The 56,449-nt window shown below is 50.9% G+C and carries 64 protein-coding genes and 2 pseudogenes (2 of these 66 only partly in view); 48 read left to right on the top strand and 18 right to left on the bottom strand.

Annotated features, from left to right (window positions below; genetic code table 11):
* The 9 genes from SD71_RS00855 to SD71_RS23425 all read left to right on the top strand — a co-directional run.
* A protein-coding gene (locus tag SD71_RS00855; protein WP_041058451.1) for an alpha/beta hydrolase crosses the window boundary here: on the top strand, positions 1-296 show its final stretch. Its footprint begins 745 nt before the window's first position; the window shows 296 of its 1,041 coding nt (coding positions 746-1,041); its start codon lies off the left edge, out of view; the stop codon is at positions 294-296.
* Positions 297-406: 110 nt separating this feature from the next.
* Positions 407-877 carry a flavin monoamine oxidase family protein gene (locus SD71_RS25725; RefSeq protein WP_200889534.1) on the top strand — a complete coding sequence of 157 codons (471 nt, stop codon included), beginning with the start codon at positions 407-409 and terminating at the stop codon, positions 875-877.
* The gene (locus SD71_RS00850; protein ID WP_200889533.1) at positions 874-2,043 is read left to right on the top strand and encodes a flavin monoamine oxidase family protein; all 1,170 of its coding nucleotides are present in this window, start codon (positions 874-876) and stop codon (positions 2,041-2,043) included. The genes SD71_RS25725 and SD71_RS00850 overlap by 4 nt, the downstream gene beginning before the upstream one ends.
* A 238-nt stretch (positions 2,044-2,281) precedes the next feature.
* Complete coding sequence (locus tag SD71_RS24525; protein WP_235426944.1) at positions 2,282-2,653, top strand: GAF domain-containing protein; 372 nt, start codon at positions 2,282-2,284, stop codon at positions 2,651-2,653.
* Entirely contained in the window at positions 2,643-4,100 is a 1,458-nt protein-coding gene (locus tag SD71_RS00845; RefSeq protein WP_235426943.1) for a sigma-54 interaction domain-containing protein, read from the top strand. Before SD71_RS24525 ends, SD71_RS00845 begins: the two co-directional genes overlap by 11 nt.
* Before the next feature lie 67 nt (positions 4,101-4,167).
* Positions 4,168-5,235 (top strand): ABC transporter ATP-binding protein, encoded by a 1,068-nt coding sequence (locus SD71_RS00840; RefSeq protein ID WP_041058448.1) that lies wholly within the window; start codon positions 4,168-4,170, stop codon positions 5,233-5,235.
* Positions 5,236-5,336: 101 nt separating this feature from the next.
* On the top strand, positions 5,337-6,137 hold the full coding sequence (locus SD71_RS00835) for an ABC transporter permease (RefSeq protein ID WP_200889546.1): 801 nt from the start codon (positions 5,337-5,339) through the stop codon (positions 6,135-6,137).
* Positions 6,137-6,916: an ABC transporter permease gene (locus tag SD71_RS23430; protein ID WP_041058443.1), complete on the top strand. Its 780-nt coding sequence runs from the start codon at positions 6,137-6,139 to the stop codon at positions 6,914-6,916. The genes SD71_RS00835 and SD71_RS23430 overlap by 1 nt, the downstream gene beginning before the upstream one ends.
* A gap of 11 nt (positions 6,917-6,927) precedes the next feature.
* On the top strand, positions 6,928-7,884 hold the full coding sequence (locus SD71_RS23425; protein ID WP_235426942.1) for an ABC transporter substrate-binding protein: 957 nt from the start codon (positions 6,928-6,930) through the stop codon (positions 7,882-7,884).
* 426 nt (positions 7,885-8,310) lie between these two features.
* Here the strand turns inward: SD71_RS23425 and SD71_RS00820 are convergent, their stop codons facing one another.
* Positions 8,311-9,231 carry a transposase gene (locus SD71_RS00820; RefSeq protein WP_235426941.1) on the bottom strand — a complete coding sequence of 307 codons (921 nt, stop codon included), beginning with the start codon at positions 9,229-9,231 and terminating at the stop codon, positions 8,311-8,313.
* Between the two features lie 253 nt (positions 9,232-9,484).
* A complete protein-coding gene (locus SD71_RS00815) occupies positions 9,485-10,849 on the bottom strand; it encodes a putrescine aminotransferase (protein ID WP_041058440.1) in 1,365 nt (454 codons plus the stop codon).
* 292 nt (positions 10,850-11,141) lie between these two features.
* On the opposite strand from SD71_RS00815, the gene SD71_RS00810 reads away from it, so the two are divergent.
* The 9 genes and pseudogenes from SD71_RS00810 to SD71_RS00780 all read left to right on the top strand — a co-directional run bounded on the left by SD71_RS00810 (position 11,142) and on the right by SD71_RS00780 (position 19,374).
* Positions 11,142-12,257 carry an ABC transporter substrate-binding protein gene (locus SD71_RS00810; protein ID WP_052475817.1) on the top strand — a complete coding sequence of 372 codons (1,116 nt, stop codon included), beginning with the start codon at positions 11,142-11,144 and terminating at the stop codon, positions 12,255-12,257.
* Positions 12,258-12,316: 59 nt separating this feature from the next.
* The gene (locus SD71_RS21735) at positions 12,317-12,661 is read left to right on the top strand and encodes a hypothetical protein (RefSeq protein WP_052475816.1); all 345 of its coding nucleotides are present in this window, start codon (positions 12,317-12,319) and stop codon (positions 12,659-12,661) included.
* The gene (locus SD71_RS21730) at positions 12,639-13,217 is read left to right on the top strand and encodes an ABC transporter permease (RefSeq protein ID WP_082033953.1); all 579 of its coding nucleotides are present in this window, start codon (positions 12,639-12,641) and stop codon (positions 13,215-13,217) included. The genes SD71_RS21735 and SD71_RS21730 overlap by 23 nt, the downstream gene beginning before the upstream one ends.
* Before the next feature lie 26 nt (positions 13,218-13,243).
* Positions 13,244-14,041 (top strand): ABC transporter permease, encoded by a 798-nt coding sequence (locus SD71_RS00800; RefSeq protein ID WP_152619298.1) that lies wholly within the window; start codon positions 13,244-13,246, stop codon positions 14,039-14,041.
* 21 nt (positions 14,042-14,062) lie between these two features.
* Positions 14,063-15,135 (top strand): annotated as a pseudogene (locus tag SD71_RS00795) (ABC transporter ATP-binding protein).
* A gap of 93 nt (positions 15,136-15,228) precedes the next feature.
* Complete coding sequence (rpoN, locus tag SD71_RS00790) at positions 15,229-16,512, top strand: RNA polymerase factor sigma-54 (RefSeq protein WP_041058437.1); 1,284 nt, start codon at positions 15,229-15,231, stop codon at positions 16,510-16,512.
* 6 nt (positions 16,513-16,518) lie between these two features.
* Entirely contained in the window at positions 16,519-17,094 is a 576-nt protein-coding gene (locus SD71_RS25365; RefSeq protein WP_268747696.1) for an aldehyde dehydrogenase family protein, read from the top strand.
* Entirely contained in the window at positions 17,030-17,998 is a 969-nt protein-coding gene (locus SD71_RS00785; RefSeq protein ID WP_268747695.1) for an aldehyde dehydrogenase family protein, read from the top strand. Before SD71_RS25365 ends, SD71_RS00785 begins: the two co-directional genes overlap by 65 nt.
* A gap of 23 nt (positions 17,999-18,021) precedes the next feature.
* Positions 18,022-19,374 (top strand): aspartate aminotransferase family protein, encoded by a 1,353-nt coding sequence (locus SD71_RS00780; RefSeq protein WP_041059606.1) that lies wholly within the window; start codon positions 18,022-18,024, stop codon positions 19,372-19,374.
* A 67-nt stretch (positions 19,375-19,441) separates the two neighbouring features.
* Here SD71_RS00780 and SD71_RS23810 read toward each other — a convergent pair whose 3' ends face one another.
* Positions 19,442-19,600 (bottom strand): hypothetical protein, encoded by a 159-nt coding sequence (locus tag SD71_RS23810; protein ID WP_161793307.1) that lies wholly within the window; start codon positions 19,598-19,600, stop codon positions 19,442-19,444.
* Positions 19,601-19,769: 169 nt separating this feature from the next.
* Here SD71_RS23810 and speD point away from each other — a divergent pair, with 169 nt between their 5' ends.
* Genes speD through SD71_RS00765 form a run of 3 tightly spaced genes read left to right on the top strand, consistent with a single transcriptional unit; the run spans position 19,770 to position 21,375 of the window.
* Positions 19,770-20,597, top strand: coding sequence for an adenosylmethionine decarboxylase (gene speD / locus SD71_RS00775; RefSeq protein WP_041058434.1), 828 nt, complete (start codon positions 19,770-19,772; stop codon positions 20,595-20,597).
* A gap of 31 nt (positions 20,598-20,628) precedes the next feature.
* Positions 20,629-21,144 (top strand): hypothetical protein, encoded by a 516-nt coding sequence (locus SD71_RS00770; RefSeq protein ID WP_041058431.1) that lies wholly within the window; start codon positions 20,629-20,631, stop codon positions 21,142-21,144.
* 45 nt (positions 21,145-21,189) lie between these two features.
* Positions 21,190-21,375: a hypothetical protein gene (locus tag SD71_RS00765; RefSeq protein WP_041058428.1), complete on the top strand. Its 186-nt coding sequence runs from the start codon at positions 21,190-21,192 to the stop codon at positions 21,373-21,375.
* A 53-nt stretch (positions 21,376-21,428) separates the two neighbouring features.
* On the opposite strand, the gene SD71_RS00760 is transcribed toward SD71_RS00765, so the two are convergent.
* Genes SD71_RS00760 through SD71_RS00750 form a run of 3 tightly spaced genes read right to left on the bottom strand, consistent with a single transcriptional unit; the run spans position 21,429 to position 24,904 of the window.
* Positions 21,429-22,526, bottom strand: a complete 1,098-nt coding sequence (locus tag SD71_RS00760) for a DUF3369 domain-containing protein (protein WP_200889532.1) — start codon at positions 22,524-22,526, stop codon at positions 21,429-21,431.
* On the bottom strand, positions 22,513-24,504 hold the full coding sequence (locus SD71_RS24285) for an ATP-binding protein (RefSeq protein ID WP_200889531.1): 1,992 nt from the start codon (positions 24,502-24,504) through the stop codon (positions 22,513-22,515). The genes SD71_RS00760 and SD71_RS24285 overlap by 14 nt, the downstream gene beginning before the upstream one ends.
* A 22-nt stretch (positions 24,505-24,526) precedes the next feature.
* Positions 24,527-24,904 carry a hypothetical protein gene (locus SD71_RS00750; protein WP_041058425.1) on the bottom strand — a complete coding sequence of 126 codons (378 nt, stop codon included), beginning with the start codon at positions 24,902-24,904 and terminating at the stop codon, positions 24,527-24,529.
* 189 nt (positions 24,905-25,093) lie between these two features.
* On the opposite strand from SD71_RS00750, the gene SD71_RS00745 reads away from it, so the two are divergent.
* Complete coding sequence (locus tag SD71_RS00745) at positions 25,094-25,561, top strand: acyl-CoA thioesterase (protein WP_041058423.1); 468 nt, start codon at positions 25,094-25,096, stop codon at positions 25,559-25,561.
* 153 nt (positions 25,562-25,714) lie between these two features.
* The gene (locus SD71_RS00740) at positions 25,715-26,983 is read left to right on the top strand and encodes an AAA family ATPase (protein ID WP_052475899.1); all 1,269 of its coding nucleotides are present in this window, start codon (positions 25,715-25,717) and stop codon (positions 26,981-26,983) included.
* Between the two features lie 49 nt (positions 26,984-27,032).
* On the opposite strand, the gene SD71_RS25360 is transcribed toward SD71_RS00740, so the two are convergent.
* The 3 genes from SD71_RS25360 to SD71_RS00725 form a co-directional block, all read right to left on the bottom strand.
* Positions 27,033-27,167 carry a hypothetical protein gene (locus SD71_RS25360; protein WP_268747694.1) on the bottom strand — a complete coding sequence of 45 codons (135 nt, stop codon included), beginning with the start codon at positions 27,165-27,167 and terminating at the stop codon, positions 27,033-27,035.
* A gap of 117 nt (positions 27,168-27,284) precedes the next feature.
* Positions 27,285-28,148: an SDR family oxidoreductase gene (locus SD71_RS00735; RefSeq protein ID WP_235426938.1), complete on the bottom strand. Its 864-nt coding sequence runs from the start codon at positions 28,146-28,148 to the stop codon at positions 27,285-27,287.
* A gap of 479 nt (positions 28,149-28,627) precedes the next feature.
* Positions 28,628-29,683: a M42 family metallopeptidase gene (locus SD71_RS00725; protein WP_041058414.1), complete on the bottom strand. Its 1,056-nt coding sequence runs from the start codon at positions 29,681-29,683 to the stop codon at positions 28,628-28,630.
* A 363-nt stretch (positions 29,684-30,046) separates the two neighbouring features.
* Here SD71_RS00725 and SD71_RS00720 point away from each other — a divergent pair, with 363 nt between their 5' ends.
* The gene (locus tag SD71_RS00720; protein WP_161793306.1) at positions 30,047-30,331 is read left to right on the top strand and encodes a late competence development ComFB family protein; all 285 of its coding nucleotides are present in this window, start codon (positions 30,047-30,049) and stop codon (positions 30,329-30,331) included.
* On the opposite strand, the gene SD71_RS00715 is transcribed toward SD71_RS00720, so the two are convergent.
* Positions 30,321-31,844, bottom strand: coding sequence for a DHA2 family efflux MFS transporter permease subunit (locus tag SD71_RS00715; RefSeq protein ID WP_041058412.1), 1,524 nt, complete (start codon positions 31,842-31,844; stop codon positions 30,321-30,323). The genes SD71_RS00720 and SD71_RS00715 overlap by 11 nt on opposite strands.
* Before the next feature lie 13 nt (positions 31,845-31,857).
* Positions 31,858-32,496: an efflux RND transporter periplasmic adaptor subunit gene (locus SD71_RS00710; RefSeq protein WP_041058409.1), complete on the bottom strand. Its 639-nt coding sequence runs from the start codon at positions 32,494-32,496 to the stop codon at positions 31,858-31,860.
* 163 nt (positions 32,497-32,659) lie between these two features.
* Between SD71_RS00710 and SD71_RS00705 the strand changes: the two genes are divergently transcribed.
* Entirely contained in the window at positions 32,660-33,217 is a 558-nt protein-coding gene (locus SD71_RS00705; protein WP_200889530.1) for an NAD(P)H-dependent oxidoreductase, read from the top strand.
* A 3-nt stretch (positions 33,218-33,220) separates the two neighbouring features.
* Positions 33,221-33,577 (top strand): hypothetical protein, encoded by a 357-nt coding sequence (locus SD71_RS00700; protein WP_041058402.1) that lies wholly within the window; start codon positions 33,221-33,223, stop codon positions 33,575-33,577.
* A 48-nt stretch (positions 33,578-33,625) separates the two neighbouring features.
* On the opposite strand, the gene SD71_RS00695 is transcribed toward SD71_RS00700, so the two are convergent.
* Together SD71_RS00695 and SD71_RS00690 are read right to left on the bottom strand one after the other, a co-directional pair.
* A complete protein-coding gene (locus tag SD71_RS00695) occupies positions 33,626-34,672 on the bottom strand; it encodes an LLM class flavin-dependent oxidoreductase (protein WP_041058399.1) in 1,047 nt (348 codons plus the stop codon).
* Positions 34,673-34,687: 15 nt separating this feature from the next.
* The gene (locus tag SD71_RS00690) at positions 34,688-35,407 is read right to left on the bottom strand and encodes a 3-ketoacyl-ACP reductase (RefSeq protein ID WP_041058394.1); all 720 of its coding nucleotides are present in this window, start codon (positions 35,405-35,407) and stop codon (positions 34,688-34,690) included.
* A gap of 184 nt (positions 35,408-35,591) precedes the next feature.
* On the opposite strand from SD71_RS00690, the gene SD71_RS00685 reads away from it, so the two are divergent.
* The 3 genes and pseudogenes from SD71_RS00685 (at position 35,592) to hxlB (ending at position 37,244) form a co-directional block, all read left to right on the top strand.
* Positions 35,592-35,912: a winged helix-turn-helix transcriptional regulator gene (locus SD71_RS00685; RefSeq protein WP_041058391.1), complete on the top strand. Its 321-nt coding sequence runs from the start codon at positions 35,592-35,594 to the stop codon at positions 35,910-35,912.
* A gap of 131 nt (positions 35,913-36,043) precedes the next feature.
* On the top strand, positions 36,044-36,676 hold the full coding sequence (gene hxlA, locus SD71_RS00680; protein WP_041058388.1) for a 3-hexulose-6-phosphate synthase: 633 nt from the start codon (positions 36,044-36,046) through the stop codon (positions 36,674-36,676).
* A gap of 9 nt (positions 36,677-36,685) precedes the next feature.
* Positions 36,686-37,244, top strand: a pseudogene (hxlB, locus tag SD71_RS00675) (6-phospho-3-hexuloisomerase).
* A gap of 114 nt (positions 37,245-37,358) precedes the next feature.
* Here hxlB and SD71_RS00670 read toward each other — a convergent pair.
* From SD71_RS00670 to SD71_RS00665, 3 genes are all read right to left on the bottom strand, one after another.
* Positions 37,359-38,918, bottom strand: coding sequence for an IS1182 family transposase (locus SD71_RS00670; RefSeq protein ID WP_041059600.1), 1,560 nt, complete (start codon positions 38,916-38,918; stop codon positions 37,359-37,361).
* 523 nt (positions 38,919-39,441) lie between these two features.
* Entirely contained in the window at positions 39,442-39,900 is a 459-nt protein-coding gene (locus tag SD71_RS23420; RefSeq protein ID WP_152619297.1) for a hypothetical protein, read from the bottom strand.
* Between the two features lie 116 nt (positions 39,901-40,016).
* A complete protein-coding gene (locus SD71_RS00665; protein WP_052475814.1) occupies positions 40,017-42,053 on the bottom strand; it encodes a choice-of-anchor J domain-containing protein in 2,037 nt (678 codons plus the stop codon).
* A 549-nt stretch (positions 42,054-42,602) separates the two neighbouring features.
* Between SD71_RS00665 and SD71_RS00655 the strand changes: the two genes are divergently transcribed.
* Positions 42,603-43,262, top strand: coding sequence for a class II aldolase/adducin family protein (locus SD71_RS00655; protein WP_041058383.1), 660 nt, complete (start codon positions 42,603-42,605; stop codon positions 43,260-43,262).
* A gap of 97 nt (positions 43,263-43,359) precedes the next feature.
* Here the strand turns inward: SD71_RS00655 and SD71_RS00650 are convergent, their stop codons facing one another.
* Positions 43,360-43,698 carry a L,D-transpeptidase gene (locus SD71_RS00650; RefSeq protein WP_041058380.1) on the bottom strand — a complete coding sequence of 113 codons (339 nt, stop codon included), beginning with the start codon at positions 43,696-43,698 and terminating at the stop codon, positions 43,360-43,362.
* A gap of 210 nt (positions 43,699-43,908) precedes the next feature.
* Here SD71_RS00650 and SD71_RS00645 point away from each other — a divergent pair, with 210 nt between their 5' ends.
* The 16 genes from SD71_RS00645 (at position 43,909) to SD71_RS00575 (ending at position 52,709) form a co-directional block, all read left to right on the top strand.
* Positions 43,909-44,946, top strand: coding sequence for a sugar-binding protein (locus SD71_RS00645; protein WP_041058377.1), 1,038 nt, complete (start codon positions 43,909-43,911; stop codon positions 44,944-44,946).
* An 8-nt stretch (positions 44,947-44,954) separates the two neighbouring features.
* Entirely contained in the window at positions 44,955-45,671 is a 717-nt protein-coding gene (locus SD71_RS00640) for a class F sortase (protein WP_052475813.1), read from the top strand.
* A gap of 69 nt (positions 45,672-45,740) precedes the next feature.
* On the top strand, positions 45,741-46,136 hold the full coding sequence (locus tag SD71_RS00635; protein ID WP_052475812.1) for a phage holin family protein: 396 nt from the start codon (positions 45,741-45,743) through the stop codon (positions 46,134-46,136).
* Between the two features lie 78 nt (positions 46,137-46,214).
* Positions 46,215-46,430 carry a hypothetical protein gene (locus SD71_RS00630; RefSeq protein ID WP_052475811.1) on the top strand — a complete coding sequence of 72 codons (216 nt, stop codon included), beginning with the start codon at positions 46,215-46,217 and terminating at the stop codon, positions 46,428-46,430.
* 125 nt (positions 46,431-46,555) lie between these two features.
* The gene (locus SD71_RS00625) at positions 46,556-46,936 is read left to right on the top strand and encodes a cupredoxin domain-containing protein (RefSeq protein ID WP_041058374.1); all 381 of its coding nucleotides are present in this window, start codon (positions 46,556-46,558) and stop codon (positions 46,934-46,936) included.
* 55 nt (positions 46,937-46,991) lie between these two features.
* A complete protein-coding gene (locus SD71_RS00620) occupies positions 46,992-47,279 on the top strand; it encodes a Dabb family protein (RefSeq protein WP_041058370.1) in 288 nt (95 codons plus the stop codon).
* 13 nt (positions 47,280-47,292) lie between these two features.
* A complete protein-coding gene (locus SD71_RS25355) occupies positions 47,293-47,418 on the top strand; it encodes a hypothetical protein (protein WP_268747693.1) in 126 nt (41 codons plus the stop codon).
* 16 nt (positions 47,419-47,434) lie between these two features.
* The gene (locus SD71_RS00615; protein WP_041058367.1) at positions 47,435-47,860 is read left to right on the top strand and encodes a DUF86 domain-containing protein; all 426 of its coding nucleotides are present in this window, start codon (positions 47,435-47,437) and stop codon (positions 47,858-47,860) included.
* 122 nt (positions 47,861-47,982) lie between these two features.
* On the top strand, positions 47,983-48,627 hold the full coding sequence (locus SD71_RS00610) for a helix-turn-helix transcriptional regulator (protein ID WP_041058363.1): 645 nt from the start codon (positions 47,983-47,985) through the stop codon (positions 48,625-48,627).
* Between the two features lie 147 nt (positions 48,628-48,774).
* On the top strand, positions 48,775-49,269 hold the full coding sequence (locus tag SD71_RS00605) for a hypothetical protein (protein WP_041058360.1): 495 nt from the start codon (positions 48,775-48,777) through the stop codon (positions 49,267-49,269).
* Positions 49,270-49,275: 6 nt separating this feature from the next.
* Positions 49,276-49,617, top strand: a complete 342-nt coding sequence (locus tag SD71_RS00600) for a YtxH domain-containing protein (protein ID WP_041058358.1) — start codon at positions 49,276-49,278, stop codon at positions 49,615-49,617.
* Between the two features lie 160 nt (positions 49,618-49,777).
* The gene (racE, locus tag SD71_RS00595; RefSeq protein WP_041058355.1) at positions 49,778-50,590 is read left to right on the top strand and encodes a glutamate racemase; all 813 of its coding nucleotides are present in this window, start codon (positions 49,778-49,780) and stop codon (positions 50,588-50,590) included.
* Positions 50,591-50,723: 133 nt separating this feature from the next.
* Positions 50,724-51,839, top strand: coding sequence for a M14 family metallopeptidase (locus tag SD71_RS00590; RefSeq protein ID WP_235426937.1), 1,116 nt, complete (start codon positions 50,724-50,726; stop codon positions 51,837-51,839).
* Between the two features lie 19 nt (positions 51,840-51,858).
* The gene (locus SD71_RS00585; RefSeq protein ID WP_041058353.1) at positions 51,859-52,098 is read left to right on the top strand and encodes a hypothetical protein; all 240 of its coding nucleotides are present in this window, start codon (positions 51,859-51,861) and stop codon (positions 52,096-52,098) included.
* Between the two features lie 70 nt (positions 52,099-52,168).
* Positions 52,169-52,471, top strand: coding sequence for a heme biosynthesis protein HemY (locus tag SD71_RS00580; RefSeq protein WP_041058351.1), 303 nt, complete (start codon positions 52,169-52,171; stop codon positions 52,469-52,471).
* On the top strand, positions 52,458-52,709 hold the full coding sequence (locus SD71_RS00575) for a DUF1450 domain-containing protein (protein ID WP_041058349.1): 252 nt from the start codon (positions 52,458-52,460) through the stop codon (positions 52,707-52,709). The genes SD71_RS00580 and SD71_RS00575 overlap by 14 nt, the downstream gene beginning before the upstream one ends.
* Before the next feature lie 54 nt (positions 52,710-52,763).
* Here the strand turns inward: SD71_RS00575 and SD71_RS00570 are convergent, their stop codons facing one another.
* On the bottom strand, positions 52,764-54,737 hold the full coding sequence (locus tag SD71_RS00570) for an LTA synthase family protein (RefSeq protein ID WP_041058347.1): 1,974 nt from the start codon (positions 54,735-54,737) through the stop codon (positions 52,764-52,766).
* 137 nt (positions 54,738-54,874) lie between these two features.
* Between SD71_RS00570 and SD71_RS00565 the strand changes: the two genes are divergently transcribed.
* Complete coding sequence (locus tag SD71_RS00565; RefSeq protein WP_041058345.1) at positions 54,875-55,516, top strand: O-methyltransferase; 642 nt, start codon at positions 54,875-54,877, stop codon at positions 55,514-55,516.
* 489 nt (positions 55,517-56,005) lie between these two features.
* On the top strand, positions 56,006-56,449 hold the 5' end (the start) of the coding sequence (locus SD71_RS00560; RefSeq protein WP_041058343.1) for a peptide ABC transporter substrate-binding protein. Its footprint extends 1,257 nt past the window's final position; 444 of the gene's 1,701 nt are visible here — the first part of the coding sequence; it begins with the start codon at positions 56,006-56,008; the stop codon falls past the right edge of the window.

Below are 56,449 nucleotides of genomic sequence, written 5' to 3'. Positions count from 1 at the left end.
TTGTCAGCTCCTATAAACTGACGTATACACAGGACTTGATTGAAGATTTTGCGAAAATCAACCTGGAAGCGATAAATAAACTCGATACTCCGGTGTACTTTCTACATGGGCGGCAAGACTTTCATGTGAACGGAACGCCGGTACAGAAGTTCTATGAAGAATTAGACGCGCCTTTCGGCAAAGAAATGGTCTGGTACGGGCACTCCTCTCATATGTTCCATCCCGACGATGCGAGAGCGATTGAGAAGTATTTCATCGAAACGGTCAGAACAAGAAGCCTCGTAACAACCAGATAACCTCAAGAGCTCTGTTCCCTAGAGGGACGGGGCTCTTTTTGTTTTGTCCGCGCCGCCATGGAGCGATTCTTGCTTGTTATTTTAGCAATTTTCCTATAGGAGGAATGCGTATGGCTCGTACCCCCATTTTCCAACGGCTGAAAGATGCCGCTTCCGTCGCAGCCGAATCGCTTGAAAGAGACGTTGCAGTCGAACAGGTCATTCAGGAACGCGCCCAAAAACCGATTTCGCGCAAGGAATTCATTCAGAAAGCTGCATTGGCAACCGCTGCTGCTGCGGTTCCGAGTTTTCTCTGGAAGCTCGATACCGCTTTAGCCGCGGCGGCCACGGGCTCGGGCTCGGGCCGGATTGTCATCATCGGTGCCGGTCTTGCCGGCCTGTCATGTGCCTATGAACTGAAAAAGGCGGGTTATAATGCAGAAATATACGAGGCTTCCGAAAGGGTCGGCGGCCGGTGCTGGACGAGAAGAGGCGACTTCGAGAACGGGCAGCTGGCGGAGCATGGGGGAGAATTTATAGATTCGAATCACACGCATATGTTACAGCTGGCGCAGGAATTCAATCTGGTCGTAGAGATGTGATCCAGGCGCAGAAGGCGGGAACGGAAGACCTTTATTATTTTGACGGCACACCTTATACCTTCACTGAAGCCTCCAATGATTTCAGAAGCATCTGGAACGTTTTGCACAATGAAGTTGCGGCGGCCAAGTATCCGACTTTATACAATAAATACACGCAGCGCGGCAAAGAGCTGGACAATATGTCGATCATCGATTGGATCAATCAGAATGTTCCCGGCGGTATGAACTCGAAACTCGGGAAGCTGCTTGATGTGGCCTACAACATTGAATTCGGGGCGGAATCAAGCGAACAAAGCGCGTTGAATATGATCTACATGCTCGGTTATTCGAAGCAGAACGAGTTTCAGATCTTCGGTCCGTCCGATGAAAAATACCATGTGCGAGGCGGCAACGATCAAATCGTATCCGGTCTGGCGGAAGCTTTAGCAGGGCAGATTACCCTTCGCACCAGTCTCACCGCAATCAAGCTGAATAAGAACGGCAGCTATACGCTTACGCTCAAAACCGGTTCCGCTTCGAGGGATATTACCGCTGACAGAGTCGTTATGACGATTCCTTTTTCTATCCTGCGATCCTCTGTAAATTATCAAGATGCGGGCTTCAGGCCGTTGAAAGTGACTGCCATTCAAGAGCAGGGAATAGGAACAAATTCCAAGCTTCACGTTCAATTCAACACCCGGCATTGGGAAGGGCTCGGCAGTAACGGCGCCACAAATGCGGACACAGGTTATCAGAACACCTGGGATGTAAGCCGCGCGCAGTCGGGCACAACGGGGATACTGGTCAATTATACCGGAGGAACGATCGGTGCGAGCTTTGGTACGGGAACTCCGGCTCAAAGAGCGCAGCAATTCCTGTCGCAGCTCGAGCCCGTGCTGCCAGGCATATCGGCCGAGTGGAACGGCCTCGCGACCGTCGATTATTGGACCGGTTACCGGTGGACGAAAGGCTCTTATTCCTATTGGAAGGTTGGTCAATACACCAAATTTGCCGGGATCGAACGGGAGAAGGAAGGTAATTGTTACTTCGCCGGCGAACACACTTCGCTCGATTTTCAGGGATTCCTGAACGGTGCCGTGGAAACGGGCCAGCGGGCGGCGAACGAAATTTTAGCGGATTTGAAGGCAGCCGGCTTAATGGACGCTCCATTGCAATCGATGGCATAAGGACTTCGGCGCGCGTTTGCTTTCGTATGATTCTCTAAAATGAGAACTCATTCTATATTTTAAGAACCCAAGCGAAGCGGCATGCATCGCCTGGGTTCTTTTTTTTAGACAAATAGTCATCGATTGAATGACAGCTTCACAGTTTTGGATTTATTTTCCTATAATCCTCTCGAATCCATTATAATTAATTTATATGCTTTCTCGAATAGCCAACATTGCCGAAGATGAGGTGGGGGACTTGCTCAAAGCGTACCAGCAAATCGCGCAGGAAGTGTCGGAAGCGATCTCGTCGGCGCTGCAGATTGAAACGGAAATCGTGGACGATACGATGACTATCATTGCGGGTACCGGCAAGTATAAAACGCTGATCAACATGAAAGAGGAGAACGGCGAGATTGAAGCGGGATATTTGTACGGCCGCGTGCTGCAGACAGACCAGTCTTATTTTATCGAAGACGCTCGAAGCGACCTGTCGTACGATCCTTCCGTGTCGGCCGGCGAAACCGAGGAGATGGCGGAATTATGCACGCCGATTCATTACAACGGCAATGTGATCGGAGTCATCGGGCTTATCGCATTCAACGAAACGCAGAAAAAAAATGCTGGTTGATAACCGATTCAGCTATTTAACGTTTTTGCAGCAAATGTCCGAGTTGTTAGCGGGCAAAATTGCCGAGCAGCAGGCGCTGAATAACTGGGAAAAGACTTATTCGCAGCTGGAGACAATCATTGAATCGATACATGAAGGAATTATCGCCATCGACGAGAACGGCATCATTACCACTTGCAATCAGACGGCACAGCAGTTGATTAAATTGGATAAGCAGTCGATGATCGGCTCGTCCATCAACCGGATTTGGGCGGATACACCGATGCTCCAGACGTTGCAGACCGGTAAAGGCTACATCGAGCAAGAAGAATTATATAAGCTTGGCGAACACGAAATGCACTTTATCGTCACGTCGCGTCCGATCCATATTAACGGCCGGGTGATTGGCGTTGTTGCTTCTTTTCGCCGGATGGCGGATATGCGCAGGCTGGCTTACATACTGACGAATGAACACCAGGATCTGAAATTTTCGCAAATCCTCGGGAAAAGCCGTTCCCTTGGCTTGATTATCAGACAGGCGCAGCAAGTGGCAAGAGGCACCTCGAACATCCTGGTTACAGGCGAAAGCGGAACGGGGAAAGGCATGCTCGCCGCCGCCATTCATTCTGCGAGCAACCGGAGTAACGGGCCGCTTATTATCGTTAATTGCGGAGCGATACCGGAAGCTCTGCTGGAGAGCGAGCTGTTCGGCTATGCGGGCGGCGCTTTTACGGGTGCGAAAAAGGAAGGCAAAGCCGGAAAGTTCGAGCTCGCGGACGGCGGGACGATCTTTTTGGACGAGATCGGGGATCTGCCCCTGCACCTGCAGGTAAAGCTTCTGCACGTGCTGCAGAGTAAACAGGTGGAGCGGGTCGGTTCCAATAAATTAGTTAATGTGAACATCCGCGTAATTTCAGCTACGAACAAAAACCTCGAAGAAATGGTGCAGAGCCGGGAGTTTCGGGAAGACCTTTACTTTAGGCTGAATGTTATTCCTTTGCATATGCCCGCGTTGCGCGAACGCGCAGAAGATATACCTCTGCTGATGGATTATTTTCTGGCCAAGTACCGCGAAACGTTTAACCACCTTGTACTCGACTTTACCCCTGAAGTACGGCAGCTATTTATCAACTATCCGTGGCCGGGAAATGTGCGCGAACTGGAAAATGCCATCGAGTATGCGGTCAACATGGAGACCTCCGAATATATCGGGCCGGAGAGCGTGCCGATTCGAATCCGTAATGCGGTCTCCCCACAGCCAACGGTCGTTGACGCTAAAGTACGGGATCAATCGCTTAAAGAACAAATGAAGGATTACGAAAAGCATATTTTGCTCGACATGCTGCATCGATTCGGGCATACGCTTGAGGCCAAACGCGCGATCGCCGACATTCTCGGAATCGGACTCGCCACACTATATCGCAAATTGGAAGAATATGAGCTTCACTCCATGAGCCGCCACGGGTAGGTTTGGCATTATTTTTGCTTGGTACATAATGACCAGATTTCGCAGAAGGGGGTTATAATGTCCGCCTATGATCAACTTACAGAACATTGTGAAACGGTACGATCAAAATACTGTCGTCAATAACCTCTCCCTGGATATCCAACAAGGAGAATTCATTACGCTTCTCGGTCCCAGCGGCTGCGGTAAAACGACGACACTGCGCATGATCGCCGGATTCGAACACCCGACCTCCGGGCGGATTGTATTGGACGGAGAGCCGATCAACGATGCTCCTCCGTACGAACGAAGCGTGAACACTGTATTCCAAAGCTATGCCCTGTTTCCACACTTGAACGCCTTTGACAATGTGGCCTTCGGGCTTCGCGTGAAGAAAGTTTCGAGATCGGAAGTTGCCCGGCGGGTTACGCAAGCGCTGAAAATGGTGCAGTTGGACTCGTTCGCCAAACGCAAGCCCGATCAGCTCAGCGGCGGACAAAAGCAACGGGTCGCGATTGCCCGGGCTTTGGTGAACAACCCCAAAGTGCTGCTTCTCGACGAGCCGCTCGGCGCGCTGGACCAGAAGCTGAGGAAGCAGATGCAGGTTGAACTGAAGCATTTGCAGAAGCAGCTTGGAATTACGTTTCTTTTTGTAACGCACGATCAGGAAGAAGCGCTGACGATGTCGGACCGGATCGCGGTCATGAACCAAGGCGTGCTTGAACAGGTCGGCACACCGAATGACGTTTACGAGAATCCGGAATCGCCGTTCGTGGCTGAATTTATCGGGGAAACGAACATGATTCCCGGCGTTGTGAAGGAAAGACGCGGACCTATGGTCACGTTAGACTACCAAGGCCTGCGAATCAGTGGTGTAGCCAAGAGGGAAGTATCGGAGCAAGAAGATATCCTTCTGGCCATTCGGCCCGAGCGCTCGCGGCTCTCTCTTCAACCGGCGGAAGACTCGCAGTCGGTTAACATTCCTGCAAGATTTACGGAACGCATCTATATCGGGAGCACGACCAGAACGGTTGTCACACTCCCGGACGGGACCCTGTTTACAGCGATGGAAACCGCGGACCGGATTTCACCAATGGCTTCGGGCGATGAGCTTTTTGTGAGCTGGAAGCCTGAGCACGCGGTGGTGCTGAAGCGATGAAGCCGGAAGTATCGCCAGCCGCCCAAGTCGAAAGCTCCAGATCTCCGAGAGCCTCGCGGGATCTGACCCGTTGGTGGACTCTCACACCCGTCACGCTTTGGATGTGCGTTCTCTTCGTATTGCCTTTGATTCTCGTGCTCGCCGTCAGCTTTATGTCCAGAACCTCTTTCGGCGGAATCGAGTACTCTTTCTCGCTAGACAACTACAGCCGGTTTTTTGACTCTCTGTACATCAAAATACTATGGGTATCCTGTCAATTAGCGTTTCTGACTACCGTATTGTGCTTATTCATCGGCTACCCATTTGCCTACATAATCGCTCGTTCCCCCGCCAAATACCGCAACTTGCTGCTATTGCTCGTGATCGTACCTTTTTGGACGAACTCGTTGATCCGTACTTACGCTTGGATCGTGCTGCTGCGCACGGAGGGCGTGATTAACGCCATTCTGCTGCAGCTCGGACTGATCGGCAGCCCGCTTACCCTCCTTTACAACGATATGGCTGTGCTGATCGGCCTGGTTTACACGATGCTCCCATTTATGATACTTCCTCTATACGCTTCGATAGAGAAGCTGGACAGATCTTTGTTAGAAGCGGCTTCCGACCTCGGCGCCAGACCGCTGCAGACGTTCTGGAAGGTTACGCTGCCGCTGACGGCTCCTGGAATTATGGCGGGAACGCTGCTTGTGTTTATCCCTTCGCTGGGACTGTTCTTCATTCCTGACTTAATGGGTGGCAGCAAGTCGATCCTCATCGGCAACTTGATCAAAAATCAATTTTTGAGCGCGAGGGATTGGCCGTTCGGCTCTGCCATCTCGATTATTCTTATGGCCTTGACGCTGCTCTTTATCGCGGCCTATGTGAGAATCAGCAAAGACAAAGCAGGAAAGGGGCTGATGTGATGCGCCTTTCCCTCGGCCGAAGGTTCTCCGTTTTCTATGCGGCGCTTGTCTATTTGTTTCTGTATTTGCCGATCTCCATCCTGATCATGTATTCCTTTAACCAGTCGAAGCTGAATGCGGTTTGGACCGGATTCACATTCGATTGGTACGGGAAGCTGTTTCAGAATACCGCCGTATTGGAAGCGATGAAAACCTCTCTGACAGTAGCTTTCATCAACACGATTGCGGCGACAATGATCGGAACGCTGGCTGCGGTTGGGATGTATCGTTATCATTTTCGGGGGAAAATGGCTTTGGAGGGATTGGTGTTTCTTCCGATCGTCATCCCGGAAATCGTGATGGGAATATCTCTGCTCGCGTTATTTTCTCAATTGCACGTGCCTCTCGGTTTTTTCACCTTGGTCGCCGCTCATATCACCTTTTCCGTTCCGTTCGTCATGGTGGTGGTCAGGGCAAGGTTAGCCGGCTTTGACAAACATATCGAGGAAGCGGCGATGGATTTGGGGGCAACGCCGTGGCAGACATTTGTGAAAGTAACTTTGCCGGTCATCGCGCCGGGTGTGATCGCCGGTGCCCTTCTCACATTTACACTGTCGATCGACGACGTGGTTATCAGCTTTTTCGTAGCGGGTCCCGGAAGTGAGACGCTTCCTTTGAAAATATTTTCAATGGTGAAGTTCGGCGTCACTCCTGAGATCAATGCTCTTTCGACCCTAATGCTTATAGTGACGCTGTGCATCGTCTTCATTGCCGAGAGGATTCAGCAAAAAAATAAATAGGAGGGTTTGTCATGAAGAGAAAAATGCCTCGTCAAGTATTGCGTCAGATAATTGTCTGCACGGCTATTATTGCGCTAGTGGTTCTTGCAGGCTGCGGATCCAAAGGCGGAGATACGGACGGAGAGGGATTGGGGAATGAGCTCAATGTCTTTAACTGGTCCGAATACTTACCGGAGTCGGTGCTGAAGAAATTCGAGGAAAAGACCGGAGTGAAAGTGAATTACAGCACTTTTTCCTCTAATGAAGAGATGCTTGCCAAAGTGGCTGCCGGCGGCGGGATCTATGACCTGACCGTCACCAGTGATTACTACATTCAGCCGATGGTAGCGCAGGACCTGATTCAACCCCTCGATCTGAACAACATTCCCAACTTTAAGAATTTGATGTCCGAGTATGTGAATAAGGACTTCGACCCCGGCAACAAGTACAGCGTACCGTATATGGGGAATACGCAGTCTCTGGGGATTAACCCGGATAAAATAAAGACGGAGATAACCGGCTATGCGGATCTGTGGAAGCCCGAGTTCAAGGGCCAGATTGTGCTCCTCGACGATCCGCGGATGGTCGTAGGCATGGCTTTGAAGTCGTTAGGCTACTCCGCCAACGAGACGGATCCGGCACATTTGGAGGAAGCGAAGGCTAAGCTGTTAGAGCTGATGCCAAACGTCAAAGCGTTCGACAGCGACAGCCCCAAAACGCTGATGATCAGCGGGGAAGTCGGCGCCATGCTGAGCTGGGGGCCGGAAATCGCGCTGTCCCAACGCGAAAAACCGCAGGTCACAACGATCATTCCGAAAGAAGGATTGATCATGACATTCGACCATTTCGTCATCCCGAAGGGCGCCAAAAACAAAAAAGCGGCTGAAGCGTTCATCAACTTCATCTTGGACGGCGATATCAGCGCGGAAATTGCCGAGTCCTTCCCGTACATTAATCCGAACTCCGAAGCAAGGAAAAAAAATCGATAAAGCGACACTTGAGAACATAGCTATCTATCCCCCGGCAGAAGCGCAGAAGAATATAGAAGTTCTTAACGATCTAGGAGAAGCCACGCAATTATACGACCGTATCTGGTCAGAGGTAAAGAGCTCGCAATAAAGGCAATCATAATCCACCTCCAGTTCACTCTAACGCGCGTTCGCCGCAGAGGATCTGGAGGTTTTTCATATTGTGTATGTGTTTTATCTTCCTTTTGACGATATCCCATCGACTCAGGGGAGCAGGGAGGTCAGTTTGCGCCCCTTTTGACGATATCCCATCGGCTCAGGGAAGAAGGGAGGGCAGTTTTCGCCTTTTTGACGATATCCCATCGGCTCAGGGGTCAAGGCAGCAGCATCCGGCAGGCGAATTACGCAGATAAGAACAGACCTCAATAGGGACGAGGTGTGAAGGGACTAACCGACCAGGGTTGATGCCACGCCATAGTGTCGTTTAGGCCGGGAGGAACGTACAGGGGTAGAGCCTGTTAACTTGGGGTAGGTAATCTTTCGTGTAATGGCGCAAAACTGTAATAATTCCAAGAACGCAGCTTGTTTGCGACGGTTCCAAATATAACAGTATTGATCCAGATATACCTGTAAGTGTTTCGGCCCAATACCATGGAAAGTCTGTCCTAGATAACTCGCAGCTTCAAGGCAAAGTCGGACTAACGCAAGGTCACGGTGCCGGCCGATTCTTCGCTTCACTATTCTCCGTACTAGCGCGGTCGGCTCAACATTTTCACGGATAAAGATCTCTTGATCTGGGCTATCATATCGGCTTGTTAACGGGACTTTGTTCTGTTTCTTTATTTTAATGCGGACGACCTTCCCTGTTTCTTCACTCGAAGCTCCGATGATTAATGGCTGTTCCTGTTTGTGCCATTCGAGGGAAGCTACAGGACGATCACTATATACAGCGTCAGAGAGAGAAACGATACCACTCAATAGCTGGTCACGTTCTGCCAAGCTCATAGCATGACGAATTTTATGACAGATCAACCATGCTGTCTTATAAGTCACACCGATAATTCGTGAAAGTTGCAGCGCATTGATGCCAACCGGCCGCGCATGTAGATAGATCGCTTGAAACCAAAGACGCAAAGGCGTGCGGCTGCCCTCCATCACAGTGCCCGAGATGAGCGAGGTTTGCGACCGACAAGCTTGACACTCATAGAGCGGCAGCCTGCGAGTGGAGATGACATATGCGTACGGGTGCCGGCAGCGCGGGCAGCAAAAACCGTTAGGCCATTTAGCCTGATACAACGCTTGAACACAGTCTTTTTCCGTTGCAAACCTGCTGCAAAACGACTCAAAACTTACCTCATCCATCGACATGATAATGCACCTCACACCCGAATGTATGTTCTCCTTATTTTACCAAACATATGTTCCTATTTCAATCTAAAATTAGTTAAAATGTTTTGATTGGTGGATGACAGCGACAGGTTTCCTGAATGGAGGGGATATCGTCAAAAGGCGTTGTGGGAGACAGATTCCTGAATGGAGGGGATATCGTCAAAAGGCGATGAAAATGGTGAAGCCCTTGCAAGAGCGTCTCTTGAAGGGCTTCGGCACATGTGCTGCAACTTTAGCTTGCTGTTTTCGGTTCTTTTGCGAGGTGGGCGATGCCTTCTTCGATGCAGGCCATTACGTAATCGATCTGGTCGTAGCTGATGATGGCGGGCGGCTCGATGCGGATGACGGTGGCGTTGTTGATGGTTCCGCCTACTAGAATTTTTTTGCCGAATAATTGCTTTGCCAATGAGTAGCCGAGCGGGTTGGAGGCGAACTCCATGCCGATCAGCAATCCTTTGCCGCGGACATCGACGAGAATTTCCGGGTGCTGCAGCTGAATTTCCCGCAATTGCTTGAGGATGTAATCGCCCTTTTCTTTGGCCATTTGCGGGATGTTATCTTCCAATATTGTGTGAATGCCGGCAATTGCCCCTGCGCAGCAGAGCGGATTTCCTCCGAACGTCGATGAGCCTAGCAGAAACGGATTTTCCTCCATTTTATCCCACCATTTACGTTTGGCTACCATGGCCGCGATCGGCATGACGCCGCCTCCAAAAGCTTTGCCCAAAGTCATAATGTCTGGAACGACATTCCAGTGATCCATGCCGAACATTGTGCCGGTACGGCCCATTCCGGTCTGGACTTCGTCGACAATTAACAAACATTCGTATTGATCGCAGATCTCGCGGAGTCTCGGGTGATAGTCATCCGGCGGAACGTTCACGCCTCCTTCGCCTTGGATCGGTTCTACGATTACGCCCGCGACCGTCTCGCCTGTACGAATCAGCATGCGTATCGCCTGTTCCACCGCGTCAGCATCCCCATATGGCACGTGCTGAAAACCGGGAACAAGCGGCAGATACGGCTCCCGGAACATAGCTTTGCCGGAGGCGGAAAGGGAACCGAGGGTTTTGCCGTGGAATCCGCCTTCCATGGTTATGAAGTATTTCTTGCCGGTAGCAAGACGAGCAAGTTTGAGAGCCATTTCGTTCGCTTCGGTACCGCAGTTAACGAGGTAGGAATGCTGCAGATCCCCCGGTGTAATATAGGCAACCAATTGCGACAAATACCCCCGCAGCGGATCCACCATCTCTTGGCTGTGCAAAGCGTAACGATTCAATTGGGCTTTTACGGCTGTCAGGACCTTCGGATGCCGGTGGCCCAGCAGATACACACCATATCCGCCCAGGCAATCGATGTACTCGTCACCCAGCGTATCACGGAAGACGGCGGCTTCATCCTCCCACTCCACGACCGAGAAATCGGTTGACACCGACTTCCGGTGCGCGAGAATCGCTTTCGTGACATAGTTGGTAAAATTGTCGACCGACTCCGCCACGATACTCTTCTTTTGGTCCAAGGTCAGCGTTTCGCTTTCGATGTAACCTAATATTTTTTTGGCAAGCTGCAATGATTCTTCGGTTGATTTGCGTTCCAAACCAATCATCCTCTCCCCGTATGGTCTTATGAAATTAATCAAGCAAAAAGGATGCCACATCGAAGAATGATCGTTTTTGCGGCTGGTCAGGGGGGGAATTCTCAATCCGTGGAAAAAATTCCGCAGTTACAGGCAGCTGATGAGAACAATTTCTGAGAAATGAGAATGACTGATGGCTGAAAACCGCCAAAAGGCACGATTAAGGTCGGCAGGAACGAAGTACTTGGAATTCGCTCAGTTGGCATGCAAATTGCTTGGATTTATAGCAGTAATCAATCGAAGGAGGAGAAATATGAAAAGAGGATCGGTTAGATTTCTGCTTCTTGCCCTAGTAATCGGGGCGTTCGCCGTAATGACAGCTTGCGGCGGTAATTCGGACTCAACAGCTGCAACAGGAAGTTCCGGCGGGGATGCGGGGGGCAAGACGCTTAACTTGCTTACGTGGGAAGGATACGCGGATCCGGCATTCGTCAAAGGGTTCGAGGATAAGTTCGGGGTGAAGGTGACCGCAACTTACTTCGGTTCCAGCGATGAGCTCGTGTCCAAGCTGAAGGGAGGCGGCGGCAACGTATATGACGTCATTTCTCCCTCCTCTGACGTAGCGGCTTTGCTGATCCGGGACGGCCTCGTTGCGCCGGTTAACCTGGATAATGTGCCGAACTACGCAAATCTCGCCTCCAAATTGAAAGATATGGACGATGTCAAAAAAGACGGAAAAGTCTACGGAATCCCTTTCACTTGGGGACCGGACTCCTTGATCTACGATGCGGATGTCATCAAAACTCCGCCAGATAGCTGGAATATCTTCTGGGATCCGCAATATAAAGGTAAGGTATCGATCTGGGACGACATTTCGAATATTTATTTGATCGGGCAAATGATGGGACTCGATAAAAACGATCAAAGCGCCGTTTACAACATGACTGAGGAACAGCTGCAGGAAGCGAAGAAAAAGCTGATTGAACTGAAGCCGCAAATCCGCAAGTATTGGGCTTCCGCAGGCGAGCTTAACGACCTTTTCGCTAACAATGAGGTTGTATTGGCGGTCGGCTGGCCGTTAACTCCGACCACCGTGAACGCTACCGGGCGCAATCTGAAAGAAACGATTCCGAAAGAAGGAATCACCGGCTGGATTGACCGCCTGATGATCGTTGACGCCTCGAAGAATAAGGAATTGGCCGAGAAATATATCAATTATGTCGTCGACGAACAAGTGCAAAAGCTGGTGGCGGATGTGACCGGTTATGGTGTGGCGAATAGTAACGCGGCTAAGCATATGGAGCCTGCACAAGCTCAAGCCATTCACATCGACGATATGGATAATTACATGACAAAGATTAACTTCTGGCAGGAAGTGAAACAGCGCGACCTCTACAACGAGATATGGAATGAAGTAAAGGCACAGTAACCTTATATGCCTGGCGGCATCCTGCCGCCAGGTATGTTCCTACATGAGGAGAGGAAAACATGCGGAACGATGCGCCATTGCCCGTTAACAAAACCGATTACACCAGGGTGCGGCGGAATTGGAACCCGCGCCTTTTAATCCTGCTGATTCCTCCGATTGTCTGGCTGTCCGTGTTTTTATTTATCCCGTACATGGTGCTCCTGATCAACAGCTTCTGGAAAGTCGATTTCGGCACGATCGTTCATGATTTTTCCTTTGATAACTATAAAAAGTTTTTTACGAATGCGCTGTATTACGGCACTTTTCTCAAAACACTCCGAATAGCCGCATGGGTAACGGTGTTCAGCATTTTACTGAGCTACCCGCTGGCCTACTTCATCCATTTTAAAATCAAAAAAAAATAAGCAGCTGTGGTATACGCTTGTCATTATTCCGCTGTGGGTCAGTTATCTGGTCAGGGCTTACGCGTGGAAAATCGTACTCGGACAGGAAGGGATTCTGAACAATCTATTACTGTCAGTCGGCTTGATCGACAAGCCGCTGGAGATTTTTCTATACAGCCCCTATGCGGTAGTGCTCGCTCTAACTCACATTTACACGCCTTGGGTGCTCATGTCCATTTACACTTCATTGGAGCATATTCCGCGGGATATTCTGGAGGCTTCCAAGGATTTGGGGGCCGGGCGCTGGCGGACATTCTTCCATATTGTGCTGCCGTTAAGTCTGCCTGGCGTCATTGCAGGAGCCACTTTCGCTTTCGTGCTGACGATGGGTGATTTTCTGGCACCGCAGCTTCTTGGCGGAACGAGCAGCATGATGGTGTCCAACGTGGTTTACAGCCTGTTCGGTGTCGCCAACAACTGGCCGCTCGGGTCGACGATCGGTATCATTACTTTGTTCGTGGTGCTTGGCATTCTGCAGCTCACCCACCGGTTGGAAAAGAAAACCGCGAGCTTCTAACACCGCGCTAGAGGAGGCAGTATCCCGTGGGCAGACGGTTCAGAATCGATTGGATTTACACCGCGCTGACGATATCGGCGGTACTCATTTTTGCATTTATTTATTTGCCGATGATTGTCGTGGTCTTCTATTCGTTCAGCGAAAATGCCGTCAATTCCTTCCCGATTGAATCCTGGTCGACGAAATGGTACGGGGTTTTGATGCGCGACACCGCGCTGATCGCTTCCTTCAAAAACAGCCTGATCGTTGCGGCAGCCGGCACTTTAATCGGTCTTCTGCTGGGAATCCCGGCCGCTTTCGCAGTAGATCGGTTTCATTTTCCGGGGAAGGCTTTGTTTGAGAGACTTGTTCTGCTCCCTATGATATTGCCTGGAATTATTACCGGGGTGGCGATGATGAGCGTATTCGTTCTAGCCGGAATGAATCTCTCGCTCATCAGCATATTGTTGGGCCATGGCACCTTTCTGATCGCGATTGTAATGACGCAGGTCTATGCCCGATTAAAGAGATTCAACCGCGTGATCGAAGAGGCTTCCATGGATCTGGGGGCCACCCGGCTGAAAACATTTTTTTTCATCACCCTTCCCAATATCCGAACAGCCATTATCGGCGCATCCCTGCTTTCGTTCACTTTGTCTCTGGATGAGATTGCAGTGAGCTACTTTTTGACGGGAAGAGATCTCACGCTGCCGGTGCAAATCTGGGCGATGCTGCGCAGGGGGATCACGCCGGAAGTGAATGCCATTTCGACGCTCATTTTCATTTTTTCAGTGGTCATGATTGTCATCGTCACCCGCTTGACGCGAGACAAAGCCGAGGCGTAGAAAGCCGGAAGGAGGCCGGGCATGAACCCGATCATTCAATTGCAGAACGTGGAAAAAAGGTTCGGTTCCGAGCTGGTCGTGAAAGGAATCAATCTCGAAGTGGAAAAGGGAGAGTTTCTCACCATTCTGGGCCCGAGCGGCTGCGGCAAAACGACAACCCTGCGAATGATCGCGGGATCGAGAGGCCGACGGAGGGACAAATATTATTGGAAGGCCGTAATGTGGTAGACATCCCGCCTTACAAAAGGGACGTCAACACCGTCTTTCAAAGCTATGCGCTCTTTCCGCACATGACGGTTTACGAGAATATCGCATACGGCTTAAGGATGAAGGGTGTACCCAAGTCCGCGCAGGCGGAGAGAGTGCAGGAAGTTTTGCGCATGGTGCAGCTGGAGCCGCTCGGCAATCGGAAGCCGATGCAGCTCAGCGGCGGGCAGCAGCAGAGAGTAGCCGTGGCCAGGGCGCTGATCAACAAGCCCAAAGTACTGCTGCTCGACGAGCCGTTAGGCGCACTGGATCTGAAGCTGCGCAAACAGATGCAGATTGAGCTCAAGCATCTGCAGCAAAAGTTGGAGATTACGTTTATTTACATCACGCACGACCAGGAAGAAGCATTAACGATGTCGGATCGCATCGCCGTTATGAATCAAGGCAGAATCGAGCAGGTGGCAGCGCCCAAGGAAATCTACGATTCCCCGCAATCGAAGTACGTGGCGGATTTTATCGGTGAGACCAATTTGATGGAAGTGAAGGTTCTTTCACACAAGGGCAACGGCGTTGTGCTCGATTTTTCAGGGAGTCGGCTTGGGGGCAGGCTGGGCAAAAACCAACAGATGGCGGAAACGATGATATTGTCCGTGCGCCCTGAGAGAATCCGTCTGGATAAAGAGGAGCGACTGGAGCAGTCGTTTGCTTTGCCGGGGATCGTGGAGGAGACGATCTTTGTCGGGTCCTTTGTTCGTACGATTGTGCGTCTCGCCGACGGAACGCAGATTTTTACGATGAGCCCGAGCATGGGCAAGGCCGGCTTTGTTGCCGGGGAGAACGTCTGGGTGAGCTGGGATGAAGAAGATGGCATTGTAATCGGCGCATAGAACGGATCACAGAGATTGTGACAGATTCCGACTCGCACTTTGTTATATAATAGAATTATCTGTGTAATCGCTTTCAATGTGGAGGTGGTGCGTTTGCGACAAGGCTTACAACTTACTCAGCAGTTGAACATGAAATTGATGTTAAAGCCTGAACTACAGCAATCACTCCATATTTTACAATTATCCAACTATGACTTGATACAATACCTGAATGAAGAGGCCATGGAAAACCCAGTATTGGAAATCGAGGCGCCGCCTATATCGCTCACAGCGATGGGCAAATCCAGCCAGTATATAAAAAGGGGTGCGGATACGCTGTGGGGAGTACAGGCGAGAAAAGAGACGCTTGAACATATCCTGCTCAGTCAACTGAGAATGGCCAATAATCCTGCTCATCTATATAAAATTGCGGCTTTTCTGGCAGGGAACCTGGATGACGCAGGCTATTTGCGGATTTCAGCCGCCGACACCGCAGCCTGCTTGGCACAGCCGGAAGAGGCTGTAGAGCAGGCTCTCGCGATACTGCAATCATTAGAACCTGCAGGTGTCGGGGCCCGAGACCTGAGAGAATGCTTGCTGCTCCAAATCGCGAGAGACCCGCTTGCAGTATCGGGGGCGGATAAGGTTGTCGGCGAATATTTGCAGCTCCTCGCGCAAGCCAAGCTGGACAAAATCGCGCTGCAGACAAAGCTCCCCTTGAGTGAAGTGAACCGGATCGCGGCATACATACGCGGATTGCAGCCCCGGCCGTGGTCAGCTTCCGGCAGTGAAGAGGTAGTGTATACGGTGCCGGATGCTTTTATCTATCAAGAAGATGGCAAGACGGTTATACGGATGAATCAAGGCGCACTCCCGCAGCTCACGTTGAACAGGCAGTGGGACAGCGTGCCATTCATGAAGGAGAAGCTCAAATCGGCAATGTCGATTGTTCATGGGCTTAAGCAGCGGCAAGTCACCTTGTATCGGGTGATCCTCGCCATCTTCGATGAGCAGGCGTCGTTTCTGAGCCAAGGTGAAAAGGCATTGAAGCCGCTCACGTTAAGAGTCGTTTCCGAGAGGCTGCAAGTGCACGAATCTACCGTAAGCAGGGCGGTGCAGGGCAAATTTGTGAGGACGCAGTTTGGGGTATTTGAACTGAAGCAATTCTTTTGCTCCGCTCTTGCAACCGATTCGGGGGAGCATGCCTCAGCCAAGCGAGTCAAGATCAGGCTGAAGGAGCTGATTGCCCGGGAGAACAAGCAGTCGCCGCTGTCTGACCAGAAACTTGTAGACATTTTAAACCGGGAAGGAGTGCGGATTTCCCGCAGAACGGTAACCAAGTACCGCGAGGAGCTGAATGTGCTGTCTTCTTCCCTGCGAAAAAGAATGGAAGGGTGAAATAAAATGTCGTCATACTATCACAGTTATATTGATGGCAGCTGGGTGAATTCGGAAGAGAAGTTTATCGTGATGAACCCCGCAACGGGGACAGTGATCGCAAGCGTTGACCAATGTGGAGCCGATCATATCGATCAAGCGGTAGCCGCAGCGAAACGCGCTTTTTCGGAGTGGGCCGCGCTTGGTCCTGCCGGCCGGTCGGAGTTATTGCTCAAGTGGTCGCAGATTCTTATCGAACGAGCCGATCACTTTGCGCAGCTGGAGACCGCACAGACCGGGAAACCGATCATTATGACGGAAACGTTCGATATTCCGTTTTCCATTGATAACCTGCGGTTTTTTGCCGGCGCTGCGAGAGTTGTTCCGGGCATGGCGGTAACCGAGTATGTCCCGGGTCACCAAAGCTCCATTCGGCGCGAACCGCTTGGTGTTGTCGGCCTAATTGCTCCTTGGAACTACCCAATGAATATGGCTGTATGGAAGCTCGGACCTTCGCTGGCCGCAGGTAACACGGTCCGTGATCAAACCGGCAAGCTTGACTCCGCTGACGACGATCGAGATGGCGGCGGGCCTGCCCAGTGAGGCGGGCATACCTCCCGGCGTGCTGAATGTGGTGACGGGTCCCGGAGGGATCGTGGGTGAGGCGCTGGTGACACATCCCGATGTGCGCATGATTTCCGTGACGGGCGACACGCAGACCGGGAAAAGAATCATGCAGCAAGCGGCCGGCACGGTGAAGAAGCTTCATATGGAATTGGGCGGCAAAGCGCCTTTCGTCGTTTTTGCGGATGCGGATTTGGAGGCGGCAGTTCAAGGTGCGGTGATGGGTGCTTTCATTAATTCCGGCCAGGATTGCACGGCAGCAACGCGGGCTTATGTAGAAGCCTCTGTATATGATGAGTTTGTGGCTATGTTGGCGGAACGCGTACAACGCATTCGTGTCGGACTGCCGCTGGACCGCAGCACCGAAATGGGATCACTCATTTCATGGGAGCACCGCGACCGTGTGGCCGGCTTCGTGGAAAGGGCCGTGCAGGCTGGGGCAAAGCTGGCTGCAGGCGGGCAGCGGCCCGACGATCCCGCACTGTCGCAAGGCGCATATTATATGCCGACTGTGTTGTACGATGCCGAGCAAAATTCCGAGATCGTCCAGGAAGAAGTGTTCGGTCCGGTTCTGGTCGTGCTGCCCTTCCGCGACGAGGAAGAGGCGCTTGAATTGGCTAACGACACGATCTATGGCCTTGCCGCATCCGTCTGGACGCGGGATGTGTTTAAAGCCAACCGGATGTCAGCGGGTATTCAAGCCGGAACGGTATGGATCAACGATCACATCACGATTGTTTCGGAAATGCCGCATGGCGGATTGAAGCAGAGCGGATTCGGCAAAGATATGTCGGTTTATGCGTTGGAAGATTACACCCAGATCAAGCATGTCATGGCGGATGTTACAGGCCGGGTTTATAAAGACTGGCATTTCATGAAGTAAATCGGGTGGAGGTGAGCATGCAGATGTCCTTGAACAACGAGACGATCGATCTTATTGCAAAAGACAGGCAATACCTATGGCATGCGATGACGCCATACAACGAACAGGTTCCGCCTATGGTTGCAGTCTCCGGTAAAGGTTCGTGGATCACCGACATTGACGGCAAGCGCTACCTGGATGCGATGTCCGGGCTATGGTGCGTGAACGTCGGCTACGGAAGAGAAGAACTGGCTAAGGCCGCCTACGACCAATTGGTCACTCTGCCGTATTTCCCGCTGTCGCAAAGTCATATTCCAGCCATCCGTCTGGCGGAAAAATTAAATGAATGGCTTGAAGGCGACTATGTGATCTTTTTCTCCAACAGCGGCTCGGAAGCGAATGAAACCGCCTTTAAAATCGTAAGACAGTACCACCAGCAGAACGGCGAGCACAGCCGGTACAAATTCATTTCCCGCTACAGGGCTTATCACGGAAATTCGATGGGTGCGCTGGCTGCTACCGGGCAGGCACAACGGAAGTACAAATATGAGCCGCTCGGCCATGGCTTCCTCCACGTCCGTCCACCCGACAGCTACAGACGGCCGGAAGGGATGTCGGTGGAGGAATTCAACCTGCAATGTGCGCATGAAATTGAGGAAACGATCGTATGGGAAGGTGAAGAAACGATTGCGGCCGTCATCATGGAGCCTGTCATTACAGGCGGCGGCGTCATCGTTCCTCATCAGGTGTATATGGAGGAAGTCAGGAAAATTTGCACCCGGCGCAATGTGATTCTGATCATCGATGAAGTCATCTGCGGCGTCGGCCGTTCCGGCCAGAAATTCGGGCATATGAACTTCGGGATCAAACCTGATATTGTGACTATGGCCAAAGGCTTGACCAGCGGCTATCTGCCTCTTTCCGCGACTGCCGTCCGTAAAGATATCTATGAAGTATTCAAGAATAAAGCGGAATACAGCCACCTCCGGCACGTAAACACATTCGGAGGGACTCCTGCTTGCTGCGCGCTGGCGCTGAAAAATATCGAAATTCTGGAGCGGGAAAAGCTCGTTGAGCGAGCTTACATTTTAGGAGAGAGGCTGGCTGAAGAAATGGAGGAGCTGCGGGAGCATCCTTTGGTCGGCGATATCCGCAGCTTCGGCTTCCTGATGGGGATAGAAGTAGTGGAAAACAAGGAAACGAAGCAGCCGCTTCCTCTTCCTGCAGTCGGCAAAATCATCGCAGAATGCAAAGCCCGCGGGCTGATCATCGGCAAGAACGGGGATACGGTCGCAGGCTTCAACAACGTTCTCACTTTGTCGCCGCCGCTCTCGTCAACGGACGAAGACTTGGACTTTATCATTCATACTTTTAAAGATGTTATGAAAAATCAATAGCGTTTGTCAGGTGGCGCGGATTTCGGTCCGCGTCTTTGTTATGCGCTTTTGTCGATATCCCTCTCACTCAGGTGTAGTTGTTTTCCGCCCTTTTGTCGATATCCCTCTCGCTCAGGTGTAGTTGTTTTCCGCCTCTTTTGTCGATATCCCTACCACTCAGGAAAGGAGGCCAAAGCTCAAATTCTCGTTCCTGAACCGACGGGATATCGTCAAAAGACTGCGCCATAGCAAAGCTTCCTGAACCGACGGGATATCGTCAAAAGGCGGCGCTATACTAATCCTTCCTGAACCGACGGGATATCGACAAAAGCAGATTGTTATTGCTATCAGGCTTGAATTAATGGGTAAAAGGGAATAATGCTACGTGGACATGACAACAACTGGAGGAGTCGATCATGGAACTTACGCCGGAACAACGCATTACTTTACATGGCTTTAATAATCTTACCAAAACGCTAAGCTTTAATATGTACGACATCTGTTATACGAAGACGAAAGAGGAACGCGAGGCCTACTTAGAATATATCGATGAGCAGTACAATTCGGACAGATTAAAAATCATTCTTAGTCACGTAGCGGATATTATCGGCGCGCACGCTTTGAATATTGCGCAGCAAGATTATGTGCCGCAAGGCGCAAGTGTAACGGTGCTCGTATCCGAGGGTCCCATCGTGGAGGTGCCGACCGAATCGTACGAAGAATCGCCGGGACCGCTGCCGGACAACGTTGTCATACAGCTGGACAAAAGTCATATCACCGTTCATACTTACCCCGAATACCACCCGACAGAAGGGATCAGCACATTCAGGGCGGATATCGACGTGTCGACCTGCGGGGAAATTTCGCCGCTTAAAGCGCTGAATTACTTGATTCACTCTTTTGATACCGATATTATGACGATCGATTACCGCGTTCGCGGCTTTACAAGAGACGTGCACGGGCACAAGCTGTTTATTGATCATGAGATCAGCTCAATCCAGAATTACATCCCGGACGAAGCGATCGAATTATATCATATGATCGACGTTAACGTGTATCAGGAGCATATATTCCACACGAAATGCAAGCTGAGAGATTTTGACTTGAACAATTACTTGTTCGGGTATACGAAAGATAAGCTTACGCCGGATGAAGAGAAGGAAATTACCGAAAAATTAAATCAGGAAATGGATGAAATATTCTACGGAAAAAATATAGAGCGCGGGTCGATCGGCACAGTGTAATGAAAAACAAAAAATTGCGAGGATATCATCTATGTTCGACCCTACCGTCTTTGAAAATTTGAAGGTTGCATTTGAAAATCAGCTTTATGACTTGGATAATCTGAGCGGGAGAATCAAGATCATCAATCGGACGGATCAGCTGGTAATGTCGAACATGTCGAGGGAGTTCACCCTGCAGTTCGAATTGGCGGACCAATCGAAAGTGACGGGGGAAATTCATCTGCAAGCCTCGTTAGAAGATTTGGCGGTCGAGATACTGGAAATACCGGGTGAAACGCCGGGCTGTACGCTAACCTTGAGGTTTTACCTGCAAGTTGAGGACGCGCAGGAACAGTGTCCGCAAGTGGAGGAAGTGCTGCAGGCAATATGGAAACAGGAGCATCGGCCGACGCAAATTATAAGCTTTGTATATGGTGAGGAGCCTGCAGTCTACACGGATATCGTCGAAATGAAATTTCATCGCAAAGTGAACGAGGACCAGATGGGGGATATCCCGGACTTAATCCAGCATGTGCTGAAAACCATCACAGAATTAGGCAGTATCTAAATGCGGATAATATAAGGCAATGTGAACGTCAAAGGAGGGCCGGCATTGTACGAGGATCTTGAATTCGATTCCGACGCAAGAGAGGACCGTAATCAGGAGGCGCAGTTGGATCGGTCGTTCGAGGATTGGATGACAAGCAATATCGAAGCTCAAGCCAGACTGCAGCGGGACATAACGGATGTGCCTGATGAAAATGTCATAGACGCTGCGGATGCGATCGACGACACATAAAGTCCAAGAATAAGCAAGAAACCGCTCCTTCTCGGAAGGAGCGGTTTTCGTTATTAACGCTTCGAGTATTGTTCCTTGATTTTAAGAATTGCCGGCAGGTTGTTAAGGAAGATATCCACCAGCTGGGGGTCAAAGTGCCCGCCGCGCTCCGTCCTGAAGTAAACCAGGATCTCCTCCAGCGTCCACGCCTTCTTGTACACCCGCTCCGTCCCGAGCGCGTCGAATACGTCCGCAAGGGCGGTAATTCGGCCGTAAATATGAATCTGTTCGCCGGCCAGCCCGTTCGGATAACCTTGGCCGTTATATTTCTCGTGATGCTGGTGGGCAATGATGGACGCGGCTTTGATGATATCGCGGTTCGAGTGCTTCAGCATGGCGTGGCCGTAGTCCGTATGGTTTTTAATGATTTCGAATTCTTCCTCGGACAATTTGCCCGGCTTATTCAAGATTTCGTCGGGAATGGCCACTTTGCCGACATCATGCATGGATGAGGCGAGCCTGATCAGCTCGGCTTCTTCTTCCGGCAGCCCGTATTGCAAAGCGAGAAGCTTGCAGTACTCGGCGACCCTTTTGACATGATAGCCCGTTTCTTTGGAACGGCTCTCGGCAATCTCGCCCAGCGTGAAGATGATTTCTTTTTGCGTATTCTCTACTTCCTCGTTCAGGTAAATATTTTCGAAGGCGATCGAGACATTCGAGCAATAAATTTCAATCAGGTAACGGTTCCACTCGTTCAGCTTGTTGGATCCTTCAAAATAGATGACGTTCTCCATGCCCGTTCTGCTCTGGAAATAGCAAGTGAAATGGTTGTCGTAGAAGCCGCTCCTCTTGTCGTGGAACGCAGTCTCGATACTTTTGAGCACATGCGGCTGAACGACGTCCTGAATCCTGTCATGTTCGTCGAACGCATAATCCCCGGAAGCCGCGAGAATATAAATTTCCTCGTTGCCTTTGGTGACGGCAAAGCTGTTGCAGTGCAGCGCGTTCTTATGCAAATTCAAGATCGAGGTCAGTTGGGTCAAGACGCCTGAGGCAAACTTCCTCATCGATTTGACCTCGAACAGGTCGGCCGACGCATTGATGATTTTCTCCAGACCGACTTTGTTATTCTCGATTACGATAATGTCCCTATACGACCTAAGAGCGGCCATGATCGTTGTAAAAAGCTTCTGGCTGGTCAGCTCTGGTTTTTTCTTTGTAGTCGTTAATATCGTAATTGGTGATCACCAGCTTTTCCGGCGCCTGTCCCGGCTGACCCGTACGCAGAATGATGCGCACCGACTGATATTTGAGAGTCTGACGTATGTATTTGACGATTTTCAGGCCGGAGTCGTCTTCGTCCATCACAACATCCAATAATATGATGGCCGTATCCGGATTGTCTGCAATTAAGCGCAGCGCTTCGGCTTCCGTGTACGCACTCAGGAACTCCAGACGTTTGCCGTCGAATTCGAAATCGTTCAAAACCATCTTGGTAACGTGATGAACCTCATGCTCATCGTCCACGATGACTATTTTCCATTTCTCCTCTTCAGGCGCAGCTTTCTGTATGTCGCTGAGCTCTTCATCAGCAAAGGTAAGGAGATCCTCTTGATGATCATTAAGCATGATGATGTCATCCCTCATTAATTGGAATTTGAATGATAAACGTCGTGCCGGCACCGACTTTGCTGACGCATCTGATCGTGCCGCCCAGTGACTGGGTGACGAGATGTATACGATGTGCATACCGAGGCCGGTTCCTCCTCCACCGCGATTCGTAGTGAAGAAAGGGTCGAAGATTTGTTCCACGACTTCCGGAGGCATTCCCTTTCCGTCATCGGAATATTGCATCGTCAGTTGTTTGCCATGCTTCGCGATGTCTATCGCAAGGCTTCCTTCGTCTTCCGGCTCGTAACCGTGGATGATCGAATTCATAATGAAGTTGGTCACAATCTGCGAGACTGCGCCCGGGTCACTCACGATTTCAATGTCCGCCTCGCCGTTGACGGTCACATGATGCTTTGTCTTCTTCAAGTTCGGCTGTAAGCTCACTAACACTTCCTGAACGTATTCCTTGATCTTGAAGTTCCTTTTGGTCTCCAAGGAGCGGTCGACGGCGACCTGCTTGAAGCTTCTGATCAGCTCCGACGCCCGCAGCAGGTTGCTCTGAATCATGCCTGTCGTATCCTTGACCGTCTTCAGATATTCCTCCAGATCGGAACGCTTCATGGTGTTCTGCTGAAACAAGGCGGTAAATTCTTTTGATTTCTCGTCAATGTAAGAGGCGGCCGTTACGCCGATGCCGATCGGGGTATTGATCTCGTGGGACACTCCTGCGACCAAATTACCCAGAGCTACCATTTTCTCGGACTCCACCAGCTGCCGCTGCGTCTTGCGGATGGTTTTCATCGCCAGCCTTAATTCCTCATAACGCCCTTCCAGGTTGCGCACCATGTCATTGAAAGCGGCGGCCACTTCATTGACTTCCTTGCTGTAGTCCAATGAAATTTCCCGGTATGCAACGCCGTGTTTGACGGTAAGCGCCGCTTCCCGTAATTTCATTAACGGTTTGATCAGCATTCTCCGGATGATGCCCGAGAGAGCAAACAATAAGAGAAGGGTGATGGAAATCCCGACGACGATGATGAGCAGAGTGCGGTTTTTGATCAACGCTGTGCTTTCTGAAGTGTTCAGCAGCAGTTCGATAGCGCCGATCGTTATTCCGTCTTCCTTCAGAGGGGCGGTAAGGCGGTCTACAGGAATATTGTCTTCGCCTCTATGAAGATGATCGACGAGCATCTCGTTCGCTGCCACCTGCGGGATCAATCCGGGAGGCGTCGGAAGCCCGATCCGTACCCGGTTTGTCGAAGCAAGTATTTTGTCTTCTCCATACAAGGTTAGCTGCAGCACATCTTTATTTTTAAATTGGATGTAGTCAAAAATTTGCTGTACGTCTTTCGTTTCATGAGATTCCTCATATCTTCCGTTAATCGCGGTGGTCATTCCGTTCAATTGGCTCACATAAGTTTCCTCTACCGATTTCTGCAAGCTGTATGAATCGAACCAGACGATGACGGACATCATGGATACGGTAACAATAGTGACGAGAATGAGGATTCTATTCTGCAGACTGAAATGTCGAAACACAGCGGTTCTCCTCTAAGGACGATTATTTGATTTCGAAATCAATGATTTCCGTCACATCGTAAGGAGTGTGATCGTTGTTATGTAATGAAACTTTTAGGTTATGTTTACCCGGCTCGAGATTCGGAAATGTTTTTTCCTCTTCTTTCACGCCTACCTTCTCGCCGTGGTCCAAATACATATGAATGTGTCCTTCACCGTCCGCACGCGCCTGGCCGTAATGCTCCGGAGAAATGTGCAGATCGGTGTCGACTTTGACGGTGATTTGATTTCCGGATACTTTCCACGTAACATTCATGGTGGGTTTGTGCGCATGCTGTTCGGCGGATCCTGAATCGGCTTTCGAGCTGCTGCATGCGGCCAGCAGTGCGGAGCAAAACACTAACATATACAATGATTTCATCGTTACACCCCGAATTTCGCATATGTATGTCTATGGGATAATTCGACGTCCGAATGGACAATCCTTCCTCTTGCAGAGAAGAATGTCGACTGAACGGGGAAAAAGGGGGCCGAAAGAAAGGGATGACGGCGTTTTGCGTCGAAGTCTCTGTGTACGGATGTTTATTTTAATCATTGAAGGAGAACCAGAATGAGACAGATTCCTTACATCGTACCGGACGCACAAGGCTGGCTGGAGAAATTCAATTTTTCGGTACCGATCAAGGTCCGGTACTTCGAGACGGATATGCTGGGGCATGTGAACAATGTCAGCTATTTTATCTATTTCGAGCAAGGGCGCGTGGATTACCTCGATCATCTGCAATTAGCCGAGGATTTGTTTAATGAAGAGAATGTTTGCGTAGTCGCAGATATGCACTGCCACTACTTGTCGCAGATTTTTATCAAGGAGCCTCTTAAGCTCGGGGTGAGAATCGCGAAGCTGGGGCGTTCATCCTTCGACCTGGAATATTCGCTAGTCGAGGCTGCTTCAGGACAGTTGAAAGCGGCGGCACGCGGGACGATGGTGTACATCAGCAAAAAGACCGGAGCAAGCATCCCGATCCCGGACGCTGTACGCGAACAGATCATTTCTGCCGAAGGCGCAAATTTAGCCTAGTAACCTACTTGAACTATTTCTCTATTAGAATTATCATAACAATACCGATTAGACGAAAAGACGCTTGTCGACTGTGGGCTGATGGCTTGCAGTCTTTTTTTTCATCCGGCAAACCCGATAAGGAGCCTACTTTATATATGAATATCAATGCCGATGTCCCGTGTCTCATTTTCTTTTGCAAAAGAGGGCGGTCATGAGGAAAATAGTTACTTTCAGTTCGCGAGAGCATTAGACCGCGTAAGGAAGCTTGTTGTCGAAAAGCTGCAGTCCGAGGTGGGGCTCTACTCCCAGAATGACGGAAACGACGTATGGGAGTGGGTTCAGGAGGATGTGCGCAGAGATTTCCGGGGGGCGCATCGCTTTGCGGTCATCTATGAGCTTCTTGAGCAGAAAACGATCGAATTCCAAGAGGCCAAAGGTGATTCCGCGTTCGAGATCTATCCTCTGCTGCACAATAACGTGATCGGCTACCCGGAGTATGGGGTTGCGTTTGCGCGGATTCCGATTCGGAATCAGTACGGGATCGGGAATGAGGATATTATTTTCGCGCGGAACGATGAGGCATTCCGTGTTTTTCTGGCCGATCTGCAGGAGCGGCAGCTGCGGGAACGGCGGATCACCGTGTTTACCGATACGAAGGAAGGCCTGGAGCGCAGCCGCGAGGAATTGAGCCGTGCGGTACAGCGCGACGATGTTGTGATGGAGGAAGCTTTAAAAACACAAATTTTCCGCTCGATCGATGAATTTTTCTTGAAGGACCGGGTGTTTTTCCAAACGTACGATATCCCTTATAAACGCGGGGTGCTCTTGTACGGCAAGCCCGGTAACGGTAAAACGACGCTGGTGAAATCGATCACGGGAAGTGTGGAAGCTCCGGTTGCCTACTGGCAGATTACGGAACATACGACCAGCGATTCGATACAGGAGGTGTTCTCGGCTGCAATCAAGATGGCTCCGATGATCCTGGTCATTGAAGATATCGATTCCATGCCGGACTCTGCACGCTCCTATTTCCTGAATACGCTGGACGGCGCGACTTCGCGGGAAGGGATTTTCCTCATCGGCACGACGAATTACCCGGAGAAAATCGACCCCGCGCTCATTAATCGTGCCGGACGATTCGACCGCGCATACGAGGTGAAGCAGCCGGATGAACGGCTTCGAGTCCACTATTTGACGCGGAAAGGCTTGCAGCGGATTGTCAGCCCGGAAGTTGTAGAAGAGGCCGCGCGCCGGACGGAAGGGTTCTCTTTCGCGCAGTTGAACGAATTGTTCGTGTCCGCTGCGCTGCAGAAGCATTACGAGGATCAGGTAGATTTGGAACGGCTCATCGACGACTTGAAAATCGACCTGAAAAAGGGAAGCAAGCGGGTGTGGTTGACGGACAAGAGTGATTCGCAGGTGGGATTTTTGGTGAGGTAACGGATAATGGCCGACTCCGGTTAAACGGTGTCGGCCATTTTAATTGTTTTCAGATGTAGCCCGCCCATTCGATGTGAACGTAATCTTGCTCCTCGTTGTCCGCTGCTTCTTCCACAGCGGATTCAGTAGGCGCTTCCGCTTGCTGCGGGGCCGTGTCCGGCTGCTGAATTTCTTCTGACGGCATTGTTGTAACCTCCCGACTGCAGGATAAGTAACGTTAGGTTACACAATTTGGAAACCGGTTATGCATCGCGCGGCGATTTAAGCCGCTGCGGGCGGCTTACAGCTTGCGTTGAGCAAGCTATTTACCCTTGCGGGTCATTTGCGCGAGCATGTCCCATTGCTCGTCGGTAACCTCGAGCAGGTCGTTGAATTGTCCGGCGCCCTGCAGCCATTCGCCGCCGTCGATGGTCACGACCTCGCCGTTGATATACCCCGCATAATCGGAAATTAAGTATGCCGCCAAGTTCGCAAGCTCGTCTTTGTCACCGACCCGGCGCAGGGGTACGCGGTTCAGCATTTTCTCCTCCAGTTCAGGTGTAGGGGAGAGGCGCGACCACGCTCCTTCCGTCGGGAACGGGCCCGGCGCAATGGCGACCTGGCGAATACCATATCTGGCCCACTCGACGGCGAGCGAACGGGTCAATGCCAGCACGCCTGCTTTGGCTGCGGCTGAAGGAGCGACAAAACCCGATCCTGTCGAGGCGTAAGTCGTTACAATATTGAGGATAGTACCCTGGTTTCCTTGTTCGATCCAGCGCTTGCCGACTTCCAACGTCGCATAAAAAGTGCCGTGCAGAACGATGTTCAATACAGCGTCGACGGCGCGCGGAGACAGGCGTTCGGTAGGACTTATGAAGTTGCCCGCGGCATTATTGATTAACACATCGATTCGGCCATATTTCTTCTCAACGGCGTCCATGAGCGATTGAATTTGTGCAGGGTCGCGAACGTCGCACGCATGATAGAACACTTCGTTGCCGTCGAGGCTCATTTCCTGCGCCGCCTGCAGTAAAACATCTTCGCGGCGTCCGGCGATGGCAAGCTTGGCCCCTAACGCCAGAAACTTTTCTCCCATCGCGCGCCCGAGTCCCGTACCCCCGCCTGTAATCAGCACGATTTTATCCTGCAGCAAATCACTGGAAAAAAGGCCCCACCGTAACACCCCGCCCCTCATATTAGCAAAACTTCTGACTCTATTATCGCAATATTACCGGAACAAAACCAGAGAGTAAGAGCATCGCTTGAGGCGAGGCTACAGAGAAACCTGCTTGCGAGTAACGGGTTCCGTTCTGAGGTGCAAATTGCACGCAGTTACTTATCTTTCCTATTCCAAATGGGAACAGTTTTGACGAAAAAATCAATCACAAATGCAGTCACAAAGAAAAACAAAGGGGCGCGCCAATCACTAATTTCATTGCCAAATGCCAAAGAGATAATGAGATATAGTACCGCTCCGATAACTGCACTGATTGAGGCGTTAAGCAATCTTGTACGGCAATTTGGCATGATTTGACCCCCCCATATAAAGCCTCATTCATTCCAATTTTAACCGCTCTGTTCGATATTGCAATATATTGGAGTAACTAAATAGCGACCAATTCGGTCGCCATTTTGGTTTGAAGAACGTAATAAATTTTTTTATCAAGGCTCCATGATATATGCGATCAGCAAGGCAGCTGTGCTGACGACCGCATCGGCATGCGTCCGCTCCATTCCGTGCGATGCGTGCACGCCCGGTCCGACCAGAGCGGCGCGGATATTGCTGCCGCCGCGTAGTGCAGCGGAAGCATCGGAGCCGTATTGCGGATAGATGTCAACGGCGAAAGGCAGATTCTCCCGTTTGGCCAAATCGATGAGCTTCGAGGTCATGTTGTAATCATAGGGTCCGGTGGAATCCTTGGCGCAAATCGAGACATCCCGCTCCGTCGCCGACAGATCGTCCCCTATAGCGCCCATGTCGACTGCGATGAATTCCGTAATATCAGCCGGGATATAGGAGCTGCCATGCCCTACTTCTTCGTAGGTCGACAAGATCAGCTTAACCGTTCGCACCGGGGTCTTGCCTTCCCGCTTCAGCCAATCCAACAGACCGAACAGAGCGGCAACGCTGGCTTTGTCGTCGAGATGCCGGGATTTGATCCAGCCATTGGGCAGGACACGGGTGCGGGGGTCCCAGGATACGATATCGCCTACGGCAATTCCAAGCTTCTCGACTTCTTCTTTTGTTCTCACCATTTCATCGATGCGAATTTCCATGTTCGCCTCGTCACGCTTCTGATCCCGCATATCCGGGTAAACATGCACAGAGGGCTTGGTGGACAATACGGTTCCCTCGTATTGCCGGCCGTCCCGCGTATGTATGAGGCAATATTCCCCTTCAACGGTTTGCATCGCATAGCCGCCGATCGGTGTAAAGCGAAGCATACCGTTCGGTTTGATCGAGCGCACCATCGCGCCGAGAGTATCGACATGTGCGGTCAACCCAAGCGCCTCGTTCGCCGACGACAGTCCCGGTATCGTAATGATTCCATTGCCTTTTGGCGTCAATTCGAACTTATATCCCAGATTTAAAGCTTCTTCCTGAATCCTTCGCATAATGTTCATGCAGAATCCGCTCGGACTCGGAATAAGGAGCAGTTCCTCCAATAGATTGACAATATACTCGCGGTTTAGCTTCGGTTGCAGCGATGAAGACATACGTTCCGTTTCTCCCTTCATTCCAGCTTCTTTAATTTACATTTAGTTTAACATGGAAAATGAAAAAATAACCGGCGCCGCAAGGCACCGGTTATATAAACAGTCGAGCATCATCGAAACTTAAGTTATATACCAGGGAACAAATGATCCGTTTTAGCAAACAGCCCCAGTTCAACCCATGTTCCTGAACGCATTTTGACATATAACTTCCGTCCGATTCGTTTGCCGTGTATGAACATAGCAGCCGCCTCCTTTTACTGTAAATAATTGTATTATTTATTACCCCGACGAATAGGGTGTTGAATCCTAGGCAGGCGGAATATAGAATGTTTGTTATGCACCTTTGTGCGAAGGAGAATGAATATGGAGCTAGACCGGAATTTGCCGATCGTTAATGCGATGGAGCCGATTGTGAAAAACTTTTTCCAGGATCAGTTCCTGAAGCCCGGTATTCTGAAATGTCACTGCAGCAAATGTCAGCTGGATATTCTGCTGCTGGCTTTAAACCAGCTCACACCCCGCTACACTTCCACCACACAAGGCGAAGCTTACATAAAGGCGATTTACATGAATGCCCAAATGCAATCGGACGTGTTAAAGGAGCTTACCAAGGCCGTGTCCGTTATCGAAGCCAATCCTAATCACTAGAAGCTTTTCTCGGTCTGCGTAAAAAGAAGGAGATAATGAGCCCCAGTATGGTGATGCCCGTGGCCACGACAAAAGCGTCGTTGATTCCGCTAATGGTCGCTTCTCTTAGTGCCAACCCGCCAATTAATGACGTGGCATAGGCGCCCGCGGCTTCCGGCGGCAGTCCGGCGGCAGCGGCGACACCCGCTTGAAACCGGGTAACCGATTCGACAAAGGTCGGATTGTATAAGGTGAGCGTATTGGCGTATGTCGCCAAATGTTCGGTTGTCCGTGTGGACATGACAGTGACCAGCAAGGCCGTGCCGAATGAGGCGGCCACCTGCCTCGCCGTATTGGCTGCGGCTGTGCCGTGGCTTTTGAGGCGCGGCGGCAGTTGATTCAGTCCCGCAGTCATGATGGTCATCATGATAAAGGACATGCCGAAGCTTCTCCAGGCGTAAAGCCAGAGCAAATGGGTATACGTCGTTTCCGCGGTCAAGCGTGTAAATTCGTACGTTGTGATTGCTGTGATCAACAAACCTATTAAAGCCAGAGGACGAATGCCCACACGATCGAACAAGGCACCGGCGATCGGTGACATCACTCCCATGATGAGAGCCCCCGGCAGAATGAGAAGCCCGGACTGCAGCGCCGTGTAACCGCGGATGTTCTGAATGTAGATCGGCAGCAGCAGGATCGCTCCGAACATCGCCATATTGACCACACAGCTGACGATTGTCGTGAGCGAGAACACGTTAAACCGGAATACGGACAAGTTCATCAACGGGTAATCGATTGAGAATTGCCTCCATACGAAGAACAGCAGAAACAAAATTCCGATAATGATGGATAACCTGACTATTGTGTCTCCCCAGCCTTGGCTGCCTGCCTCGCTCAAACCATAAAGCAATGCGCCGAACCCGATCGTGGAAAAAACGGCACCCGGCCAGTCGAACCTCGGATAGCTGAGTTTCAGCACATTGGACAATATGCGCATGGCCAATGCGATTTCCAACACTCCGAGCGGAATCATTAGAAAGAACAAAACCCGCCAAGAGTGCTCCGCCAACACCCATCCCGCGAACGTAGGGCCTACGGCCGGGGCGAACATCATTGCGATCCCCATTGTACCCATGGCGGCGCCCATTTTCTCAGGAGGAAATACTCTCAGAAAAATGTTGGTCACGAGCGGCATCATGATGCCGGCGCCGATCGCTTGAATGATCCGCCCGATGAGGATGATCGCAAATGAAGGGCCGACAGCGCAAATGAGGGAGCCGAGGGTGAAAAGGCCCATGGCTGAAATAAATAACACCCGCGTGGGGATGCTTTCCATTAAAAAAGCGCTGATCGGTATCATAACGGCATTGGCCAGCATGAACCCTGTGGCGAGCCATTGGACGGTCGTCGCCGATACGTTTAACTCGGTCATCATATGCGGAATGGCGACATTAATCATCGTCTGATTCAAAAAGGCCACGAACATGCCGAATACGAGAACGCCGATCGTGGATCCGAGTCTCTCGTTTGCCATGAGCGTCTCTCCCTTATTTATGTATTCGGACGGACACGCTCATCCCCGGGATAATGTTCAAACCGCGGTATCCGTCAACGGATATGTTGACCGGTACAACCTGGGTAACCGCAGTATAGTTAGCTGTTGTGTTCTGGGTTGGCAGCAGGGAAAATGTTCCGGCGGTCGCCAAACCGATTTGCGAGACTCTGCCTGTCAAAGTGGTGCCCGGAAAAGCCGCGATGTCAATGTCGACAGTCTGGTTCACCGAAACATCATCGATATCCGTTTCGTCGATGTTGGCCGTAACCCACAAGTTATCCAAATCGTAGGCGCGCGCAAGAGGAGCGCCTGCCGCGACCAACGTATTGACAACGGCGGTTTGCTGCACGATCGTTCCCCGGGCGGGCGCCGTAATGCCGACGGTTCCTGCAGCCGATGCCACTGCGCCGATGCGCTCGCCGCTCGTCAGCTCTTCTCCTACCCTGGCGCGCCATTCGGACAGCCGACCTGCTGCCGGTGCCGATATCGTGAGCGGTTGTCCCTCGATTCTTGCGTTATCCGTTGAGATGTAATTGACCGACTGCTGATAGTAGTAAAACGCAGCGGCACCCCCGACGAGAAGCAGTAAAATAACGACGAGATTCACAAGTACAATGCGGGAACTCTTCATGTTGAGGGGTTCCTTTCTTCAATTGGTGTTGTAGTGGATGTGGTGTAGGTTGTCTCGGGCGGGATGGTCTTATACCTGCGGAGGGCTCTCAATAACAATTCAGCAGGGGAATATTGCTTGTCTAATGGAGACAAAGTAAATTCATCCGTTAGCTGGAGGAGGTGTGGGCTTGAATATTTACGTTGTTTATGACAGCGAAAACAGACATACGGAAGTTTTGGCGGAGGCTGTAGCGGAAGGGGCCAGGCAGGTGGAAGGCGCGAATGTTCATCTGAACCGGGTCGATCGTGCCAATGTTCGCGACCTTGTGGATATGGATGCCATAATATGGGGATGTCCCGGTCATTTCGGTACGATAAGCGCAGGTTTGAAAACGTGGATCGACAAATTGGGCCATTTGTGGGCGGAAGGCAAGCTGATCGATAAAGTCGGTGCCGTATTTTGCACGACCGCCACGGAACACGGGGGGGTCGAGGCGACGATGCTCAATTTGATCACCCCGATGCTCCATCAAGGAATGATTATCGCCGGCCTGCCCGCCAACATACCTGAAAATGCGCTGTACGGCTCGTATTATGGAGTTGGAATCACCTGTCCGGTGGAAGCCTCTCCTGATGATCCCCCGAACTTGCCGAAGGAAGACGACCTCGCGCTCGGACGGGCTTTGGGAAAAAGGGTGGCTTTATTGACCTCCAAATTCAGCACGTCTCGAGGCGGCTGAGCGATGCTCCTCGGTTACGGTATTGCCGCCGTTGTTGTACTTGTATTGCTCATTGTTTTTAATGTAAGAGCCTCATCCCGGCGCTCGCCGCAAACTGGAAACGCACACGGGAATGAACCCGCGGAATCCGTTGAACCGGCGGAAAGCAGGGCGGCTCTAGAACCGGCTGCAGAACCGGCAAAAGCCGCGAATGAAACGCTTATGGAGGACAACAGCTATCGCAGTGCGCTGCGACAGTTTCAAAGCCGGCCGCCGATCAATGGCGGGCGGTCTTCTTCAACAAAACCGTCCATCTCGGATACGGATTATCGCGCGGCTCTCAGGAAACAGAAGTCCGGTCGTAAAGAAGACCATGAATAGCCGTAAAAAACGGACTGCCTTCCGGTTAAGAAGGCAATCCGTTTTTGTTTAATCCTTTTTTATAGCTTCGGCTAAAATTTCATAAGACCGCAGCCGGGCTTGGTGATCGTAGATCTGCCCTGCAGCAATCCACTCGTCCGCTCCCGTTTCGTCCAGCAAAGCTGACAAGCGGTCTCGAACCGTGGCTTTATTACCTACGGCCGAGTAAGCCAGCATTTTTTCCACATGAGACTTCTCGTAATCCGTCCAAATCGTCTCCATGCTCTCCGGCAGTACAGGACGGTTTAATTTACCCGTACGGCCGCGAATAAGGTTCAGAAACTGCTGCTGCTGAGACGTGTGCAGCTTGCGGGCTTCTTCATCCGTGTCGGCTGCGATCACGTTAATGCCTACCATGGCATAAGGTTCCTTCAGCACATCCGACGGACGGAAATTTTCGCGATACAGCTGCAGAGCCGGCAGTAAATAGTCCGGAGCGAAATGGCTGGCAAAAGCAAAAGGAAGCCCCAGCTCTGCGGCAAGCCGCGCGCTGAATCCACTCGAACCGAGCAGCCAGATCGGGATGTTCAGCCCCTCGCCGGGAATGGCCCTTACGCGTCCGGCTTTCGACTCGGAATAAGGCTCGAGATAAGAACGAAGCTCGTCGACCAGCTCCGGGAAATCCTCGCCGCCGCTTTGCAACCCGCGTCGGATCGCACGCGATGCCGCTTGGTCGGACCCCGGTGCTCGGCCCAGTCCAAGATCGATGCGGCCCGGATACAGCGACTCGAGTGTGCCGAACTGCTCCGCGATAACGAGAGGAGCGTGATTCGGCAGCATGATTCCGCCTGAGCCTACCCGGATCCGCTCGGTTCCTTGTGCGACATATCCGATGACCAGCGATGTCGCCGAACTCGCGATACCCGGCATATTGTGGTGCTCGGCCAGCCAGTAACGGTTGTAGCCCCATTTTTCCGCGTGCTGGGCGAGGTCCAGAGTATTTCGAAAGGAATCCGCGGCTGTCGCTTCCACGACAATGGGCGCCAGATCCAGTATGGATATCGGAACATCATAAATCGTCTTACGGCCTTGATTGCTAGCATTGCTTTCACTCATCGGTGCTTGAACCTCCTACTGAGGATTAGTTGTCCAGATGCCGGCGCTCTTAATGAACACCCTTGGCGGTAATTTCAGCGCGGCCATCACGAGCTCCGCCACATCTTCCGGCTGCATCATCCGATCCTTGGTTCCGACGTTTAAACCCGTGTTTCGGGCAAGCTCGGTATTGACGGTGCTCGGGTTAAGTGCGGTGACACGGATGTTGGATTTACGTACTTCTTGCATGAGCGCTTCGGTAAAACCCAACACGCCGGCCTTGGAAGCGCAGTAAGCGGAGCCCGTCGCAAATCCTCTTTCCCCGGCTGTCGATGCGATATTAATAATGTCCCCGCCATTTTGCTTTACCATCGTCGGCAGAACTGCGCGGGTCATGTAATATGTTCCCATCAGATTCACCCGGACAATGCGTTCCCACTCTTCCGGATCCATATCCAGCACGGTGCCGAACTGAGCGGTGCCCGCATTATTAAGCAGAATATCGACGGACTCGAAGTTCTCCGCGATCGTGCTCACTGCGCTGTCCACTTCCGTTTTGTTCGAAATATCCGCGGCGGCAATCTGCACCTTGACTCCGTAGGTGCCGGACAATGACGCCTTCAGAGCGGCCAAATCGATACCGCTTCTGGCGACGATGCCCAGGTTTACCCCTTCCTTCGCTAAAGCGATAGCGCAGGCTTTGCCGATCCCTTTGCCCGCGCCCGTAATAATTGCCGTTTTGTTGCGTAATTCCATTCTGATCTCTCCCGGTTGTGTTATTTTACGTCTCGATTCAGTATGTAAGTTACCCTAAACAGGCGGCAAACAAATCGATAATAAGAGCATAATACATTTATTATTGATCAAACGGTCGTTTGAAACAACTACACACTTTTGTGTAACATAGTACCCTGAAAGAAACTAAAGGAGCTTACTGGCCATGGGGGACCTACAATTTAAACGTTCAGTCGAGCTGACACTTAAAGTGATCGGCGGAAAATGGAAGCCGGTCGTCCTGTGTCATTTGACGGAAGGTGTGAAGCGGTTCGGCGAGTTAAAAAGGGATATGCCGGACATTACACAAAAGATGCTGACGCAGCAGCTGAGGGAATTGGAGCAAGACGGGATCATCGACCGCAAAATATATACGCAAGTGCCGCCTAAAGTCGAATACTCGCTGACGGAATACGGGCAAACGCTGCGGGGGGTACTTGACGTGATGGCGGATTGGGGATTCAAGCATGAGGAAAGAATCCGATAGTATCTTTTTGGATACTACGTCACTAATTAGTGCGTACTTCCTTTTTGGTAAACATAAATTTAATATTAATCATGTTTCAAACAAATGATAATGCATTATAACTAACAAACGACATCTTAGGAGTGAACTTGATGGAACTTCAATTGGCGCTGGATCTTGTGGATATTCCGGAAGGCATTAAACTGGTCAAAGAGGTTGAAGACTATATCGATATCGTAGAAATCGGAACGCCGGTAGTCATCAACGAAGGACTTAGAGCGGTCAAGGAAATGAAACAAGCCTTTCCGAATTTGAAAGTGCTGGCCGATCTTAAAGTCATGGACGCTGCGGGCTATGAAGTCATGAAGGCCTCGGAAGCCGGCGCGGATATCGTCACTATACTGGGTGCAGCGGAAGATGAGACGATCAAGGGTGCTGTGGAAGAGGCGAAAAAGCAAGGCAGAAAAATCCTCGTCGATATGATCGGCGTGAAGGATATCGAAACACGTGCCCGGGAGCTGGATGCTCTAGGCGTAGACTATATTTGCGTGCACACGGGGTATGATCTTCAGGTTGTAGGCAAAAATTCCTTCGAAGATTTGCAAACCATCAAAGGCGTCGTGAAAAACGCCAAAACAGCCGTAGCCGGCGGAATCAAGCTTGATTCGCTGCCCGGTGTCATCGAAGCCAAGCCGGATCTGGTTATTGTGGGCGGCGGCATTACCGGACAAGCCGACAAGCGTGCGGCGGCGGCCGAAATGCAAAGATTGATCAAGCAAGGTTAAGCGGCAATTATGCAGACTTTAACTTATTTGACTGAAATCCTTAAAGAATTACAACGGTCCCCGAACGAGATCTCCGCAGAAGAAGCAGAACAGCTGGCCGATCGAATCTTGCAATCCAGTCAAATATTTACTGCCGGCGCAGGCCGCTCGGGGCTCATGGCAAAATCGTTCGCGATGAGGCTGATGCAGATGGGCATCGACGCTTATGTGGTTGGTGAGACCGTAACTCCCAGCTTTACAGGCGAAGACCTGCTCATCGTCGTTTCCGGATCGGGCGAAACGAAAGGTCTGGTATCCATGGACCGCCAAAGCGAAAAGCTTGGGCGGTTCGGTGGCGGCCATCACCCTTGTGCCGGAGTCGACGATCGCAAAGTCTGCGGACATAAGCGTTAAGCTGCCCGGCTCGCCGAAAGACAAATCCGTCGCGGATGCCCGGTCGATACAGCCCATGGGTTCTCTGTTCGAGCAGACTGTATTGCTGTTCTGCGATGCACTGATCTTACGGCTCATGGAAAAAAAGGGTATGGACACGACGAAAATGTACGGCAGACACGCCAATCTCGAATAATTCGGTTGTGAGTATAAAAGAAGGGGCTGTCTCAAAAGTAAGTACGCTCGCTTGTGAGGCAGCTCACTTAACGAAAAAAGCATTGCAATGACAAAAACGGGATGGAGCAGAGGGCTACTTCTGCTCCGTCCCGTTTCTGTTTTGGTCGATTGCCGCTTTCTTGAGTAAATTATGCGCAAGAGAAAGCCATCCGACCTCTAAGCTTACCTTCGGCAAGCCTCGAAGCAGAAATCGCCGGAATCCCCGGTTACTTTTCATTTGTCCAAACACACTTTCCGGTTCAATCATCCTCCGAACCGATAACGCATAACCTTCTTCGCTTCGGAGCTTATCCCGCACCTGCTGCTTGTAGCGCATGTACCGCAGGCTGACCTTTATCTCCCGATTCCCTTGTGCTTTCGTACAGGAGGGCTTGAGTGGACAGTGTTCGCAACTCGTACTACGGTAATGGCGATGCCGGATTTCAAATCCACTCGGGGTCTCTTCCTTACTCTCATAACGGAAAACGAGCTTTCGTCCTACCGGGCACATCCAGGTATCTTCGGATTCGTCGTAGTGCCAGTTGTCGATTTTGCTGATGTCTTTCTGCCACTTCTTTGATTTTTCCTTATGATAAGTGCTGTACTTTACCAGCGCCTCAAGCTGCTCGGTTTCCAGGTAAGCATAGTTTTCTTCCCCGCCATATCCGGCGTCCGCTATGATGGTTCCAGGCAGTTTGCCAAGAGCGGCTTTCACCTTCTCTAAGTGTGGCTTTAGGCAGCGGGTATCCGTAGGGCGTTGGTGAAGACTGTATCCGACAATAAATTGATTTTCGGTGCCGATCTGTACATTGTAACCGGGCTTGAGCTGGCCGTTAAGCATGTGGTCTTCTTTCATCCGCATGAACGTTGCGTCTTTGTCGGTCTTACTAAAGCTATTCCGATCCCCTAGAATTTCTCGATGCTCTTCATACTTTCGAAGGCGAGGGAGTAAGTCTTTACGTAGGACGCGCACCGCCTTCTTAAGCGGCTTGTCCTTCGGTTTGGCTTGAAGTCTTTCTTCCAGTTGCTTCACTGCCATTTCCAGCTTTTCACTTGTGATTTTCGCGGTTTCTCCCAATTCGCTAAGATCCTGGCCGCCATGCTCCCGATCTTCTTGTTTCTCTGCTTCTTCTATGGTGGCGAACAGCGTTTGAACTTTCTCCTGCAGCTTCGCCTGTTTCTTAACGACGGCCTTGCCCCAGACAAACGTGTATTTGTTGGCGTTTGCTTCGATTTTCGTGCCGTCGACAAAGTAATGCTCGAGTTGCACGTAGTTCTCCTCGGCCAGAAATTGCAGAACCGCGGTAAACACCCTCTCGAGTACCTCTTTCATTCGCTCAGAACGAAACCGGTTGATGGTGCGGAAATCCGGACGTTGTCTGCCGGCAATCCACATGAACATGACGTTCTCGCGAACCGCTTTCGCGATCTGACGAGAGGAGTAGATCCGCTGAGTGTAGGCATAAACAATAACTTTAGTGAGCATTTTGGGATGATAGCTGTCCCGGCCGCCGCCCGGGTAAGCGGAAGCGAAGATATTGTCGCTGAGCCTGTTTACTGCTGCATTGACGACTCGCACGAGGTGGTTTTCGGGGATGTCTTCCTCAAGATCCATTGGCAGGGTAAGTTGGTCCATGGTATATTGAATGTACAAAGAAATCGCTCCTTTGGGGATGGTTGCTGGTACTTCCATTTTACCAAAATGCGGTTTCTTTTTGTTTTTCATGCGCAAAAAAAAGAAGGGCTATCTCTCAGGTCAGTTTATGACCTTTTGAGACAGCCCCTTTTTTGTATACTTGTACATAGCGGGTCCGGCACCTTGGTGAGCGGATGACCAGGGATCTATTTCTCGATGCCGCAAGCAAAGAAACCCAAGAGCTGGCTTAAGTGCCCAGCTTATTGACCGAGGGTTCTATGAGGACTTTATTTTAGTGGGCGGGCTGCTAAAGTGCAAAAGTACGATGTTTTATATCGTTATTGCGAAAAAGTGACTGCAGGTAAGTGGAATAACGATGTTTTTCATCATACTTGCTAGTTGAATAAACGAGTTTAGCTTGAGTTCCCCCAGATTAGCGATGTTTCACATCACTAATCAACGGTATCTTTGTGAATGCGGCGCATTAGTGATGTTTAATATCGTTGTTTACAGGCCGAATGTTTTGTCGCGGTGCAGCTTGTTAACGAGCGTTGCCGAACATTCTGCGGAAAAAACGGAAAGCGAAATAAAGAATAACCGCCCAAAAGATTATTCCAAGGATCGAGAAGCCGCCGTTGCCTCCCCAGCCGAATGGATTGAGCAGGCTGCCGATCAAACCTCCGGCAAGCAATCCTCCGAAAAAACCTCCGAACCGGCTCGCTGGAGCGGTGCCAGGGGCACGATTGCCGGGAGCGTTAGCACCCGGATTACGTCCGGGAGTGACTCCAGTCCGATCACCGCCTGTGTAACCACTTCTAGGTGATCGGTAGCCTCCTCGGCGCGCGCGTGTCCGGTAGGTATTGGATTGTGTATTATCGTTATCGTCGTCCACTATAACCGGGGGAACTACGGCTGATGTCATGACAGTGTGCCCCGGCAGTACAGGAGTCGCTTGAAAAAGAAAATAAAGCCCCAAAACGAGCCCCATGGTTATTCGCAAGCTATCCCTCCGAATCGATGTAAAGATTGAAAGGTAGTATTTGCAATTTAAGGGGGTTTATACGAACTAAAAAGGCTGCGGGATCATACCCCCGCAGCCTCACGTACCGTGAACGATTACTTTGTTTTTGTTTTTTTCGTGCTGTCTTTCATGACCACATCGTACTCGTAATTAACACTGCCGTTGGTGCCTGCTGGAGCCGCAAAGGTCGTCATCATGACGATTTTGGAATACTCCGAGCTGTGCACCATGTCGCGCAGGTCAATTCGATCTTGTTCAGACATGTTGAGGAGGTTAGGGAAGCGAAGTACCTTTGGCTTAGCTTCACCTTTCTTGTAACCGATAAAGGAAACTTGGTAATCGACATATTTGCCGGTTGCTTTCTCTAAGCTCATAAAGCCGTCGGTCGAGGTCATTGGATCGATCGTCACACCATTGAGCCTAAGGTCGGACAAATACCAGCCGGATCCATTCGCGCCCCAGTCAGTAATATACCGGAAGCCCAGCAGTACTTTTTGGCCGGCATATGTGCTTAAATCAAAGGTTTGCGTTGTCCATCCGTCGCTAGTTCCAGTAAATCCCGGTAAATTGGCTCTGATTTTAGGGTGTCCATCTTCTACTAGATCTTCACGGGTATTCGCGTTAGCCAGAGATTTCCAGGTTTGCCCATTGTCAGTGGACACTTGAACCACGCCAAAGTCCCACTGTTCCTCAATGTCGTATTTTGTATCGAAAGTGATGGACGGTGCGGTTACATTGGTAAGATCTAACGGCTTAATTAAGAAGTTGTCTGCAAGATCACCCATGTTACCCCACAGTACTTGACCCTTGTCGGCATCTGCTGCAGCAGTCCAGTTCGTTCTGAGGAAGTCGATCCCTTTGAAGTAGAGATTTTCAATTTTCTTGTCAGGTGTGATGACCTTGAAATCGGTACCCCAGGCCGGGGCAACATTGTCGCCGAGCTGAGAGCCCTGGACATTCGGCTTCAGATCAATGGAGTTAAAATTGAAGGCATTATCGCCTTTATATTTGCCGTCGACCATAATCGCGGTCATGAAGTCGGCGTAAGTGTCCGCAAATGTTTTGCCGGCACCGACTTGCGCCAATGTATCATTCACGCCGTCAATGCCTAGCTTCTGGTTGTGGAACTCTTTTTGGATAAAACTTTCGCCATACTGATCGTAAAGGTACAGTTGGAACAAGTAGGCGGCCCCGTAATCACCAAGGATCTGGAGATCCGTCTGGTCACCCCAGATGGTCAATGAATTGCGAAGGTTATTCATGAAGAAATCGACATGACCTTGGGAATGGCCGTATCCGACAAGGAATTGGGCGAAATCGGACAAACCCTCGTTAACGAAGTTCTCTTCCGCACCATCCGTATCGCTGTGCAGCAAGTGTTGGAACTCGTGAGCGAACACGCCTTCATACAGATACGGTTTGGCTGCGTTAGGACCTGTACGGTTAACCCAATCGAATGCGTCTATCGTCATGACGTTGCGATCGGTGAAATCGCTGACCGTAGGAGAAAAGTATCCGGCGACGTAGCTCGGATAATTCGAATCGCTATAGCCTTCATCTCTTATGTTATCTATCAGAATGACAACGCGTCCGCTGTCATCAAAATATTCCGGCAAATATCCGTGCTCTCCTTTGCGTTCCGCAGGGGGAGCAAAAAATTCCACTTCTTTTTCATACATCCGAGTATCGAACTCGTTTAACAAATAGTTAACTTGAGTATCGGTGATGGTAACCATCGAGTTCCGAGGATCGCCGGCTGGGAAGTTCAAGTTATTGGCTACCCAAACTTCACCGTAGGTGCCGATCGCACGCAGTGTGAAGTTTCTTAGTGTATAACCGCTGTTCATAAAGTCAGTTACTACCCAAGGCACCACTTTCGTTCCGACATCATCTGGTGTGACACTTTGGGCAGCTGCGGTTCCGCCGGCGGCGTCCGCTCCCTCGAGTGGGAAGTCCACGCGATGCTCCGCTTTCGCTGCGGCCACAGTATCCGCGCGCAGTTTGCTGCCCACATCCATTACGGACGGGTTAGCATTGAAGCTTTTAGTTGCCCCGAAAACGGAAGAGGGCACGATGATGCTGCTTGCGAGTAAAATGGATGTAGCTATGCTTAGTACTTTAGGTCTCCTCATTAAACAAAATCCTCCTCTGATTTTCTTACCGTTGCAGGCAACCCATGTAGATGCAGAGCCGTCTCCCGGTATTCAAATCATAGCAGGCTGGAATTTTTAGGGAAGTGCTTTTGTAACCGGATACAAAGTCCCGTCCAAATAGCTTATTCGACCTGTTATTACCCGATAAGCCAAAAAAAAAGCGGTCCAAAAGGACCGCTCACATAATTAGCCAATTACTTCCCTCTCTGCCGCCCTCTAATCCCGAACAATAGAAACTGCAAGGCCCCAAGGATCAAGGTGTCGACCACAGATGCCGTCAAAAACGACAAAAGAACCAGTTGGGAGTGCCTTGTGCATAATAGAGAAGCATATGAAAAGCGAGCAAAAAAGAAGAAGAACCAGAGTAAATTAACCCGCCTGACCCAATCGAACATTGTCTATTCAGACTCCTTTTTGGAAAGCCGCTTATCAAGCCTATATACATACGTTACCCATCAAGATATATATTATACATAAACGCGATTCCACCGACTAAAGTATAGGGGAGTACGAGAAATGGAGGGAGCTATGAAAATCGAACAATTGAAAAACACAATCATCGATATAGGGAAGAGAATGTATGATAAGGAATGGGTGGCTTCCAATGACGGCAACATCAGCGCCAGAATCGCCGACGATCGGGTTCTGATGACTCCGACCCGCCAAAGCAAAGGATTTTTGCAGCCGGACATGCTCACGATTATCGACCTGGAAGGAAATATCATCGAGGGTACATATCAACCGAGCTCCGAATCATTGATGCATCTGACGATTTACCGATCCCGTCCGGATGTAAGAGCCGTCGTGCATGCGCATCCCCCGATTTCAACGGCCTTTGCGGTAGCCGGCATTCCGCTCGATCGTTACATTTTGCCGGAAGCGATTCTGGAGCTCGGCAAAGTGCCGATCGCTCCATACGGGACACCCGGCACTCCCGAGCTGTCAGCCTCATTCAGCGGCATAATCGACAGCCATGACTGTTTCCTGCTCAAAAACCACGGGGCTGTAGCAGTCGGTGAAGATCTCATGACCGCGTACTACAAAATGGATTCGCTGGAGATGTTGGCAAAGGTCGTATTTCATGCGAAGCTCCTCGGCAATGTGGATGAAATACCGAAGGATAAGGTCGATATACTGGTAAACAGAAGAAGCGCATACGGCATTAAAGGGAGACAGCCGGAATTATAACTACAGCCGCGTAAGTAAAAGGGGACCCTGATTCAGGGCCCCCTTTTGAATGCAATTCTATTTAATTACCCGGGCAATTAAGCTTTCAAACGGGTCCTTAAGGCCTAATCGTTACGGGGGTATGAATCGGCACCGTATTCGCTAATTGCACGACATCTTCATTGTACATCCGAATGCAGCCGTGGCTAACTGCTCTTCCAATCGAAGATGGGTTATTCGTGCCATGAATGCCGTAATGCGGTTTGGACAAACCCATCCAATAGGCACCGAACGGACCGCCGGGGTTTGGCTGTTTGTTCATGATCGTATAGTGTCCAGTAGGAGTGCGAGTAAGCATTTTGCCTATAGCCACCGGATATGTGTTTACTACATTAGCTCCGTCCAGCAAATGTAATTTTCTCTCTGATAAATCCACAATAATTCCGTATTTCGGCATTCCACCACTCCTTTACCTCCATGCTATGTGCATTGCTTTGCAAAAGACTCTGATGAACCCCAATGGATTTTCCTGTAATAATGAGCGTCCGTTCATATTTTTATTATTTTTCTTAAAAATGGGTCGTTTTATTGTTTTAAAGACCCTTGACGTGGTGAAAAGAAGGAAGAATGACATATATTCCCGAATTGGGACAGGAGGAATGGGAGCATGAAAAAGTGGAGTTCAATCATCCTTTCGGCGGCGGTGGCTCTGTCAATTCCCGCAAGCGCATACGCAACGGGGGACACTGGGTCACACGTAGAGAGCGTACTAAGCATCGACGGTAAAATAGATGCGAAGTGGCAGGAAGTCGACAAAATCGCATTCAATGACGCCACCACCGGCGCAAAAGGCTTTTACCGTTTAATGTGGGACGACGGCCACTTGTACGTCTTGGTTGAACTCGAAGGGGCGGCAAAGTTGTGGGACAAAGAGAAAATCCCTACACTGCTGAGTCTTTGGTACAACTCGGACGGTAAAGTGGATGCGGACGGTTCCATATCACTCGTCTATCCGAACCTGATCGAGCGCCATGACAACGGGCTTCACCTTGGATGGTTCAAAGGGGATAACCTTGTGAAAGCCCAAGCTGTATCCGGAGACAATGTCGTAATCGAACTGGAACTTCCATGGGAACACAAGGAAGGCAAGAAGCTTGAAAAAGACGTGAAAATCGGTTTTGGAGCAGTGTTGAAAGCGCTTGGGAAAGTGAAAGCGGATGCGAAAGGCGAATTTATCATCGAACTTACGGCAGAAGAAGTTGCAAAAATCAAGCCGACGGTTCTTAATTTGTTAACATTGTTTGAAGGCTCGATGGAACTCGATGTGACCGGCAATGGTAACGGCAACGGCTCAGTTACTGTCGGCGGCAACACGAACATGAATGCTGGAAAGAAGCTGGGGACAGTGAAGGTGGAGCTCATCGGCGCGCTGAATGGAGGCAGAATCATCGGCTCCTTCGAGGATGGCGTTGACACCGGAACGAATCCGGGCACAACCACACCAACCGGCGGAACAAGCACCGGCGGAACAGTAGTCGTCACCGGCCCAGGCTCGGCGACGGGTGGAACGACCGGCGGATCCGGTACCGATACGGGCAGCGGTACGGGCAACACCGGCGGTGAGGTTCTAGGGGTAAGCACTGGCGCTATTCCATCCGCAATGCCGAAAACCGGTGGCGGCGGTGCCAGCGAGCAGGTCGATTGAGGTCAGCTATGAGAAGCTTTATTAATAGAGAGAAAGCCCTGCGGCTTTCTCTCCTTTCTTTCAAAGTGCCCGTATTTTTGCTGTTGATATGCGTTTTGTTCACTGGCTGCGGCTCGACGCAGAAACCTGCCGCGTCTGCTGCTGACGCACCAATGGCTTCTGTGGCAGCTGCGACTGTGTCTTCGGAATCTCCTGATCCGTCTAACGATGTCCCTGCGGTCAAAGAGCCGGCAAAGGGGATCAAGTCCGATACCGGCAAGGCGTCTGCCGCTTCACATGAAGGGATCGTTCCCAGTGCGATTTACATTCCATCCCTTAAAATAGAAGCCGATGTCATCTCGCTCGGTTTAACCAAAGACGGAGCCATGGACGTGCCGAAGAATGATGACGACGTCGCCTGGTTCGCGCCTGGATATCGCCCGGGCACACCGGGACACGCGGTATTAGCCGGACATGTGGACAGCAAAACCGGGCCGGCGGTATTTTATAAGCTTCGCGAGTTGAGCAAAGGCGATAAGATCGTCCTTACCGACAAACATAACAAGAAGCTTACGTTTAAAGTGATCGCCACGGCTAAATACCCGTACGACGATGCCCCGCTCGAGGAAATTTTCGGGCCTTCCAAATCGCCGCTCTTAAATGTAATAACCTGTACCGGTGCGTACAGCCGTTCCGAAGGCACGCATCAAGAACGGCTGGTGGTGACTGCCGAGCTTGTTTCTTAAAGAAGCACCGTTCCCTCCTTGTCCTCCCTGAATATAATGTAGAAAATTTTCTCTCTGGGGGGAGCGGACATGCATCTTTTTCTAGGCGTGGGAAGTATATTACTGGGATCTACGATGACTTTCGCATTTGGACAGTGGACGGAAACACTCACTCTGTTGTCGGTTCTGATCGCTATCGATTATATAACCGGCGTAACAGCCGCGATACGGGACGGAAGCGGGCTGGATAGCAAGGTCGGCTTCTGGGGTTTATTTAAAAAGGGCTTGATTCTGCTCGTTGTGCTGCTTGCTCACCGTGTGGACGTGCTGCTCGGCACCGAAATGGTCATGGGAGGCGCGGTGTATTTTTATATTGTGAACGAACTTCTCTCCGTCATTGAAAATTTCGGCCGCATTGGAGTCCCCCTGCCTCCCAGCTTACGTAAGGTCATCCAAATCCTTCGGGATCGAGTGGGAAAGGAATAATCTACCGGTGTTGTGTCGGTTATTTTTTTTTGGTTATAATAAGAACATAAGTTCGTATAATGCTTGGAGGGGTTCACAATGGACATTCATCCGTTATCCCGTCACACGGGCGATGTGGCTTTGATCATTTATCTTGATCGCACGGGCGCGATCAGTCAGAGGCGTATAAGGGTGGATTCCGTGAGCGGCGGCAATATACGGGCGTACTGCTATCTGCGGCGCGGCATTCGGCTGTTTCACAGCGACAGGGTGCTGGCTTTCCGCATTGTGGGCCGGGCACGCAGGTACGGTTAAATCGTTCATCATTTTGACAAAACTAAAAAAAGTTATCTCATCTCTCTCATATGCACTTGAGTTCAAACGCTTCTTTTAGGTAATATAGTAGGAGATAATTCGCAAGGGAAGCAGGGGAGCACACGATGCATAAATGGCTATTTTCTACTTTGATCGCGGTCGCTTGCGTTATGGGCGTGTTCTTGTTAGCGACGGGATTGCCCGACAAGCCGATTGACGAGTCTCGCGGATTGAAACCAGGCCAGGAATTGCTGAAAATCACCGCCACTAACTTTGAGTTTGACAAGAAAGAGTACAAGGTTAAAGCAGGCACCAACTATAAGATTTCATTCTCCAACAGCCTGGGCAATCATGGTGTCGAGTTCCAAGGTCTTGACGTCAAGCTGGATAAAGACAATCCGGTCGCGGAAGTCACTTTCGATAAGCCGGGTACTTATGAACTGAAATGTTCCATTATGTGCGGACCAGGGCACCCGAACATGAAATCGGTAATAATTGTAGAGTAATAACGACGAGGAGCCGTAAAGGCTCCTTTTTAATAATGAAAGAAAGGGAATAACTATGATTACACACATGGTCTTGTTTAAGTTGAAAGATCGCACTCCCGATAGCATTGCGCGTACGGCAGAAGTTCTGCGCAGTATGGAAGGGAAAATCGATGTGCTTCGGCACATAGAGGTCGGGACCGATTTCCTCCGCTCCGACCGCTCTTATGATATTGCCTTGATCACGAAATTCGATTCCATGGAAGCTCTGCAGGCTTATCAGGCCCATCCTGTACATCAACCGGTCATCGAGCATATGGCGTCTGTCCGTGAATCTTCGGTCAGCGTGGACTACGAGAGCTGAGAGGGAGATTCCCGTGGCAGAAGATACCGCAAGCATGCGTGACGTTTACGAGATGATGACTTATCTGCTGGTTATTGTGATTAGCGCGGTGGTCATGACGATCTGGTTAAAGCGAAGGAACAAGCGCAAACGAAAATAACAGGGGGCCGACCTCGATGTATTATGTCAATAGGGAAAGCATTCGCAGCCGGCTGGACTGCTTACCTGAAGTGGGCGAGGCGCTCTCCGGGGCGGCTGCCTCATGGAAAGGCACATTGATAGAAGGCTTGGCTCAGGAACGTGCTCTTCATTTGGCTGCGGAAATCGTAACCGATGTGGGCAATGCGTTGATTGACGGTTTTCTGATGAGAGATGCAAGCAGCTATGAGGATATCATTGAGATTATAGCGACCGAAAAGGTGATTTCCGGCGAGGTTGCTGAACCGCTTCGCCGGCTTGCCGCACTCCGAAAGAGACTCGTACAGGAATACGACAGCTGGCCGCGTCGTGAGCTGCATCCGTTGTCTGCGGAACTGCCTGCGGTTTTGAACGCTTTTTCGACACAGGTCAGCGACTATTTGCACCAAGAGCTGGACGCTTAGATTCGGTTTCTCCTTTGATTTGGCGATTTACGGACGGCTCCGTTTCCGCTACAATTAAGCCAAAACACCCTTTATTCCGATGGAACGGATACACAGGCCGTGTGAAAAGGAGGAGAATGCTCATGGCGGAGGAACAATATTCAACAAGACGCCAGCTGCTTCAGCTGCTTAAGACGCAAGGCAGCTGCGGAATCGGTGAATTATCCAAACCGCTCGGCATTACCGAGATGGCGGTGCGCCGCCATATTCACACTTTGGAACGGGATGGCCTTATTCGATCCACTCTGGTGAGGCAGGCAATGGGACGTCCGATGTATAGTTATAGCTTAACGCCCGAGGCGGACGATCTGTTTCCGAAAAACTATCCGCAGCTTACTTTGGATTTGTTAAGCGAACTGGAAGAACAGACGGGCGGTCCGGAAGTGATCGATCTGATGTTTCAAGGCCGACGCGACAAGCTGGAAGACCGCTATCGGCCTCAGATGCAGGATAAACCTTTGGAGGATCGCGTATCCGAGCTAACGTCCATTCAGAACGCAGGCGGCTATATGACGGAGTGGGAGAGAGCCGAAGACAGCGGAACGTTGCATCTACATGAATATAATTGTCCGATCGCTCAAGTCGCGAATCGGTATCGGCAGGCCTGCAGATGCGAACAGCAGCTTTTTGAAACATTGCTGGACGCCCAGGTAGAGCGGACGGAATGTCTGGCGGAAGGCGGAGGGCGCTGTACGTATGCAATTCGCCCCAAGAGCGCAGCTCAATAATGTTATTGTCAGGGTCTATCTGCTTCCGTAGCAGAGAAACCCTTTTTATTTTGTTGTCCCTTGTGTCAATACAAGCTGTGCCTTCTTATACTGTCATTAACCGCATGGGCATTCGCCCGGGTACCGTAAAACAGGAGGCGGCAACGGATGGCATGGGATGTGACGGCTTACGGAATAGCGTTTGCGGTTATCGCGATCGCCGCAGCGTGCGTATGGGGCATTGTTGAAGCTTGCAGGCTGTTGAAGCGCATTGCCGGGAACGTAGAGACGCTCTCCCGAGAGACGGAAGCCGCATTAACGGAGTGCCGGCAGTTGGCTGAAGAGGCAGCCGGTGCCGTGCGTGCAGGCCGCCGCAACATCGAAGGCTTTGCTGCACTTGCGGAGGGGGCGCGAGTGCTCGGCGAGGCGGCGCAGGCAGCCGCACATTCCGTGTCCCAGGTGGCAGGCATATGGAAACACCGAGCCGGATCCGGCATCGCCGCTGCTGAAGAGCGTGAAGATGACAACGGCCTCCAGGCTCAGGATTGGATTCAATTGGGCCGAAATATCCGGCAGCTTTGGAAGAAGCGGACCGGAGGACGCGGGCCGGCCGACTGTTTGCCGAATTCGGGGCCGAGTGCGGATCCATCACAAGGAGAGTGAATTTTCATGGCAGACAAAAAGGCGCTGAAATCCTTTTTCTGGGGCACAGTCACGGGAGTAGTTACCGGTGCGGTGACCGCTCTATTATTTGCTCCGAAACCAGGTCGTGAGCTGCGAAAAGATATTACCGACACCGCGCAGCTAGTCGGGGAGAAGACGGTGGATATAAGCCGCCAGGCCGGAAGCGCGGTGCAGACCTTAGCCAAAAGAACGACGGACTTCGCGGTGGACGCCAAAGCGGCTGCCGGACGATTCGTAACCGATATCCGGTCGCCCAAAAACGGCGCAGCCGCCGATGATGTGTCGGAAACACAAACGTTTGTCGACGACAATTCCGCGGCATTATAGCCGCCGTATCGTGCAACAACGCCGCCTGCTCCCGCCGCGCGGCGTTGTTGTTTGCTTGAAGCTTGTCCTTTTATAGGCTAAAATGTAGGTACATTTTTTATCTGTAGGTCATAATCTATCGAGAATCGACATCATTATATTTGCAGAAAGCGGTGTTCACGTGCAGCAGGCGATCGCAATCCTGGATTCCGGCGTTGGCGGACTAACAGTCGTCAGAGAAGTAATGCGTCAGCTTCCCAGGGAAAAAATACTATACTTCGGTGACACCGCACGAACCCCTTATGGCCCGAGGCCGGCGGAAGAAGTCATATCCTTTACCCGTGAAATTGTTGATTATCTCGTTCAATATCAACCGAAAATGGTTGTCATCGCTTGTAATACAGCAACGGCGGTGGCTCTTGAGGATATCCGCAGCCGCATCGATCTGCCTGTGGTAGGCGTCATTAATCCCGGCGCCCGTGCAGCAATCGGGCGGACCAAAAGCGGCATGGTAGGCGTCATCGGCACGGAAGGAACGATCAAAAGCCGAGCCTATGAAACGGCGCTGAAAACCTTGTCGCCGCGTGTTGCAGTCGTGAGCCGGGCATGTCCCGCGTTCGTTCCCCTCGTGGAGGACGGCAACTTCCTCTCGCCGGAAACTTATGAGACCGTATCGGCTTCGCTGGCATCACTCAGGAACAACGAGATGGATTGTCTCATTCTCGGATGCACTCATTACCCTTTCCTGTCCGACGCCATTTCGGAAGCGATGGGTTCCGACGTAACATTAATCAATTCCGCCGAGGAAACGGCGCGCGAAATCAGCACGATTTTGCATGAAAAACATCAATTGGCCGGCAGAGACGAAGTTCCCGTTCACCAATTTTTCTGCAGCGGGGATTCCCGCAAGTTTCAAGACATCGCACAGAACTGGCTGGGCGAGCAAATCCGTTTGACCCCTGTCATCTGGCAAGTCCCTCATATCAGTATGTAACGTTTAAACGAGCGCTTGCCATGGCATCCGTTAAAGGGTGGCCGCAGCAAGCGCTCTTTTTTTCGTGCGGTCATATTCGGGAGAATGCCCTCATACATCAAGTAAACGTAAAATGAGGGAGGAGACGTCTAAAGTGACAAAGGGACGTTATGTCGTACAACAGAGGGATACGCCGAGGAGGATTGCGCAGAATCTCGGTATCACCCGGATTTCGCTCATGTCTGCCAATCCGCAATGGGATCCCAAGACTCCGATTGTCCCGGGAGAAACCATTAACATTCCATTGCTTGCGCACAACCATGATCCGGATACGATCGTAATGACCGCGGCCGAATACGGTCCGGCGCAGTTAAGCGGCGACATACAAAGATTGTCGCAGGTTTACCCGTCTATCAAAGCAGGAGTAATCGGGCGGAGTGTGCTCAGTCAACCGCTCCACGCACTGAATATAGGCAGCGGTCCTTTCCTCTGGCATTTCAACGGTGCTTGTCATGCGAATGAATGGATCACCTCACTGCTGCTGATGAAATTTGCGGAGGATTATGCGAAGGCTTATGAGCGCGGTAAGACCATCGGGGGCAAACCGGCTGCCGATCTTTTCTCCCGTTGCAGTCTGTGGATCGTCCCCATGCTGAATCCCGATGGAGCGCAGCTGGCGCAAGAGGGGCTACACCCTGAACATCCGCTCTATGATGAATTGCTCCGGTGGAATCGGGGTTCCACGCGGTTTCATCGTTGGAAATCGAACGCAAGGGGGGTGGATTTGAACGACCAATTTCCCGCGCATTGGGATGAAGAGAGGCAGCGTCGGGGTGTGAGCGCGCCCGGCCCCCGTGATTACGGCGGACCTGCGCCGTTATCGGAGCCGGAAGCATCGGCGCTTGCGGAATGGACGGAGCGAATGGACTTCGATGCCGTTCTTGCGCTCCATACTCAGGGTGAGGAGATATATTGGAATTATCGCAGCTGTGAGCCGCCTGAGGCGGAACAGTGGGCGCACCGAATGGCGAAGGCTGCCGGTTATCGGGCCGTTTATTTGGAAGGCAGCGATGCCGGATACAAAGACTGGTTTATATCAAAGTTCGGCAGGCCCGGTTTTACGGTTGAAGCCGGCTGGGGGCACAACCCGCTCAGTTTGGACGATTTTGACGACATTTATGACGACATCGCAAAGCTGCTGGCTGAGGCGTTGGACTCGCGCCGAGGTGATTCGTTTCAGGCGGGGTGGGGTAAACTTGATGAAAGTTAGGTGAAAAGGAGGCCCGGTTATGCCCCGCCGATCTTTGTTCGCGTTATGGAGACATCTGCCCAGCCGCGTCTGGCGTATTCTGCGCTCCGATCGCATTGCCCTTAAGGATAAGCTGCTGTTCATCGTGCCGGTGGCGCTCTATTGGGTGCTTCCTGACTTTATGCCTTTTATGCCGATTGACGATGCCGCGGTCACGGCAATTGCGGCAACCTGGTTCGCGCGGGCGATGGAACGCAAGTACGGTTCGGAAAAAATATGATGCATGTTGCATGATACCGGGCGTTTCATTACAATAAAAGAGGATAAAGCAGACGGGAGTGGAACGCCAGATGAAATGCAAAATTACTCGCAATGCAGCGAATGTACTTCGCCGTGAATTGGACAAGCCGGAGAATGCGGGCAAAAAGCTGCGCGTATTCGTAACGCACAGTCACGGAGATCACGCACATTACGGAATGGATATGGGCGAGCAGACCGACAAGGATGAGCTCGTGTCGACGGATAAAGAAATCGATGTTCTGTTAGCCAAAGGGGATGAGTTCCTCGACGGTGTGAAAATCGATTATTTATATTTTCCGCAAGAAGGATTTGTCATTACGAATCCAAGCAAGGGTAACCATGGAGAGCATTGAAAGCACCTCTGCTGCGCTTAACGATATTCGGATCTGCGACAAATGCAAGCATATGCGCGTGAAATCCATGCTGTCGAAGCTTGATAAAATGTCGCCGGGCACCGAAGTCAAAGTGGGCTGCAAGTCCTATTGCGGACCGTGCTCACGCTACGCATTCGTGTTTGTCAACGGCCGTTATGTGACGGCGCCTACGGAAGACGAAGCGATCGAGAAAGCGCGCAAATATTTGAAAATATGAAAAGCGGCCGAACGGCCGCTTTTTTGATGGATGGAAGAGTCCTGCAGGTGGTGTTTATTTCTCTTTGCCGCGAAACGTGGAAATCAAGTTATGCTCGATGACACGGTCGGAAACTTCGAGTTCCCGTTTGGCCGCTTCAGCCGGAGCGGTGCAGGAAGCCGGATCTGCGGCACTGCCGTCAGGCAGGGCATAGCATGATCCGTTGCCGGCAATGCCGTCTGCGCTCGGCACATAGTACACTCGGCCGTCCGTAAAGCCTCCATTGCGGAATACGACGGGTTTGGCCGCGCGCGAAAACATGCTCACACCCATCATATAACGGTCATCCATCGGAATTCCGAGCAGTTGCATTAACGTAGGAGCGGTGTCGATCTGACCGACGGCCTTGCCCACGATGCCGGCATGCTCATCTCGCGGCAGGTGAATGAGAAAAGGAACCTTTTTCACTATTGCGTCTTGGTCCAAAGCGGTCACCGGCTTGCCTAGCAACTTCTCATAGGGCTTCCAGTCATATATCGAATTGTCGTGATCTCCATAAAAAATGAGAATCGTATTATCCCAAAGATCCTGCTTCTTTAACAGATCGACCAGCTCGCCGACGGCGGAGTCCACATAGTGCGCCGACTGCAGGTAATCTCCGAACATCGTTCCGTCGAAAGCACCGCCGTTCAGCTCACGTTTGGAATAGGGCAGGTTGTACGGGTGGTGGCTCGACAAGGTGATCGTCAACGCGTAAAATGGCGAATGGTTTCTCTCCTTCAGCTGATCTATCGTTTGCCTGAAAAACGATTTGTCACCTAACGACCATCCCATCGGTTCGTCGATCTTGTAGTCTTTCACCGTGTAAAATCTGTCATATTGCATCCCGCTGTACATGTTATGCCGGTTCCAGAAGCTTCCGTCGTACGCATGATGCACGGTCGTATCATAGCCTTCGCCGTTCAGTATGGAGGGCATGCAGTCAAAAGTGTTGCCGGCAAAACGTATGAATACCGAGCCGGTGGGCAGCGGATGCATGGAGCAGCTTGTGGCGAAATCCGCATCCGAAGTGCGGCCCTGAGCCGTCTGATGATAAAAGTTAGGGAAATAGGCGCTTTTTTTGATCAGCTCGTTCAAGTTCGGCGTTATTTCTTTACCGTTCACCGATTGTCCGATGACGAACTCCTGGAATGCTTCCGCTTGCACGATCAGGACGTTCTTCCCTTTATATGCTCCGAATAACGGCTCGGACTCCGCTTGTTCCTGAAGCTTTCGACGTTCTTTGAACCATGCTTCCGCTTGCTGCGTTTGTTCTTCAGAGAGCCCGCCGCCGAACCAATGCTCCTTGGCATAACGGTAAGTGTCATAACCGTGAAAGCCGAGCAAGCCGGTTACATTATAAATCGGAACGTTCCACCAGTTGCCTGTGAATAAGCCTCGAGCCCAGCCGTTCTTTTGACTCTCGACCGGAAAATAGATAAGCGACCATCCCAATACGAGCGCAATGAAGGCGGCAACGGTTTTGTACAGCATCGGTCTGCGCGCGGTTGCATGAGAAACCCGGGCTCTGGACCGGCGTTCCGATTTGATCCTGAGCAAAGCCCAAACAGCCATGACCGCCGCAACGGGGATATCGGCGAAAAGCAGCCAGTCCTTCGTCTGTATGAGGCTCCAGATGCTGTCGCCCAGCTCTCCCACCTGGCCGGCTTGCAGGAGTACGGGAATGGAGATAAAATCCTTAAAATAGCGGAAATAAACCAAATCGGAGAATAATAGAAAACTGAGTACGGTATCCACCAACGCCACTGCAATCAGACGTCCGTGCCGTCCCAAAAAAACGATCCAAAACGTCGCGAAAAACATGGCACCGAGGTTAACCTTCCACTTCCAATGGTTCATGCCGCCGACGTTAAATTGATGATCGAGCCAGTTTAATTTATATAATATCGAGACGATTAACAGGGTTATAGACCAGTAGGGCCACAGCCGGAGACCATCCAGACTTAGTCGGAGGCCTTTGCGGGAAGCAGTGTGTAACTGCGCGAACATGTAACGATCACCATTCCTTGGATCTGAGCGCTGAACCGCTCGATCATGATTATTGTTAACGCAATGTAAATTCCAAATAAAATCAGTATAGCTTTTGTTGTATCGCTTTACAAAATCGGAGATGGAAGGTGTTATATATGGACATATCTGCTGAGTCTTACTTCGATTCCTTGTTTCCTGCCGATCCGGAATTGGAGAGAGTTAAGGATAACCTTCGCACACATGGGATGCCGGATATTTCCATCGCTCCCGGCTATGGCAGATTGCTCACCCTGCTGGTTAAAATGTCAAACGCCCACAGCGTGCTTGAAATCGGTGCGCTCGGCGGATACAGCGGCATTTGTCTGGGCCGGGGATTGACCGGCAGCGGGAGGCTCGTTTCCTTGGAGCTCCGTGAGGACTATGCCGCGATTGCGCAGTCGAATTTAGCGGATGCGGGACTCGGTGATCGCGTTCAATATATGGTTGGCGACGCAATGTTAAGCTTGCGGCAGTTAGAAGCGGAGGGGGCGCGGTTCGACTTCTTTTTTATTGACGCAGACAAGGAGAATTATCCTAATTACCTGGACCGGTGTATAACGCTTGCCAATGAGGGTGCGATGATCGCCGCGGATAATACTCTTCTAAGAGGCCGGACGGTAAATCCGGACAAGCAGGGGCCATCCGTGTCGGCGATGCGTGAATTCAATCGGAGAATCGCACAGGACCCGTATCTCATAGGCACCCATTTGCCGGCTTATGACGGCTTGGCTTTAGCGAGAGTGCATAAAAAAGCGTGAAAAGTGGTGTCAACCTCTAAAACCCGCTACGTATAAAGGGACTTCATTTACTTAAGGAATGCATATAAAGCGTTTTCATTTTTTCATTAAAAAATTTACTTAATATATTACAAATTTATTACCCAAAAATTACAATTTGTTGCTATTTAATAGAAAAAAATTGTAAAGGTGAGAAGTTTGATTGTACAGCTTTATCGCAGGTTTGAGAAATTTGGATAAATATGCACTGGGATAAATTATAATTCAGTAAAAGAAAACGTTTCCTGTTATGTGGATGTCAATTTTTATAACATAAGCGGTTTTAAAGCAGCTTTTTGTAATTAATTTATTGCGGATTCCGCAGGTTATATAGTAATATTTGAAATGTTCAAAGTAATTTCAGGAGTTGATTTTTGCAAAATAATACACCGAAACCAGGTGGGGGATTTGCAATTTGCACCAACTGAAAACGCTTCTAAGAACATTGAAGAAAAATGGGGAGGCAAAGGTATGAAGTTCAAGAAGTTTACGTCAACAGCACTCGTACTTACACTTGCAGGAAGCCTATTGGCTGCTTGCAGCGGCAACAACTCTGGCAGCAACGCTTCTGAGTCGGCTGGTAACAGCAGCGCACCTGCATCAGGCAGCGCATCCGCTAAACCTACCGGGCCGCAAGAATTGGTAATCAACTACCGTACGGATCCGCCGGCTCTGGACGTATCCATTGCCGAAAGCTCGTCTTCCTTCACCATCCTTGGAGCAATCAGCGAAGGATTGTACCGTTTGGATAAAGATTTGCAGCCGCAGCCGGCTCTTGCTGCAGAGCTGCCGCAAATTTCACCCGATGGACTTACTTACACAGTCAAATTGCGCGACGGAATCACATGGGCAGACGGTACTCCGGTAACCGCTCAAGATTTTGTATACTCTTTCCGCAGAACGTTGGATCCTGCC

It is taken from the genome of Cohnella kolymensis, from assembly GCF_000829465.1.
Classification (GTDB): Bacteria; Bacillota; Bacilli; order Paenibacillales; family Paenibacillaceae; genus Cohnella; species Cohnella kolymensis.
This window is presented reverse-complemented; position numbering and strand designations above follow the sequence as displayed.

Excerpts from the sequence above, each read along its gene's own strand:
- SD71_RS25365 (WP_268747696.1), top strand. The coding sequence starts at position 16,519 with ATGTCGTCATACTATCACAGTTATATTGATGGCAGCTGGGTGAATTCG.
- SD71_RS00605 (WP_041058360.1), top strand. The coding sequence starts at position 48,775 with ATGGCATGGGATGTGACGGCTTACGGAATAGCGTTTGCGGTTATCGCG.
- SD71_RS00625 (WP_041058374.1), top strand. The coding sequence starts at position 46,556 with ATGCATAAATGGCTATTTTCTACTTTGATCGCGGTCGCTTGCGTTATG.
- SD71_RS23425 (WP_235426942.1), top strand. The coding sequence starts at position 6,928 with ATGAAGAGAAAAATGCCTCGTCAAGTATTGCGTCAGATAATTGTCTGC.
- SD71_RS00655 (WP_041058383.1), top strand. The coding sequence starts at position 42,603 with ATGAAAATCGAACAATTGAAAAACACAATCATCGATATAGGGAAGAGA.
- SD71_RS25360 (WP_268747694.1), bottom strand. The coding sequence starts at position 27,167 with ATGCCGTCAGAAGAAATTCAGCAGCCGGACACGGCCCCGCAGCAAGCG.
- SD71_RS00600 (WP_041058358.1), top strand. The coding sequence starts at position 49,276 with ATGGCAGACAAAAAGGCGCTGAAATCCTTTTTCTGGGGCACAGTCACG.
- SD71_RS00650 (WP_041058380.1), bottom strand. The coding sequence starts at position 43,698 with ATGCCGAAATACGGAATTATTGTGGATTTATCAGAGAGAAAATTACAT.
- SD71_RS00665 (WP_052475814.1), bottom strand. The coding sequence starts at position 42,053 with ATGAGGAGACCTAAAGTACTAAGCATAGCTACATCCATTTTACTCGCA.
- SD71_RS00740 (WP_052475899.1), top strand. The coding sequence starts at position 25,715 with ATGTCCCGTGTCTCATTTTCTTTTGCAAAAGAGGGCGGTCATGAGGAA.
- SD71_RS00810 (WP_052475817.1), top strand. The coding sequence starts at position 11,142 with ATGAAAAGAGGATCGGTTAGATTTCTGCTTCTTGCCCTAGTAATCGGG.
- SD71_RS00745 (WP_041058423.1), top strand. The coding sequence starts at position 25,094 with ATGAGACAGATTCCTTACATCGTACCGGACGCACAAGGCTGGCTGGAG.
- SD71_RS00780 (WP_041059606.1), top strand. The coding sequence starts at position 18,022 with ATGTCCTTGAACAACGAGACGATCGATCTTATTGCAAAAGACAGGCAA.
- SD71_RS00635 (WP_052475812.1), top strand. The coding sequence starts at position 45,741 with ATGCATCTTTTTCTAGGCGTGGGAAGTATATTACTGGGATCTACGATG.
- SD71_RS00645 (WP_041058377.1), top strand. The coding sequence starts at position 43,909 with ATGAAAAAGTGGAGTTCAATCATCCTTTCGGCGGCGGTGGCTCTGTCA.
- SD71_RS00725 (WP_041058414.1), bottom strand. The coding sequence starts at position 29,683 with ATGTCTTCATCGCTGCAACCGAAGCTAAACCGCGAGTATATTGTCAAT.
- SD71_RS00835 (WP_200889546.1), top strand. The coding sequence starts at position 5,337 with ATGTGCGTTCTCTTCGTATTGCCTTTGATTCTCGTGCTCGCCGTCAGC.
- speD (WP_041058434.1), top strand. The coding sequence starts at position 19,770 with ATGGAACTTACGCCGGAACAACGCATTACTTTACATGGCTTTAATAAT.
- SD71_RS00620 (WP_041058370.1), top strand. The coding sequence starts at position 46,992 with ATGATTACACACATGGTCTTGTTTAAGTTGAAAGATCGCACTCCCGAT.
- SD71_RS00760 (WP_200889532.1), bottom strand. The coding sequence starts at position 22,526 with ATGGCCGCTCTTAGGTCGTATAGGGACATTATCGTAATCGAGAATAAC.
- SD71_RS00585 (WP_041058353.1), top strand. The coding sequence starts at position 51,859 with ATGCCCCGCCGATCTTTGTTCGCGTTATGGAGACATCTGCCCAGCCGC.
- SD71_RS00640 (WP_052475813.1), top strand. The coding sequence starts at position 44,955 with ATGAGAAGCTTTATTAATAGAGAGAAAGCCCTGCGGCTTTCTCTCCTT.
- SD71_RS00710 (WP_041058409.1), bottom strand. The coding sequence starts at position 32,496 with ATGAAGAGTTCCCGCATTGTACTTGTGAATCTCGTCGTTATTTTACTG.
- SD71_RS00720 (WP_161793306.1), top strand. The coding sequence starts at position 30,047 with ATGGAGCTAGACCGGAATTTGCCGATCGTTAATGCGATGGAGCCGATT.
- SD71_RS00695 (WP_041058399.1), bottom strand. The coding sequence starts at position 34,672 with ATGAGTGAAAGCAATGCTAGCAATCAAGGCCGTAAGACGATTTATGAT.
- SD71_RS00570 (WP_041058347.1), bottom strand. The coding sequence starts at position 54,737 with ATGTTCGCGCAGTTACACACTGCTTCCCGCAAAGGCCTCCGACTAAGT.
- SD71_RS23430 (WP_041058443.1), top strand. The coding sequence starts at position 6,137 with ATGCGCCTTTCCCTCGGCCGAAGGTTCTCCGTTTTCTATGCGGCGCTT.
- SD71_RS00840 (WP_041058448.1), top strand. The coding sequence starts at position 4,168 with ATGATCAACTTACAGAACATTGTGAAACGGTACGATCAAAATACTGTC.
- SD71_RS00630 (WP_052475811.1), top strand. The coding sequence starts at position 46,215 with ATGGACATTCATCCGTTATCCCGTCACACGGGCGATGTGGCTTTGATC.
- SD71_RS25725 (WP_200889534.1), top strand. The coding sequence starts at position 407 with ATGGCTCGTACCCCCATTTTCCAACGGCTGAAAGATGCCGCTTCCGTC.
- SD71_RS00750 (WP_041058425.1), bottom strand. The coding sequence starts at position 24,904 with ATGAAATCATTGTATATGTTAGTGTTTTGCTCCGCACTGCTGGCCGCA.
- SD71_RS00565 (WP_041058345.1), top strand. The coding sequence starts at position 54,875 with ATGGACATATCTGCTGAGTCTTACTTCGATTCCTTGTTTCCTGCCGAT.
- SD71_RS00845 (WP_235426943.1), top strand. The coding sequence starts at position 2,643 with ATGCTGGTTGATAACCGATTCAGCTATTTAACGTTTTTGCAGCAAATG.
- SD71_RS00615 (WP_041058367.1), top strand. The coding sequence starts at position 47,435 with ATGTATTATGTCAATAGGGAAAGCATTCGCAGCCGGCTGGACTGCTTA.
- SD71_RS00715 (WP_041058412.1), bottom strand. The coding sequence starts at position 31,844 with ATGGCAAACGAGAGACTCGGATCCACGATCGGCGTTCTCGTATTCGGC.
- SD71_RS00700 (WP_041058402.1), top strand. The coding sequence starts at position 33,221 with ATGCTCCTCGGTTACGGTATTGCCGCCGTTGTTGTACTTGTATTGCTC.
- SD71_RS00610 (WP_041058363.1), top strand. The coding sequence starts at position 47,983 with ATGGCGGAGGAACAATATTCAACAAGACGCCAGCTGCTTCAGCTGCTT.
- SD71_RS00690 (WP_041058394.1), bottom strand. The coding sequence starts at position 35,407 with ATGGAATTACGCAACAAAACGGCAATTATTACGGGCGCGGGCAAAGGG.
- SD71_RS00820 (WP_235426941.1), bottom strand. The coding sequence starts at position 9,231 with ATGTCGATGGATGAGGTAAGTTTTGAGTCGTTTTGCAGCAGGTTTGCA.
- SD71_RS00580 (WP_041058351.1), top strand. The coding sequence starts at position 52,169 with ATGAAATGCAAAATTACTCGCAATGCAGCGAATGTACTTCGCCGTGAA.
- SD71_RS00770 (WP_041058431.1), top strand. The coding sequence starts at position 20,629 with ATGTTCGACCCTACCGTCTTTGAAAATTTGAAGGTTGCATTTGAAAAT.
- SD71_RS00685 (WP_041058391.1), top strand. The coding sequence starts at position 35,592 with ATGGGGGACCTACAATTTAAACGTTCAGTCGAGCTGACACTTAAAGTG.
- SD71_RS21735 (WP_052475816.1), top strand. The coding sequence starts at position 12,317 with ATGCGGAACGATGCGCCATTGCCCGTTAACAAAACCGATTACACCAGG.
- hxlA (WP_041058388.1), top strand. The coding sequence starts at position 36,044 with ATGGAACTTCAATTGGCGCTGGATCTTGTGGATATTCCGGAAGGCATT.
- SD71_RS00575 (WP_041058349.1), top strand. The coding sequence starts at position 52,458 with ATGGAGAGCATTGAAAGCACCTCTGCTGCGCTTAACGATATTCGGATC.
- SD71_RS23810 (WP_161793307.1), bottom strand. The coding sequence starts at position 19,600 with ATGGCGCAGTCTTTTGACGATATCCCGTCGGTTCAGGAACGAGAATTT.